Annotated in this window: 51 protein-coding genes and 1 tRNA gene (2 of these 52 cut by a window edge); 31 read left to right on the top strand and 21 right to left on the bottom strand. The window is 72.1% G+C overall.

Features of this window, described 5'->3' with window-relative positions; all coding sequences use genetic code 11:
* Positions 1-341, bottom strand: the 5' portion of a protein-coding gene (locus AC3CCI_RS02085; RefSeq protein WP_354593405.1) for an ABC transporter substrate-binding protein. It extends 1,297 nt beyond the left edge of the window; only the first 341 of its 1,638 coding nucleotides appear in the window; the start codon lies at positions 339-341; the stop codon falls past the left edge of the window.
* A 135-nt stretch (positions 342-476) separates the two neighbouring features.
* Between AC3CCI_RS02085 and AC3CCI_RS02080 the strand changes: the two genes are divergently transcribed.
* Complete coding sequence (locus AC3CCI_RS02080) at positions 477-1,106, top strand: TetR/AcrR family transcriptional regulator (RefSeq protein WP_354593404.1); 630 nt, start codon at positions 477-479, stop codon at positions 1,104-1,106.
* Here AC3CCI_RS02080 and AC3CCI_RS02075 read toward each other — a convergent pair.
* Positions 1,103-1,612, bottom strand: a complete 510-nt coding sequence (locus AC3CCI_RS02075; protein WP_354593403.1) for a GtrA family protein — start codon at positions 1,610-1,612, stop codon at positions 1,103-1,105. The two genes, AC3CCI_RS02080 and AC3CCI_RS02075, sit on opposite strands and share 4 nt — an antisense overlap.
* Before the next feature lie 284 nt (positions 1,613-1,896).
* Here AC3CCI_RS02075 and AC3CCI_RS02070 point away from each other — a divergent pair, with 284 nt between their 5' ends.
* Complete coding sequence (locus tag AC3CCI_RS02070; RefSeq protein ID WP_488627959.1) at positions 1,897-3,582, top strand: hypothetical protein; 1,686 nt, start codon at positions 1,897-1,899, stop codon at positions 3,580-3,582.
* A gap of 338 nt (positions 3,583-3,920) precedes the next feature.
* The gene (locus AC3CCI_RS02065; RefSeq protein ID WP_488627958.1) at positions 3,921-5,543 is read left to right on the top strand and encodes a hypothetical protein; all 1,623 of its coding nucleotides are present in this window, start codon (positions 3,921-3,923) and stop codon (positions 5,541-5,543) included.
* Between the two features lie 15 nt (positions 5,544-5,558).
* On the opposite strand, the gene AC3CCI_RS02060 is transcribed toward AC3CCI_RS02065, so the two are convergent.
* The gene (locus tag AC3CCI_RS02060) at positions 5,559-6,539 is read right to left on the bottom strand and encodes a cation diffusion facilitator family transporter (protein WP_488627957.1); all 981 of its coding nucleotides are present in this window, start codon (positions 6,537-6,539) and stop codon (positions 5,559-5,561) included.
* Positions 6,540-6,864: 325 nt separating this feature from the next.
* Between AC3CCI_RS02060 and ileS the strand changes: the two genes are divergently transcribed.
* The 4 genes from ileS (at position 6,865) to ndk (ending at position 12,456) form a co-directional block, all read left to right on the top strand.
* Positions 6,865-10,158 carry an isoleucine--tRNA ligase gene (ileS, locus tag AC3CCI_RS02055; RefSeq protein ID WP_488627956.1) on the top strand — a complete coding sequence of 1,098 codons (3,294 nt, stop codon included), beginning with the start codon at positions 6,865-6,867 and terminating at the stop codon, positions 10,156-10,158.
* Complete coding sequence (locus AC3CCI_RS02050) at positions 10,155-11,549, top strand: bifunctional folylpolyglutamate synthase/dihydrofolate synthase (RefSeq protein WP_354593398.1); 1,395 nt, start codon at positions 10,155-10,157, stop codon at positions 11,547-11,549. Before ileS ends, AC3CCI_RS02050 begins: the two co-directional genes overlap by 4 nt.
* Complete coding sequence (locus AC3CCI_RS02045) at positions 11,546-11,968, top strand: DUF4233 domain-containing protein (RefSeq protein WP_488627955.1); 423 nt, start codon at positions 11,546-11,548, stop codon at positions 11,966-11,968. The genes AC3CCI_RS02050 and AC3CCI_RS02045 overlap by 4 nt, the downstream gene beginning before the upstream one ends.
* Positions 11,969-12,039: 71 nt before the next feature.
* Positions 12,040-12,456 carry a nucleoside-diphosphate kinase gene (ndk, locus tag AC3CCI_RS02040; RefSeq protein ID WP_488627954.1) on the top strand — a complete coding sequence of 139 codons (417 nt, stop codon included), beginning with the start codon at positions 12,040-12,042 and terminating at the stop codon, positions 12,454-12,456.
* Positions 12,457-12,535: 79 nt separating this feature from the next.
* Here the strand turns inward: ndk and AC3CCI_RS02035 are convergent, their stop codons facing one another.
* From AC3CCI_RS02035 to AC3CCI_RS02025, 3 genes are all read right to left on the bottom strand, one after another.
* Positions 12,536-13,459 (bottom strand): DsbA family protein, encoded by a 924-nt coding sequence (locus AC3CCI_RS02035; protein ID WP_488627953.1) that lies wholly within the window; start codon positions 13,457-13,459, stop codon positions 12,536-12,538.
* 157 nt (positions 13,460-13,616) lie between these two features.
* Positions 13,617-14,246 (bottom strand): vitamin K epoxide reductase family protein, encoded by a 630-nt coding sequence (locus AC3CCI_RS02030; protein ID WP_488627952.1) that lies wholly within the window; start codon positions 14,244-14,246, stop codon positions 13,617-13,619.
* A gap of 105 nt (positions 14,247-14,351) precedes the next feature.
* The gene (locus AC3CCI_RS02025; protein ID WP_354593393.1) at positions 14,352-14,534 is read right to left on the bottom strand and encodes a hypothetical protein; all 183 of its coding nucleotides are present in this window, start codon (positions 14,532-14,534) and stop codon (positions 14,352-14,354) included.
* A 322-nt stretch (positions 14,535-14,856) separates the two neighbouring features.
* Between AC3CCI_RS02025 and AC3CCI_RS02020 the strand changes: the two genes are divergently transcribed.
* The 5 genes from AC3CCI_RS02020 (at position 14,857) to AC3CCI_RS02000 (ending at position 21,772) form a co-directional block, all read left to right on the top strand.
* On the top strand, positions 14,857-17,574 hold the full coding sequence (locus tag AC3CCI_RS02020) for an Rne/Rng family ribonuclease (RefSeq protein ID WP_488627951.1): 2,718 nt from the start codon (positions 14,857-14,859) through the stop codon (positions 17,572-17,574).
* A 69-nt stretch (positions 17,575-17,643) separates the two neighbouring features.
* Positions 17,644-18,399 carry a hypothetical protein gene (locus AC3CCI_RS02015; RefSeq protein ID WP_488627950.1) on the top strand — a complete coding sequence of 252 codons (756 nt, stop codon included), beginning with the start codon at positions 17,644-17,646 and terminating at the stop codon, positions 18,397-18,399.
* Positions 18,396-19,448, top strand: coding sequence for a permease (locus AC3CCI_RS02010; RefSeq protein ID WP_488627949.1), 1,053 nt, complete (start codon positions 18,396-18,398; stop codon positions 19,446-19,448). Before AC3CCI_RS02015 ends, AC3CCI_RS02010 begins: the two co-directional genes overlap by 4 nt.
* Positions 19,438-20,331 (top strand): TIGR03943 family putative permease subunit, encoded by an 894-nt coding sequence (locus AC3CCI_RS02005; protein ID WP_488627948.1) that lies wholly within the window; start codon positions 19,438-19,440, stop codon positions 20,329-20,331. The genes AC3CCI_RS02010 and AC3CCI_RS02005 overlap by 11 nt, the downstream gene beginning before the upstream one ends.
* A gap of 31 nt (positions 20,332-20,362) precedes the next feature.
* Positions 20,363-21,772, top strand: coding sequence for a hypothetical protein (locus AC3CCI_RS02000; protein WP_488627947.1), 1,410 nt, complete (start codon positions 20,363-20,365; stop codon positions 21,770-21,772).
* 57 nt (positions 21,773-21,829) lie between these two features.
* Here the strand turns inward: AC3CCI_RS02000 and AC3CCI_RS01995 are convergent, their stop codons facing one another.
* Positions 21,830-22,102, bottom strand: a complete 273-nt coding sequence (locus AC3CCI_RS01995; RefSeq protein ID WP_354593808.1) for a DUF4031 domain-containing protein — start codon at positions 22,100-22,102, stop codon at positions 21,830-21,832.
* A gap of 177 nt (positions 22,103-22,279) precedes the next feature.
* Between AC3CCI_RS01995 and rplU the strand changes: the two genes are divergently transcribed.
* The 11 genes from rplU (at position 22,280) to AC3CCI_RS01940 (ending at position 30,450) form a co-directional block, all read left to right on the top strand.
* The gene (rplU, locus tag AC3CCI_RS01990; protein WP_354593387.1) at positions 22,280-22,588 is read left to right on the top strand and encodes a 50S ribosomal protein L21; all 309 of its coding nucleotides are present in this window, start codon (positions 22,280-22,282) and stop codon (positions 22,586-22,588) included.
* An 18-nt stretch (positions 22,589-22,606) separates the two neighbouring features.
* Positions 22,607-22,873 carry a 50S ribosomal protein L27 gene (rpmA, locus tag AC3CCI_RS01985; protein ID WP_194595457.1) on the top strand — a complete coding sequence of 89 codons (267 nt, stop codon included), beginning with the start codon at positions 22,607-22,609 and terminating at the stop codon, positions 22,871-22,873.
* Positions 22,874-23,017: 144 nt separating this feature from the next.
* The gene (gene obgE, locus AC3CCI_RS01980) at positions 23,018-24,568 is read left to right on the top strand and encodes a GTPase ObgE (RefSeq protein WP_354593386.1); all 1,551 of its coding nucleotides are present in this window, start codon (positions 23,018-23,020) and stop codon (positions 24,566-24,568) included.
* On the top strand, positions 24,565-25,380 hold the full coding sequence (proB, locus tag AC3CCI_RS01975; RefSeq protein ID WP_354593385.1) for a glutamate 5-kinase: 816 nt from the start codon (positions 24,565-24,567) through the stop codon (positions 25,378-25,380). Before obgE ends, proB begins: the two co-directional genes overlap by 4 nt.
* Positions 25,381-25,473: 93 nt before the next feature.
* Positions 25,474-26,742 carry a glutamate-5-semialdehyde dehydrogenase gene (locus AC3CCI_RS01970; protein ID WP_488627946.1) on the top strand — a complete coding sequence of 423 codons (1,269 nt, stop codon included), beginning with the start codon at positions 25,474-25,476 and terminating at the stop codon, positions 26,740-26,742.
* Between the two features lie 38 nt (positions 26,743-26,780).
* Complete coding sequence (locus AC3CCI_RS01965) at positions 26,781-27,002, top strand: hypothetical protein (protein WP_354593383.1); 222 nt, start codon at positions 26,781-26,783, stop codon at positions 27,000-27,002.
* A 17-nt stretch (positions 27,003-27,019) separates the two neighbouring features.
* Positions 27,020-27,646, top strand: a complete 627-nt coding sequence (gene nadD / locus AC3CCI_RS01960; protein WP_354593382.1) for a nicotinate-nucleotide adenylyltransferase — start codon at positions 27,020-27,022, stop codon at positions 27,644-27,646.
* Complete coding sequence (locus tag AC3CCI_RS01955) at positions 27,643-28,944, top strand: hypothetical protein (protein ID WP_488627945.1); 1,302 nt, start codon at positions 27,643-27,645, stop codon at positions 28,942-28,944. Before nadD ends, AC3CCI_RS01955 begins: the two co-directional genes overlap by 4 nt.
* 65 nt (positions 28,945-29,009) lie before the next feature.
* The gene (gene rsfS / locus AC3CCI_RS01950) at positions 29,010-29,423 is read left to right on the top strand and encodes a ribosome silencing factor (RefSeq protein WP_055973644.1); all 414 of its coding nucleotides are present in this window, start codon (positions 29,010-29,012) and stop codon (positions 29,421-29,423) included.
* 154 nt (positions 29,424-29,577) lie between these two features.
* Positions 29,578-30,285, top strand: a complete 708-nt coding sequence (locus AC3CCI_RS01945; protein ID WP_488627944.1) for an AAA family ATPase — start codon at positions 29,578-29,580, stop codon at positions 30,283-30,285.
* 89 nt (positions 30,286-30,374) lie between these two features.
* A tRNA-Ala gene (locus AC3CCI_RS01940) sits at positions 30,375-30,450 on the top strand.
* A gap of 235 nt (positions 30,451-30,685) precedes the next feature.
* Here the strand turns inward: AC3CCI_RS01940 and AC3CCI_RS01935 are convergent.
* From AC3CCI_RS01935 to AC3CCI_RS01905, 7 genes are read right to left on the bottom strand one after another with little or no spacing between them, the layout of a single operon-like run.
* Positions 30,686-32,152, bottom strand: a complete 1,467-nt coding sequence (locus tag AC3CCI_RS01935) for an 8-oxoguanine deaminase (RefSeq protein ID WP_488627943.1) — start codon at positions 32,150-32,152, stop codon at positions 30,686-30,688.
* A complete protein-coding gene (gene add / locus AC3CCI_RS01930) occupies positions 32,149-33,198 on the bottom strand; it encodes an adenosine deaminase (protein WP_488627942.1) in 1,050 nt (349 codons plus the stop codon). Before add ends, AC3CCI_RS01935 begins: the two co-directional genes overlap by 4 nt.
* Positions 33,195-34,184 carry a nucleoside hydrolase gene (locus AC3CCI_RS01925; RefSeq protein ID WP_488627941.1) on the bottom strand — a complete coding sequence of 330 codons (990 nt, stop codon included), beginning with the start codon at positions 34,182-34,184 and terminating at the stop codon, positions 33,195-33,197. Before AC3CCI_RS01925 ends, add begins: the two co-directional genes overlap by 4 nt.
* A 10-nt stretch (positions 34,185-34,194) precedes the next feature.
* Complete coding sequence (locus tag AC3CCI_RS01920) at positions 34,195-35,091, bottom strand: ABC transporter permease (protein WP_488627940.1); 897 nt, start codon at positions 35,089-35,091, stop codon at positions 34,195-34,197.
* Positions 35,091-36,005 (bottom strand): ABC transporter permease, encoded by a 915-nt coding sequence (locus AC3CCI_RS01915; RefSeq protein WP_354593375.1) that lies wholly within the window; start codon positions 36,003-36,005, stop codon positions 35,091-35,093. The genes AC3CCI_RS01920 and AC3CCI_RS01915 overlap by 1 nt, the downstream gene beginning before the upstream one ends.
* Positions 35,998-36,846 (bottom strand): ABC transporter ATP-binding protein, encoded by an 849-nt coding sequence (locus AC3CCI_RS01910; RefSeq protein ID WP_354593374.1) that lies wholly within the window; start codon positions 36,844-36,846, stop codon positions 35,998-36,000. The genes AC3CCI_RS01915 and AC3CCI_RS01910 overlap by 8 nt, the downstream gene beginning before the upstream one ends.
* The gene (locus AC3CCI_RS01905) at positions 36,843-37,973 is read right to left on the bottom strand and encodes an ABC transporter substrate-binding protein (RefSeq protein WP_354593373.1); all 1,131 of its coding nucleotides are present in this window, start codon (positions 37,971-37,973) and stop codon (positions 36,843-36,845) included. Before AC3CCI_RS01905 ends, AC3CCI_RS01910 begins: the two co-directional genes overlap by 4 nt.
* Before the next feature lie 207 nt (positions 37,974-38,180).
* On the opposite strand from AC3CCI_RS01905, the gene AC3CCI_RS01900 reads away from it, so the two are divergent.
* Positions 38,181-38,783, top strand: a complete 603-nt coding sequence (locus AC3CCI_RS01900; RefSeq protein WP_354593372.1) for a TetR/AcrR family transcriptional regulator — start codon at positions 38,181-38,183, stop codon at positions 38,781-38,783.
* A gap of 67 nt (positions 38,784-38,850) precedes the next feature.
* Positions 38,851-40,251, top strand: coding sequence for an NtaA/DmoA family FMN-dependent monooxygenase (locus AC3CCI_RS01895; protein ID WP_354593371.1), 1,401 nt, complete (start codon positions 38,851-38,853; stop codon positions 40,249-40,251).
* 32 nt (positions 40,252-40,283) lie between these two features.
* Here the strand turns inward: AC3CCI_RS01895 and AC3CCI_RS01890 are convergent, their stop codons facing one another.
* Positions 40,284-41,021: an HAD family hydrolase gene (locus AC3CCI_RS01890; RefSeq protein ID WP_488627939.1), complete on the bottom strand. Its 738-nt coding sequence runs from the start codon at positions 41,019-41,021 to the stop codon at positions 40,284-40,286.
* A gap of 123 nt (positions 41,022-41,144) precedes the next feature.
* Here AC3CCI_RS01890 and AC3CCI_RS01885 point away from each other — a divergent pair, with 123 nt between their 5' ends.
* The 3 genes from AC3CCI_RS01885 (at position 41,145) to AC3CCI_RS01875 (ending at position 42,741) form a co-directional block, all read left to right on the top strand.
* Entirely contained in the window at positions 41,145-41,858 is a 714-nt protein-coding gene (locus tag AC3CCI_RS01885; RefSeq protein ID WP_488627938.1) for a YflT domain-containing protein, read from the top strand.
* 155 nt (positions 41,859-42,013) lie between these two features.
* Entirely contained in the window at positions 42,014-42,253 is a 240-nt protein-coding gene (locus AC3CCI_RS01880) for a hypothetical protein (RefSeq protein ID WP_354593368.1), read from the top strand.
* The gene (locus AC3CCI_RS01875) at positions 42,250-42,741 is read left to right on the top strand and encodes a MarR family winged helix-turn-helix transcriptional regulator (protein ID WP_488627937.1); all 492 of its coding nucleotides are present in this window, start codon (positions 42,250-42,252) and stop codon (positions 42,739-42,741) included. The genes AC3CCI_RS01880 and AC3CCI_RS01875 overlap by 4 nt, the downstream gene beginning before the upstream one ends.
* A gap of 22 nt (positions 42,742-42,763) precedes the next feature.
* Here the strand turns inward: AC3CCI_RS01875 and AC3CCI_RS01870 are convergent, their stop codons facing one another.
* Positions 42,764-43,075, bottom strand: a complete 312-nt coding sequence (locus AC3CCI_RS01870) for a hypothetical protein (RefSeq protein WP_056262651.1) — start codon at positions 43,073-43,075, stop codon at positions 42,764-42,766.
* Positions 43,076-43,186: 111 nt separating this feature from the next.
* A complete protein-coding gene (locus AC3CCI_RS01865) occupies positions 43,187-43,921 on the bottom strand; it encodes a FadR/GntR family transcriptional regulator (RefSeq protein ID WP_488627936.1) in 735 nt (244 codons plus the stop codon).
* A gap of 211 nt (positions 43,922-44,132) precedes the next feature.
* Here AC3CCI_RS01865 and AC3CCI_RS01860 point away from each other — a divergent pair, with 211 nt between their 5' ends.
* The 3 genes from AC3CCI_RS01860 to AC3CCI_RS01850 all read left to right on the top strand — a co-directional run bounded on the left by AC3CCI_RS01860 (position 44,133) and on the right by AC3CCI_RS01850 (position 47,578).
* On the top strand, positions 44,133-45,524 hold the full coding sequence (locus tag AC3CCI_RS01860) for a GntP family permease (protein ID WP_488627935.1): 1,392 nt from the start codon (positions 44,133-44,135) through the stop codon (positions 45,522-45,524).
* Between the two features lie 110 nt (positions 45,525-45,634).
* Entirely contained in the window at positions 45,635-46,120 is a 486-nt protein-coding gene (locus AC3CCI_RS01855) for a gluconokinase (RefSeq protein WP_488628646.1), read from the top strand.
* Positions 46,121-46,330: 210 nt separating this feature from the next.
* Positions 46,331-47,578: an alcohol dehydrogenase catalytic domain-containing protein gene (locus tag AC3CCI_RS01850; RefSeq protein WP_488627934.1), complete on the top strand. Its 1,248-nt coding sequence runs from the start codon at positions 46,331-46,333 to the stop codon at positions 47,576-47,578.
* Positions 47,579-47,643: 65 nt separating this feature from the next.
* On the opposite strand, the gene AC3CCI_RS01845 is transcribed toward AC3CCI_RS01850, so the two are convergent.
* The 4 genes from AC3CCI_RS01845 to AC3CCI_RS01830 all read right to left on the bottom strand — a co-directional run.
* A complete protein-coding gene (locus AC3CCI_RS01845; RefSeq protein WP_488627933.1) occupies positions 47,644-48,183 on the bottom strand; it encodes a GNAT family N-acetyltransferase in 540 nt (179 codons plus the stop codon).
* A gap of 169 nt (positions 48,184-48,352) precedes the next feature.
* Positions 48,353-53,464 carry a glycoside hydrolase family 3 N-terminal domain-containing protein gene (locus tag AC3CCI_RS01840; RefSeq protein ID WP_488627932.1) on the bottom strand — a complete coding sequence of 1,704 codons (5,112 nt, stop codon included), beginning with the start codon at positions 53,462-53,464 and terminating at the stop codon, positions 48,353-48,355.
* A 247-nt stretch (positions 53,465-53,711) separates the two neighbouring features.
* Positions 53,712-55,091, bottom strand: a complete 1,380-nt coding sequence (locus tag AC3CCI_RS01835) for an MFS transporter (RefSeq protein ID WP_488627931.1) — start codon at positions 55,089-55,091, stop codon at positions 53,712-53,714.
* A gap of 53 nt (positions 55,092-55,144) precedes the next feature.
* Positions 55,145-57,090, bottom strand: partial view of a DEAD/DEAH box helicase gene (locus tag AC3CCI_RS01830; protein ID WP_488627930.1) — the 3' portion only. 616 nt of this gene lie beyond the right edge of the window; the window shows 1,946 of its 2,562 coding nt (coding positions 617-2,562); its start codon lies off the right edge, out of view — the gene reads right to left on this strand; it ends in the stop codon at positions 55,145-55,147.

The raw sequence follows: 57,090 nt of genomic DNA, 5'->3' as shown, positions 1-57,090 counted from the left end.
GGGGTGCCGTCGGTGAAGGTGACGCCGTCCTTGAGCGTGAAGGTCCAGCTCAGGCCGTCGTCGGCCTCTTCCCACGAGTCGGCCAGCCACGGCACGACGTCGCCGTTCGCGTCCTTCGAGACGAGGGACTCGAGGTACTGGGTCGACACGAGCGCCTGCGGGTAGTTGCCCCCGACGTGCGGATCGAGGCAGGTGGGCTCGGCGTCCCCCGACGCGTAGGTGAGCGTCCCGCCCGCGACCGGTGTGGACGAGGCGTCGGGATCGCCCCCGCTGGTGCACCCGGCGAGCACGAGGCCCGCCGCGGCGGTGGCGGCGATCAGGGCGGGCAGGCGACTGCGCATGGGACTCCGGGCGTGGGGATCGGGTGCGTACGGGACGGGGAGGTCGGGGGCGGTCCGAGGCGCCCCGGTGCGGGGCGGCATTCGTGGACCGGGTGCAACAAGTGCGCCGTCGAGTCTAGCGGCATGATGGTCTCCATGTCCGATGGCCCAGGTACCCGCCCGCGGCGGCCGGTCGGTCGACCGCGACGGTCGTCGGCCGAGATGCTGGCCGACGCCGCCGCCGAGCTGTTCCTCGAGAACGGCTACGCCCGTACGACCGTCGACGACATCGCTCGGCGCGCCGGCGTCAGCCGGGGCACGTTCTTCAACTACTTCGAAGCGAAGTCCGACCTCTTCTGGCTCGACCTCGACCAGAGCCTGGCCGACCTCGGCGACCTGTTGCGCGCCTCCTCGTCGCTCTCGCCGGTGCGCGCCGTCGAGGCCGCGCTCGTCGCCCTCGCCGAGGCGCACGACCCCGAGCGCGTGCCCTGGGCCCTGACCCAGTCCGAGGCCATGGCCCTCGGCGACGACCTCGTCGCCTCGGCGGCCGTCCGCTTCGTCCGGCAGCAGGCCGTCGTCGCGTCGTACGTGGCCGAGCGCACCGGCCGCGACCGGCCGGACCTGTCGGCCCAGGTGGTGGGGTCGGCCCTGATCGCCGCCGCGTCGGCGGCCGTGGCCACCTGGGCCAGGGCCGGGGTGTCGCGGGGTGACCTGGGGTCGGTCGTCGCCGCTGCCGTCGGACCGGTGGCCGACGGACTGGCGGCCCGGGAGGCGCGCTCGGCCTAGACCGTCGGCGTCGGTGACGTCGACGGCGACGTGGGCGAGAGCACGTCGGCGATCTCGGCCCGCTTCGGGAAGACCCACTTGTTCATGGCCCAGTAGCGGAAGACCATGGCGAACAGCGTGCCGATGACCGGGCCGCTGACGAAGTCCGCGATCTCCTGGGTCGCGCGGGAGACGTTCGGCACCTCGAGGCCGAGCCCGTAACGGGACAGGTAGGCGGGCGCCGAGTTGATGGCGACGCCGACGAGGCTGACCACGACGAACAGCAGCATCTCGTGGGCGGTGTGCCTCTCACCGCGGTCGTCGAACGACCACTTCTTGTTCATCCAGTACGAGACGATCGTCGCGACGACGATGCCCAGTGCGAGAGCCGTGACCGGGTGCTGCGGGATGACGAACAGCTTGAGCCCGTAGTTGATCGCCATCGTGATCACGAAGCCGATGCCCCCGACGACGAGGAACCTCGCCGCGGACGGGTGCTCTCTCACGAGCTTGATGACTGCATGCACCGCCTCACGGTATCCGAGGGGGCCAAGAAACGGCTGCGAACGACGCAGGAACGGTCGTGATTCACCCCCCGAACGAGTGGATGACCCGACGGGGTCGTCCGGGGGTGGAGGCGCGCTCATCACAGCGGATGATCTCGCGCAACGAACGGGTCACGGAGTGAGGGAAGCTCGGTACGAGCCGATAGCGTCGAACTCGTCGGTTCGGATCACCAGGCCGACGATCGGGCGTCCGGGGTGGGTCGGGGCGGGCCGGTCCTCTCTGACTCACGAAGAGGAAGTCACGCATGAAGAAGACCGTGTCGAGCGCCGCCGCGTTGTCGACGGCCATCGCCATCGCCCTGGGGGGCGTCGCCCTGAGCGGACAGGCCGCGATCGCGGCCCCTGCGCCGCTCGGACACGAGACGGCGTCGCCGTCGACCGACGCCGTGGACCCGGCAGCGGGTGGGACACCGGGCGCCGACGCGGCGACCGGCGACACGGCGACCGGCGACGCGGCGGCCGACGACGCGTCGGTCACCGACGAGGTCCCCGTGGCCGAGACGGCTCCATCAGCCGAGCCGGACGCCGGCACCGCGGACGACACGGGGGACGCGACGGATGCCGTCGGTGCGGCCGGGGTCGGCGAGGAGGTGCCGATGCCCGAGGCGGCCGTGCCGGCGACCCCTGGGCCGACGACCGAGCCCGCGCCGGTCGCGGCGCTCGCCGCGACGCCGGCCGCTCCGGTGATCACGTCTCCGGCCGACGGGCAGTCGCTCGAGGTGACGGCGGCGGACGGGGCGACCGAGGGTGACGTGCCCGTCGCCCTCGCGGGCACCGGGCAGCCGGGTGCCGAAGTCGCCCTGTCGTTCGTCCGCGACGACGCCGCGGCAGACGTCTCCACCGAGGCGGACGTGAGCACCGTGGTCGGATCGGACGGCACCTGGACGGTCACGGTCGGCTTCGAGGGCGGTCGGTGGGCCGCGACGGCCACGCAGCGCTCACTCGACGCCGACGGCCTCGCCGACAGCGACCCCTCGGCCGAGTCGTCCGTGACGCGCTTCGAGGCGATCGCGCAGGTCCTGCCGCAGTGGGCCGTCGTCGACCAGGCCGGCGACGAGGTCTACGTCGCCGACGCGGAGGTCGACGGAGAGCAGCGCGCGACCGTCTTCACGACCGGTACGACCGGCACGCTGTACCGGGCCGAACTGACCTTGGTCAGCGAGGACGGCACGCGGGTCCTCGCGCCCGTCGTCGCGGACGAGTTCCGTGACGGCGGATTCGCGACCGAGCTGTCGGTGCCCGTGGGCGTCTGGCGCATCGCGGCGAAGCAGGTCGACCTCGAGGCTTATCCCACGCACCCCGGCATCAAGTCGGCGTCCTCCGCCGCCAACCTCTCGCCCCTCATCACCGTCCTGCCGAGTGAGGCGGGCGTCGTGGACGCACCGGTGGTCACCTCGCCGGGCGCCGGTGCGACGATCACGGGACGACCCGACCCGCGGCCTGGTGCCGAGGGCTACCTGGAGTTCGACATCACGGGCACCGGTACGCCGGGGGCGTCCATCGCGCTCTACGGCTTCTTCGACGACGGGACGAGCGGCATCGAACGGTACGCCGCAGCCCTGCGCGGAGAGATCCCGGTCACCGAGGTGGAGCGCCCCTCGGCCGGACTGGACCCGGTCGTCGTCGGATCGGACGGTCGCTGGAGCACGACCGCCTCGTTGCGGCCCGGCACCTGGTCGTTCGCCGCTTTCCAGCTCGACGACCGCCTGGGCGTCGAGCTGATCTCGGACGCGAGCGTGCCGGTGACCTTCACGCTGGCCGCCCCGGTGGTGCCCGCCGTGTCGACGACCGTGCGGGGCACCTCCCCGACGTCGTTGGCCTACACGGGGTCGTCGGACTCGGCACCGCTCGCGGGGCTGGCCGGCATGCTGCTGGTGGGTCTCGGGGCGGCGGCCGTCGTCGTCTCGCGGCGCCGCGCCTCCCGGGGCTGACCCCGGTCGCGCGAGCGTCCCTCACGGGCCGGGCCCGACACCTCTCGAGGTGTCGGGCCCGGCTTCGTCGTACGCGGTCGACGCGCCCGAGACCGCACCCGGAGGTGCGTCACGACGTGCCCCGAGGAGGAGACCGCGACCGACCGCGCCGTCCGGCGGACGAGGGGGCCTCACCCCTGCGGATGACCTTCGGTCACGGACCGGTCACGGCGTGAGGATTCGTCGTCATGGGTCGCTAGCGTCACTGGTGTCGGACCGGAACGCCGGGCCGACGGCCGGTGGCCCGGGGTGGGTCAGGGCGACCGGCCCACCCTGACTCACTGACAAGGACAACACTCATGAAGAAGACCGTGTCGACCGCCACCGCGCTGTCGACGGCCATCGTCATCGCCCTGGGGGGCATCGCACTGAGCGGGCAGGCGGCACTCGCCCAGCCGGCCGTCGAGTCGGGGGGCGACCTCGCCCGCCCGCAGGGAGACCTCGTCTCGACCGACGGGGGCGAGGAGGCTCAGGCTCCGGTCGCCGTCACGCCGACCCCGGAGGCGTCCGAGGCCGCCGAGGAGGCGCCCGCGACGGCCCCGGAGGCGTCCGCGCCGGCCGAGGAGGCGCCTGCGACGGCCCCGGAGGCACCCGTGGCGACCGAGGAGCCCGCCGTGCCCGCCGACGAGGTGCCGGCGTCCGAGGGGCAGGCCGACGTCGAGGCCGACGAGCAGGCGGCCCTCGTCGCACCCGAGGCCCCCGTCGTGGAGTCTCCGGCACCCGACGCCTTCGTCTCGGTCTCGACGGCCGAGGGAGCCCAGGGGTCCACGCTCCCCGTGACGGTCGCGGGGACCGCCGCCCCGAGCGCCGTCGTCACGATCACCTTCGAGCGCCTCGAGGCGGACGGCGCCTCGGCCGGTCCGGTCACGGTCGGCACCGACGACGCCGGCCGGTGGACCGCGACCACGAGGCTGGCGAGCGGGGACTGGTCGGTGACGACCACGCAGCACCTCGTCGACCCCGCCGGTGAGCGCGCCAGCGAGGACTCGCCCGCGTCGACTCCGGTCGAGTTCCGGGCCGTCGCCGTGACGCTCCCGGCACCCACGCTCGACGGACCGGCGGCCGGCGACCGGTTCGCGGCCCTCGGGGGAGGAGAGGCCGCCGTCGCCGTGACCGGGGGTGGTGAGCCGGGTGCCCGCGTGCGGCTGGCGGCCGTCGCCGCGGACGGGACCGACGTCGACTACGACGGATCCGTCCCGGTCGACGAGGCCGGCCGGTGGGCCGCCACCGTCCGGGTGCCCGTCGGGACCTGGACCCTCGGTGCGATCCAGGACGTCGTGGTCGACGCGGTCACCACGCGGACGTCGCCGAACGCCCTGGGGGGGACCTTCGTCGTCGAGGCCCGCGACCGCCTCGCGGCGCCCGTCGTCCTGTCGCCCCGGGCAGGCGACCGGTTCGAGCAGGCGTCCGACCTGGCTCCCGGCTACGTCGACACCGTCTTCGAGGGCACCGGGGAGCCCGGCGCGTTCCTGCTGCCCTTCTCGGGCACCCGTGCCGAGGTCGACGACTTCCTCGCCGTCGTCGCGACCGAGCCGATCCCGGGCTACGACTTCCCGATCGTGGTCGGCGCGGACGGGACCTGGAAGATCTACGGAGCCGAGCTGCCGGGTGACTACGTCTTCACGGCGGTGCAGTACGACCCGGCCTTCACGGCCCCGGTGGTCTCGGCCGGCGCGGACACGGTCGCCTACTCGGTCGGTGCGCCGGCCGAGGTGCCGGCCGGGACGGGTGGCCCGGGCGTGACGCCGGTCGTGGTGGCGACCGGCTCCGGGCTGCCGGTCCGTGCCGTGACGAGCGCCACGGGCCTGGCCTACACGGGCGCGTCCGAGTCGGCGCCGTGGGCGGGCCTGGCCGGGCTGGTGCTGGTGGGCCTCGGGGCCGCGACCGTCCTCGTCACCCGGCGTCGCGCCTCCCGGGGCTGAGCCGCCGCGCGACCGTCAACGACGAGCCGGGTCGGACGCCCCCGCGGGCGTCAGGCTCGGCTCGTCCGGCGTGGAGAGGGTCAGCACGGCCTCCTCGACGGCGTCGTGGTCCTCGAGCTCCCGCTCGACCCGCCGCAGTGCCACGGCGACGTGCTCCTCGCGATCGTCGCCGGTCATGTCGACCGCGGCGACCAGGTAGAGCCGGCCGGGGCCGACGAACTCGGTGTGCAGGTAGGTCACGCGGGCGATCTCGGGGCGGGCCAGGAGGCGCTCGAGGACGGTCGACTCGAGTTCGTCCGACGGACTCTCGCCGACGAGGAACCTGCGGTTGCGGTCGACCAGCACGAGGGCGACGACGCCCAGCAGCACGCCGACGGCGATCGACCCCACGGCGTCGAACACCGCCGATCCGGTGATCTGGTGCAGGAAGATGCCGAGGAACGCGATGAGCAGTCCGACCAGGGCGGCCGCGTCCTCGGCGAAGACGGCCCGCAGGGTCGAGTTCGAGCTGCGCAGGACGAAGCGGAGGGTCGGGGTGCGCCGCTCGCGGGCCGAACCCCTGGCCTGTCGGAAGGCCTGCAGGAAGGACGTGCCCTCGAGCGCGAACGCGATCGCGAGCACGACGTAGTTGATCAGGTAGTCCTCGGCCTCTTCGTCGGCGGTGAGCTGCGAGATGCCGTGCTGGATCGAGACGACGGCGCCCACGGTGAACAGGCCGAAGGCCGCGAACATCGACCAGACGTACGTCTCCTTGCCGTAGCCGAGCGGGTGGGCGTCGTCGCGGCGCTTGACGCCGCGCTTGTCGGCGATGAACAGGAAGATCTCGTTGCCGGTGTCCGCCCACGAGTGCGCGGATTCGGCGACCATCGAGGCCGACCCCGTCAGGAACGCGGCGACCGTCTTGGCGACGGCGATCAGCAGGTTGGCGAGGAACGCCACGATCACGGTGACCGTGCTCTCGGGCTTGGCCGGCGGGGCGGACGGGGTGGAGGACATGGCCTCGATCCTGCTCCTCGCGTCGGCCTCGCGCCTCCTCGGCTCTGACGGTAGGATCGGACACGCGTCGATCCGGCCATCACCGGGGAGCACCCGGAAGAAAGCGACCGGCGGGCCACGGCCCGGTGGTCGTCGGTAGAACCGGGCGGGGCAGGCCCGTCACAGCCGGAGCAGAGCGGTCACGGTCACCGTCCGAGAGGGCGGGGTCGGTGACAAGCGGGGTGGTACCGCGCCCCCGGGTCACGCACCCGGACGGCGTCCTCGTGGTCAGAAGGTCCCTCGGCCGGAACAGCGGGGGCGACCCACCGCACGACCTGGAGAACCGATGACCTACCCCAAGGGTTCCGACGCCACCGGCGTCCCCGCCTCGCCGCGATTCCCCGAGATCGAGACCGGAGTCCTCGCGGCCTGGAAGCGCGACGACACCTTCGCCGAGTCGGTCCGCGCCCGCGAGGGGTGCACCGAGTGGGTCTTCTACGACGGCCCGCCGTTCGCCAACGGCCTGCCGCACTACGGCCACCTGCTGACCGGCTACGCCAAGGACGTCTTCCCGCGGTACCAGACGATGCGCGGCAAGCAGGTGCACCGACGCTTCGGCTGGGACACCCACGGGCTGCCCGCCGAGCTCGAGGCCATGCGCCAGCTCGGGCTGACCGAGAAGCACGAGATCGTCGACATGGGCATCGACGTGTTCAACGCCGCCGCCCGCCGCTCGGTGCTGCAGTACACCGACGAGTGGCAGCGGTACGTCACCCGGCAGGCCCGCTGGGTCGACTTCGAGAACGACTACAAGACCCTCGACGTCGACTACATGGAGAGCGTCGTCTGGGCCTTCAAGCAGCTGCACGACAAGGGCCTGGCCTACGAGGGGTTCCGGGTGCTGCCCTACTGCTGGCACGACCAGACCCCCCTGTCGACCCACGAGTTGCGCATGGACGACGACGTCTACAAGACGCGCCAGGACCAGACCGTCACCGTCGCGTTCCCGTTGGTCGGGGCCAAGGCCGAGGCGCTCGGCCTGACCGGCGTCGAGGCGCTCGCCTGGACCACCACCCCGTGGACCCTGCCGACCAACCTGGCGCTCGCCGTGGGGCCCGGCATCGAGTACGTCGCCGTCCCGCACGCCCTGCTGCCCGGTGAACGCACCGGAGACCAAGAGCTGTTGACGGGCAGCGTGTTCCTGCTCGCGGCCGACACGCTCGCCGCCTACGCACGAGACCTCGGTTACGACACTCCCGAGGCCGCCGCAGCCGCCGTGACCGCGACCTTCACGGGAGCCGAGCTCGAGGGCGTCGAGTACGACCGCATCTGGGACGTCTACGCCGACACGGACGCCTGGGGCACCGAGAACGCCTGGCGCGTGCTGGTCGCCGACTACGTGGCGACGGGCGAAGGCACCGGCATCGTGCACCAGGCCCCCGCCTACGGCGAGGACGACCAGCTGGTCTGCGCGGCCGCCGGCATCCCCGTGATCGTCTCGGTCGACGACGGCGGGCGATTCCTGCCGATGTTCGACGAGCTGGGCGTGGCCGGGGTGCAGGTGTTCGACGCCAACAAGACCCTCGTGCAGCGCCTGCGGGCCGACGGCCGCCTGGTGCGCCTCGCCAGCTACGAGCACAGCTACCCGCACTGCTGGCGCTGCCGCAACCCGCTCATCTACAAGGCGGTGTCGAGCTGGTTCGTGCGCGTCACCGAGTTCCGCGACCGCATGGTCGACCTCAACCAGCAGGTCACCTGGGTGCCCGACAACGTGAAGGACGGCCAGTTCGGCAAGTGGCTGGCCGGTGCCCGCGACTGGTCCATCTCGCGCAACCGCTTCTGGGGTTCGCCGATCCCGGTGTGGAAGAGCGACGACCCCGCCTACCCGCGCGTCGACGTCTACGGGTCACTCGCCGAGATGGAGGCCGACTTCGGCCGCCTGCCGACGAACGCCGACGGCGAACCGGACCTGCACCGCCCCTACATCGACGAGCTCACGCGGCCGAACCCCGACGACCCGACGGGGCAGAGCACCATGCGCCGCATCGAGGACGTGCTCGACGTGTGGTTCGACAGCGGATCGATGCCGTTCGCGCAGGTCCACTACCCGTTCGAGAACGAGCGGTGGTTCGACGAGCACAGCCCCGCAGACTTCATCGTCGAGTACATCGGCCAGACCCGCGGCTGGTTCTACACGCTGCACACCCTGTCGACGGCGTTGTTCGACCGTCCGGCCTTCTCGAACGTGGTCAGCCACGGCATCGTGCTCGGCTCCGACGGCCAGAAGATGTCGAAGAGCCTGCGCAACTACCCCGACGTCAGCGAGGTCTTCGACCGCGACGGGGCCGACGCCATGCGGTGGTTCCTCATGTCGAGCTCGGTCATCCGCGGGGGCAACCTCGTCGTCACCGAAGAGGGCATCCGCGAGGGCGTCCGGCAGTTCCTGCTGCCGCTCTGGAGCACCTGGTACTTCTTCTCGCTCTACGCCAACGCCGCGTCAGGAGGCGCGGGTCGCCACGCCGCCGCGGGGTACGACGCGCAGTGGCGCACCGACTCGAGCGACGTCCTCGACCGGTACCTGCTGGCGAAGACGCGCCTCCTGGTCACCGACGTGCAGGCGGCGCTGGACGCCCTCGACACGCCCCTCGCCACGGCGACGCTGCGCGACTTCGCCGACGTGCTCACCAACTGGTACGTCCGTCGGTCGCGTGAACGCTTCTGGTCGGGCGACGACCCGGACGCCTTCGACACCCTGTACACGGTGCTCGAGACGCTCACCCGGGTCGCGGCGCCCCTCGCCCCGCTCGTCGCGGACGAGGTCTACACGGGCCTCACCGGCGGGCGCTCGGTCCACCTGACCGACTGGCCCGACGCCTCGGCGTTCCCCGCCGACGACGCCCTCGTCGACGCGATGGACGCCGTGCGTGCCGTCGCCTCGAGCGGACTGGCGCTGCGCAAGGCCCAGGGGCTGCGGGTGCGCTTGCCGTTGGCGAGGCTGACGGTGGTCACGCCCGACCCGGCCGCCCTCGAGGCGTTCGCCGACATCGTGCGCGACGAGCTGAACGTCAAGGAGGTCGTGGTGACCCAGCTGACGGAAGAGAGCCTCGGCGAGTACGGGGTCACCCGCAAGCTCACGGTCAACGCGCGGGCCGCCGGTCCGCGCATCGGCCGGCAGGTCCAACAGGTCATCCCCGCCGCGAAGAAGGGCGACTGGCAGCCCGCGGGCGAGAACGTCGTCGTCGGCGGGGTCGAACTGCTGCCGGGCGAGTTCAGCCTCGAACTGGCCGTCGCCGACTCGTCGAGCGCGCTCTCGTTCGTCGGTGACGGCGGCTTCGTGCTGCTCGACACCGCGACGACGCCCGAGCTCGAGGCCGAGGGGCTGGCGCGAGACGTCGTCCGGGCCGTCCAGCAGGCCCGCAAGGTCGCCGACCTCGACGTGTCCGACCGCATCGCGACCAGGCTGACGACCGACGCCGCGGCGGCCGAGGCCGTCGAGGCCCACCGCGGGCTGATCTCTCGCGAGACCCTGACCACCGAGCTGACCGTCGACGTCCACGAGGGCGTGGGCGACCGGCCCGAGAAGACCGTCGTCGGATCGGGCCCCGGCTCGGCCGTCGTCGTGGAGGTGCGACGCGCATGACCCCGAAGAACGACGACCGGGCCGCCGACGCGGGCGACGAGTTCGCCGAGGGCGCCCGTCGCGTGTACGACGAGCTGCTCGCGCGGATCGGCGAGCAGGCGCCCCAGCCGCGACTCGAGCCGACCCGACGCGCCGTCGAGCTGCTGGGCGACCCGCAGCGGGCGTACCCCGTCATCCACCTCACGGGGACGAACGGCAAGACGTCGACCAGCCGCATGATCGAGAGCATCCTGCGGGCGCACGGCCTGCGCACCGGGCTCATGACGAGCCCGCACCTGGTGCGCCTGAACGAGCGAATCGTCGTCGACGGCGAGCCGATCAGCGACGAGCGTCTGGTCGCCAACTGGGACGACATCCAGCCCTACCTGACGATGGTCGACACCGACCTCGAGTCCTCCGGGGAGCCGGCCCTGACCTTCTTCGAGGCCCTGACGGTGCTGGCGTTCGCGTGCTTCGCCGACGCCCCCGCCGACGTCGTCGTGCTCGAGGTCGGCATGGGTGGCGAGTGGGACAGCACCAACGTCGCCGACGGGCAGGTCGCGGTCTTCACCCCGATCGCCCTCGACCACCAGGCCCGGCTCGGGTCGACCGTGGCCGAGATCGCCCGGACCAAGGCCGGCATCGTCAAGCCGACCGCGGCCGTCGTGTCGGCCTCGCAGACACCGGAGGCGCTGGCCGAGATCGAACGCGCCGTCGAGTTGAGCGAGGGGTCGCTGAGCGTCGAGGGCACGGCCTTCGGCGTCGAGTCGACGACCGTCGCCGTCGGCGGCCAGGTCGTGACGATCCGCGGGCTCGCGGGTCGGTACGACGACCTGCTGCTGCCGCAGTTCGGCGACCACCAGGCCCAGAACGCGGCCGTGGCCGTCGCCGCGGTCGAGTCCTTCCTCGGCGGAGGGTCGCAGCCGCTCGACCACGACGTCCTCGCCGAGGGCCTCGCGAGCGCGACCTCACCCGGCCGGCTGCAGATCGTGGCCAACGAACCCACCATCCTCGTCGACGCCGCGCACAACCCGCACGGCGCCCGCGCCCTCGCGAAGGCGCTCGACGACTACTTCCAGTTCGGGGGCGTCGTCGCCGTGCTCGGCGTGCTCGCCGACAAGGACGCGGCGGGCATCGTGCGCGCCCTGGCGCCCACGGTCACCCAGTTCGTCGTGACCAGTTCGCAGTCCGACCGGTCGATCGACGCCGACGAGCTCGCCGCCATCGCGGTGGGCGTCGTGGGGGCCGACCGCGTCGTGGTCGAGACCGACCTCGTGGCCGCGCTTCGCACCGCCCGCGACCTGGCCGACGAGGTCGAGGGCGACGAGCCCGGCGGCGTCGTCGTCACGGGGTCGATCACCCTGGTCGGTGACGTCATCGCCCTGTCGCAGCAGCCCGAGGGCCTGTCGTGACGACGGCGCCGCCCCCCGCGGGCGCCGGTGCGACCGGTCGGCCCCCGCGTCCTCGCCGGCGTCGGGGAGCCGTCGAGAGCCTGCTCTCGATCGTCCTGGTGCTCGAGGCCATGACCCTGTTCTTCGTCACGCTCGTCGTGTTCGGACGACAGCTGCTGCCCGCCGGCGTGGCCTGGGGCTGCGGCTTCGGTGCCATCGTGCTGACGCTGCTGATCTCGCAGACCCTGCGCTGGCGCTGGGGCGTCGCCCTGGGGTGGCTCGTTCAGCTCGGCCTCGTCGCGTGCGGGTTCCTCGACCCGGTCATGTTCGTCGTCGCCGCCCTCTTCGTCGCGATCTGGACCTACTGCCTCGTCAAGGGCACGCAGCTCGACCGCATGAACGCGGCCCGACTGCGTGAGACGCCCGGCGACGCGGCCTGACCGCGCCTCGCACCACCCGCCCGCCGGGTCACCCTCCCGGCAGCCATCCGCCACCCACCGAAAGAGGAGCAATGTCCGATCTCGAAGAAACCCTCGTCCTCGTCAAGCCCGACGGCGTCGCCCGCGGCCTGACCGGCGAGATCCTCCGCCGCATCGAGGCCAAGGGGTACTCGCTCGTCGACGTCCGCCTCGTGCAGGCCGACCGCGACCTGCTCGCGAAGCACTACGAAGAACACGTCGGCAAGCCCTTCTACGAGCCGCTCGTCGAGTTCATGCAGAGCGGCCCGACCGTCGCGCTGCGCATCGCCGGCGACTCCGTCATCGCGGGCTTCCGCTCGTTGGCCGGCACGACCGACCCGACGACCGCGGCCCCCGGCACCATCCGCGGTGACCTCGGGCGCGACTGGGGCCTCAAGGTGCAGCAGAACCTCGTGCACGGCAGCGACGGCGTCGAGAGCGCCGCGCGCGAGCTGGCCCTCTGGTTCTGAGCCGGGAGTGACCGACCGAGCCCGCGCCTCCTGAGTCGATCAGGAGGCGCGGGCTCGGTCGTCCGCGCCGGTCGCGCGCTCAGGGGGTCGGCGTCGCCGTCGACCCCTCGGTCTCGCCGGTGCTGGTGTCGTCGGTCGGCTGGCCGCCCTGGACCTCGGCGACGAACTGGGCGAACGCGCTCGCGTCGGTGAGCGATCCCTGGTACTGCTGGCCGTTCACGAGGACGAGCGGCGTGCTCGACAGCTTCGCGAGCGACGAGTTCGGGATGGGGTCGTTGAGGGCGCGCTGGGTGGCCGAGGCGACCCAGTCCTCGAAGTCGCCACCCGTGATGCACGAGGCGATCTGGTCGTCGGTCGCCCCGGCGCCCTGCACCAGCGTGACGAGTTCGTCGTTCGTCAGGCCCCGCGTGTTCTCTTCGGGTTGCTGCGCGAACAGGGCGGTGTTGACGTCGAGGGCCTTGTCGGGCTCGTAGTTCGCCACGCACGCGAAGGCGTTGGCCGCCCGCGTCGAGTACCGGCTGCCCTGCGAGGCGTTGTCGAGGAACCCGATGGGGTGGATCGCCAGCGTGGCGGCACCGCTCGAGACGGCCTCTTCGAGCTGGGCGGCGTTCGTCGTGTCGAACTGGCCGCAGTAGGGGCACATGTAGTCGAGGTAGACCACGATCGACGGGACGTCGCCCGAGGCGCTCGGGGCGGGCGTCGGGGTCGCGTCGGCGGCGAGGGCGCTGCTCGACACGGCCTTGACCGCCCCGTTCGACCCTTCGAGGAGCAGGCCGTCGCTCGCCATGTTGGCCGGACCGGGGCCGGCCGGCTTGATCGACTGCGAGATGACGAGCCCCACGATCGCGAGCACCGCCACGACGCCGAGGACGAGGCCGCCCTGCACCAGCCACTTGTTGCGCCGGCGCCGACGGGCCTCGGCCTCGCGCGTGATGCGGGCCTTCTCTCGGGCCGCCTCTCGGCGCTCCTTCTTGGTGGCGGGGGAGTCGTTGGGTGGAGTCATCAGTCCTCGTCGTGGTCCGGGGGTCGTCAGGACAGGGTGCCGAGGTCGTCCTTGATTCCGCTGAGAACGACCTGGGTGCGCCGGGCGACGGCGGGTGGAGGCATCACGGGGGACGAGGGGAGGCGCGAGGCGGCCAGGCGGCGTCAGCCGGCCGTCGTCAGCCGAACAGCGTCGGCAGCAGCAGGGGGAACACCACGACGATCGTCGTGGCGACGACGACGTAGTTCAGCACCGGCAGCACCCACGAGTACGGCAGGAACCTCGCGGCGACCCGCTGGAGCCCGCCCTCGCGGACGGTCACGCCCCGGGCGGCCGCCCAGACCGTGAAGACCCAGAAGAGCGGGATGGTGACGAGCCAGACGAGCATGCACCACGGGCAGAGGGCGCCGATGACGAACACCGTCTGGGTGAACAGCCACGTGACGAAGACCCAGGCGAGCAGCAGGCCGACGTTGAAGGCCCACCAGAACCACCGGGCGAAGCGGGCGCCGGCGAGCAGCCCGAGGCCCACGGCGACGGGAGCGGCGAAGCCGACGAGGCCGAGGATCGGGTTCGGGAAGCCGAAGAGGGACGCCTGCCAGCTCGCGATGACCGGTGAGCAGCCCACGAACGGGTTGACGTCGCAGCCGAGCGCCGCGCCCGGGTTCTCGAGCAGCCGGAACTTGTCGAGCGTGAGGGCGAACGCCCCGAGCAGGCCGCCGAGACCGGCGACGACGAGCAGGACGGCCGTGACGAACGGGGTGCGGCCGGTGGGCAGGGTCACGGCCCGGGGCGTCTCGACGGTCACGGTCAGCAGTATCGCACGGCCCGACTCGACCTCGGCTCGACCCAGAGGGCCCCCGGGCGTGCGATAATCGAGCCAGTCGTGGGGCCCAGGCCCCGAGATCCAGGCTTACCGGGCAGTGCCGGCCGCCGTCGTCACGCGAGAGATCGCGGTGTCGACCAGGTCGAGCGGAAACCGGGCCAGAGCGCAGGCGCTCACCGTCGGATGGCCAGTTCCGAACCAGCAAGGCGACACGAAGAACAGCACGTCGACGAACGACATCGAGGGCGACGACCGCAGGTCGGTCGACACCCCGGGTGACCGAACGTGACGTGTCCGACAAGGCGCGCCGTGAGAGGGCGCGGTGGTCAGGGGCAGGTGCGACGTCACCGCCAGGCCACGACACGAGAATTCCTGCCGACGGCATGGCCTCGGCGGGGCGAGGAGCGCACCGCAAGTGGTGAACGACAACACAGACAACGACGGACGTCCGAAGAAGAGAAGGGGATTGTTCGCAGGCCTCAGGGCACGCCAGGCGGCGCTGGACGCCGCCCCGGCGGCCGCCCCCGACGCTCAGCGACGAGAACCCACCCCACCCGTCCGGACGACAGACGACGCCCAGGAGGCATCACCCGTGACCCACGAGACCGTGACCACCGACGAGCAGGTCGCGGCCCAGGCCCCGACCGCCGAGCAGACCGCGACCGACGCCGTCGCCCAGGCGTTCGTCGCCGGGGCGGCCCGGCCGTCCGCGGACGACGAGGCGACGGGTGACGAGGCGTCCGCGTCGCCGATCCCGGCGAACCTGACGACCACGTCGCTCATCTTCCACGCGCCCGAGATCACCGTCCTCCCGGCTCGTCCCGGTCGACGCCAGCGCGACGACCGCGACGACCGCTACGACCGTGACGACTCGTGGGACGACGACCGTGAGGGCGACGACCGCGACGACCGTGACGACCGCGACGACCGCGACCAGCAGCCCGCCTCGCGACGCCGCCAGCGCGGCCGCTCGCAAGACCGGGAGGAGCGCGACGCCGAGCCCCGGGGTCGCGACCGCGACCGGGCCCCTCGTCAGGCCGAGCTCATCACCGAGCCGCAGCGCATCAAGGGCTCGACCCGGCTCGAGGCCAAGAAGCAGCGTCGTCGTGACGGGCGCGACGCCGGTCGTCGACGCACGGTCATCACCGAGGCCGAGTTCCTCGCGCGCCGCGAGAGCGTCGACCGCAAGATGATCGTCCGCTCGTCGGGCGACCGCATCGAGATCGGCGTGATGGAGGACGGCACCCTGGCCGAGCACTACGTCGCCAAGGCCCAGAACGTCTCGCTCATCGGCAACGTGTACCTCGGTCGCGTGCAGAACGTGCTGCCCAGCATGGAGGCGGCCTTCGTCGACATCGGACGCGGCCGCAACGCCGTCCTGTACTCGGGCGAGGTCGACTGGGACTCCCTGTCGACGGGCAACCAGCCCCGCCGCATCGAGCTGGCCCTCAAGCCCGGCGACCGCGTGCTCGTCCAGGTCACGAAGGACCCCGTCGGCCACAAGGGCGCCCGGCTGACCAGCCAGATCTCGCTGCCGGGCCGCTACCTCGTGTACGTGCCCAACGGGTCGATGAACGGCATCAGCCGCAAGCTGCCCGACACCGAGCGTGCGCGCCTGAAGAAGATCCTCAAGGAGGCCCTGCCCGAGAACACCGGCGTCATCGTGCGCACGGCGGCCGAGGGCGCGACCGAAGAGCAGTTGACCCTCGACGTCAAGCGCCTGACCAACCAGTGGGCCGACATCGAGAAGAAGGTCGCGGCGGGCAACGCCCCGAACCAGCTGCACTCCGAGCCCGACCTCCTCATCAAGATCGTCCGCGACGTCTTCAACGAGGACTTCCACGAGATGGTCATCGACGGCGACGAGGCGTTCGAGACGCTGCAGTCCTATCTCTCTGCCGTGGCCCCCGACCTCATGGACCGCGTCAAGCGCTACGAGGGCGACAAGGACGCGTTCGACGAGTACCGACTCAACGAGCAGATCGAGAAGGCGCTCGACCGCAAGGTCTGGCTGCCGTCCGGCGGCTCGCTCGTCATCGACCGCACCGAGGCCATGACCGTCGTCGACGTCAACACCGGCAAGTTCGTCGGCTCGGGCGGCAACCTCGAAGAGACCGTCACGAAGAACAACCTCGAGGCCGCGGAAGAGATCGTCCGCCAGCTGCGCCTCCGCGACATCGGCGGCATCATCGTCGTCGACTTCATCGACATGGTGCTCGAGTCCAACCGCGACCTCGTGCTCCGTCGCCTGGTCGAGTGCCTCAGCCGCGACCGCACCAAGCACCAGGTGGCCGAGGTCACCTCGCTCGGGCTGGTGCAGATGACGCGCAAGAAGCTGGGCCTCGGCCTGGCCGAGTCCTTCTCCGAGGCCGGCAGCGCGGCGCGCGTGCAAGAGCAGCAGCCCCGCAAGGGCGGCCAGCAGGGCGATCGTCGACGCGGCGGTCAGGCCGGCGGGCCGGGTAAGTCCGGCGGCAACGGCCACAACACGGGCGCCGGTGCCGGCACCGCGCCGCAGTCCGGTCGAGGCGGCCCCGCCTCGCCCGCCGGCGGCTCGCACCCCACGACCGGCACCCACGCCATCACCGACGACGTGAAGAACGCCCTCTCGCGCATCGCGGCGAGCACCATCGCCCACGCCGAGGACGGCGGCGCGAAGGACGACGACGCGGCCAGCCAGGCCGCCGCCGCCGTCGAGGCCGCCATCGACGCCGCCGCGGCGAGCGCCGCGAAGGCCGAGCCGGCCGCGGAGGCACCCGTCGACGCCGGTGACGAGGGTCGCCGTGGTCGCTCGGGACGCAAGGGCCGTCGTGGCTCGTCGCGCGCCCAGCGCGAGGCCGGTGAGGGCACCGACGGGTCGGCACCCGCCGAGGCGCCCGCGTCCGAGCAGGGCGTCGGGGTGATCGAGGTCCCGGCCGCGGCTCCGGCCGAGCGCACGGCTCCGGCCGAGCCCGCCGCCCCCGCCGCGAGTGCGCCCGTGGACGAACCCACGGAGGCGCGGGTCGAGAAGACCACGGAACGTCGCCGCTCGTCCGCCACGGTCTCGACCCCGGACGCGACGGTCGCGATCCTCGACATCCCGGTCGCCACGACCCGTCGCGAGCCCCGTCGCATCAGCAGCCAGGACGCCGAGCAGCTGCTCGACTCCGTCCTGGGCGCACTGCCCGAGCCGAAGCAGCCCGGCCAGGGTCGTTCGCGCTCGCGCCGCGCCTCCAGCCAGGGCACGACCGCGGCGGCCCCCGTCGAGCCGACGGCAGCCGGCGAGTCCGGTCCGTTCATCCTCGGCGTGGGGGTCAGCTCCGACGATCTGTGAGTCGTCTAGGGTGACTTCGTGCCCCTGACCCAGCCCGGAACCACGACCGTCAGGTCGAGGCTCCGGGCTGTGTCCGTCGCGGTCTCCGGGCCCGAGGGGCGCGAGCGCGTGCTCACCGCGGGCACGGCCCTCGTGGTGGTGCTGGTCGCCCGCTTCGCCCTGGGGCTCGTCGCGCTCGTCGGTTCGGCGGTCGGCTTCTCGGTGACGGCCTTCCCCAGCGGGTTCGTCGCGACGCCCGTCGGGCAGTTCCTCGGCAGCTTCGCGTTCTACCCGTTCCCGTTCTACGTCGCCTCGTTCGTGGTGCTCGTCGCCGTCCGACCGCTGACGCCGCGGTCCGACCTGCGCACCGTGGTGCGTCACGCCGCGTTCGCGGGCGGTGTCGGCACCGTCGCCCTGGCGGTCGTCGGCATCGTGCCGGGCATCGTCCTCTCGATCAGCGGCGGCACCTGGGTCAACCTCGCGCTCTACCTCACGACCATCCCGCTCTCGGCCGGCATCGTCGACACGGCACTCCTCGTCGCCGGTGCGGTCCTCGCCCGGCTGTGGACCGGTGGCGGCGACGGCGACGAGGTGTGGGCGGTCGAACCCGTGGCCCGGGTCGACGAGGGCGAGGCGGACGCCGCCGCGACGGTCCTCGACCACGACGTCGCGCCTCCCGTCGTGGACGACGACCGGTTCACCCGCGTCCCGACCGTCCGCGCCGCGGGTCCTTCGACCCCCGTCGTCCCGCCCGAGCATCCCGTCGTCCCCGCACACCCCGCCCCCGCGCCCGAGGACTGGTCGCGCTTCGCGCCCCCGGCCGCGCCGCGCGAGGACGACCGGTGAGCGCTCCCGTCCGCGAACGGACCGACCACGCCGGGCACGGCGCCGGTCGGCGCGCCCGTCGCGCACCGTCGCGCGCCCCGCTGCTCGTCGCCGGTGGGCTCGTGCTCGCCGTGCTCGTGGCCGTCCGGCTCGCGTCGTCGCTGCTCGGCCCGGGGCTGCTGCCGAACGCGCTGCAGGACTTCGTCACGCTGACCATCAGCGTCATCGTCGAGTCGATGCCGTTCGTGCTGCTCGGCATCGTGTTGTCGATCGTCGTGCAGGAGTGGCTGCCGCAGGCGTTCTTCTCGTCGTGGCTGCCGAAGAGCGGTCTGCCGCGTCGGGCCGTCATCTCGTTCCTCGGGATGTTCCTGCCGGTCTGCGAGTGCGGCAACGTGCCGCTGGCGCGCGGTCTCGTGCTCAAGGGCTTCACGGTCTCGGAGTCGATGACCTTCCTGCTCGCGGCGCCCATCCTGAACCCGATCACGATCATCACGACGCACCAGGCGTTCGGGTGGGACGGCGGCATCCTGGTCGCGCGGTTGATCGGTGGCTTCGTCATCGCGAACCTGATCGGATGGCTGTTCAGCAAGCACCCGAACCAAGAGAGCCTGCTCACGCCGTCGTTCGCGGCCGAGTGCCGGGTGGACGACGGGCACGGTCACGGCCGTGGTCGCACCGCCAAGAGCGTCGACCTGTTCCGTCGCGAGATGTCGACGATGATGCCCGCGCTCTTCGTCGGCGCCGCCGTCGCGGGCGCGATCCAGACGATCGTGCCGCGATCCGTGCTCGTGACCCTCGGCAGCAACCCGGTGTGGTCGGTGCTGGCGATGATGGTGCTGGCGTTCGTCATCTCGATCTGCTCCAACGTCGACGCCTTCTTCGTGCTGCCGTTCGCCTCGACCTTCATGCCCGGCGGCATCGCCGCCTTCCTCGTCTTCGGCCCGATCATCGACGTCAAGATGCTCGCCCTGCTGCGGACGACGTACACGCCCAAGGTGCTCGGTCAGGTCACCCTCGTGGTGGCGCTGACGAGCGCCGCGATCGGACTGGTGGTCAACTATGTCGCCTAGCCCCGCCCACGGCCCCCTGCGCCGTCTCCTCGACCGGTGGCAGGGGGTGCTGCTGACGCTCGTCGTCGGCGTCGCCACCCTCTGGCTCGCCGCGACCGGGCAGCTCGTGCTCTACATCCACCCGCGCTACGACGTCTTCACGGTCGTGATGATCGTCGTCGGCATGCTGCTGTCACTTGCCACGCTCGCCCTCTCGCCCGCCCGCGGCGACGACGGGCACGACCACGCCGACCACGCCGACCACGCCGACCACGACGGGCCTCGTCACGACGCCCGCCTCGAGGCCGCCACGGTCCCCGCCGCCGAAGACGGACCGCGCCCCCCGCGAGGTCGCCCGGTGGCCTCCGGGCTCCGACGCGTCGCCTTCTCGGCAGGCGTCGTCGTCACGACGGCGATCGCGATCGCCGTCGTCGCCCTGCCCCCGGCGACCCTCACGAGCGCCACGGCCGGCCAGCGCGACGTGAACTCGTCGACCGCGGCGCTGGACCGGACGACCGTCGCGGACGCGGAGGGCGCCTCCTCGGACGCCTACCGGTCGTTCAGCGTCCTCGACTGGGCGGGCCTGCTGCGGCAGACGACCGACCTCGCGTTCTACCAGGGCAAGACCGCCGACGTCGTCGGGTTCGTCACGCCGTCGGACGCCGATCCGGACGACGTGTTCTACGTGTCGCGCTTCGTCGTCACGTGCTGTGCCGTCGACGCCCAGCCCGTCGGCGTGCCGGTGTACCTGCCGGGCTGGCAGGACCAGGTCGCCGCCGACGACTGGGTCGAGGTCACGGGCGGCTTCGACACGAACCGCAGCCGTGCGAGCCAGGACCCGATCGCCCTCGTGCCCGACGAGGTCACCACCGTGGGACAGCCCAGTGACCCGTACCTCTACTGAGGACGGGCGGGGCCGGGCTGCGACGGGCGGTGTGACGCCCGACCCGTTCGCGTCCGACCCGGTCTTCCTCACCGGGCAGGACGCGCGCGAGGCCCAGGCCCGCTGGCGCACCCGCTGGATCGCCGTCGTCACCGTGCTCGCTCTCGTCTGCGCCGCCTTCGTAGGGCTCACGTACTTCCAGGGGCCGAGGGTGAGCGACACCCAGGTCGACGCGGCGGCGACCGTCGAGCGCCCGGGGCAACAGCTGAGGGTGTTCGCGAACCAGGCCGTCTCTCACGTCGACCCGTCACAGGTCGTCGTCTCGCCGGCGACCGCGTTCACGGTCCAGACCTCGGGTGACGTCATCGCCGTGACCTTCACCGACCGGCTCGACCACGACACCGACTACCGGGTCGTCATCGACGGCGTCTCGAGCGTCTACCAGCGGCAGACGTCGACCCTGGAGGCGCGGTTCAGCACGCCCCCGGCGACGCTCTGGCGGCTCGTGCGAGGCACGGGCGGGGCCGACGACCGCATCGAACGGGCCGGGCTGCGCGGCTCGGACCGCACGACGGTGTGGTCGGCACCGCGCATCCAGGCCTACGAGGTCTTCGACTCGGCCGTCGCGGTGGTCACCGACGACGGGGCCCAGAGCGTCCTCAGCCTCGTGTCGCTCGACGGCGCGGCGGTGGAGACGCTCCCGGTGCCCGACCAACCGGGGTTGATCACGCGCTTCGCGGCCGACGCCGCGACCACGACGTTGGCCTTCTCGTTCCGGCCGACGGGTTCCGACGTCGAGACGCTCTACACGCTGCCCCTGCAGGGGCAGCGGGCGGTGGCCCCGGTGCTGTCCCTCGCCGGTCAGCCCGTCGAGCCGGCCGACTGGGCGTTCGTCCCGGGCGAGGACGACGTCGTCGTGCAGGCCCTCGACGACTCCGTCAGCCTCATCGACCTCTCGGGCGTCGATCCCGTCCGGCCGTTGGGCACCTACTCGCTGCTGCAAGGCGTCTCGCTCGACGGGACGACCGTGATCGCCGCGTCGAGCATCGCGTCCATGGTCGTCGACCTCGCCACGGGTGACGAGCGCCCTCGTGCCCCCGCCCCCGTCGACGGCGTGCTGCCCTTCGCCGGGCCGCTCGTCGCCCTCGATGCCGACCACGTCGTCCAGCAGGTCTCGGTGCCGTCGGACGACGGCCTGACCTACCGCACGCTCGTCGTGGCCGACGACGGCGCGACGTCCCGGACGCTCTGGCAGCCGCCGAGCGCGTCGGGCGTCGTCGAGGGGTTCGGCGTCTCGCCCAACGGCCAGTACCTGGCGGTCCAGTCGGTCGGCGAGGCGACGGCGCCGACCGACTACTCGTACACGATCGACCCGGTGGCCGACGGGGTGACGACGACCATCGTCGACATCGCCTCGGGGGCGGTGCTGGCCAGCTACGACGGGTTCGACACCGCCTGGTGAGGGGACCGGGCGGCCGATCGCCCGGGCGGCCGGGCGGCCGGGCGGTCGGTCGGCTGGTCAGGCCGTCAGGCCCCGCTTGACGCGCTGCGAGACCCTCAGGCCGCTGCGTTCGAGGCGCCGGGCGAGCTCGAGGCCCGTGACGGCGACCGCGCCCCCGTCGATCAGGTCGGCCCGCCGGGACTCGGGGACGTCGTAGTGGTCGTGGTCGAAGCCGCGCCGCGGGATGCCGTGCCGTGCGGCGAACTCGTGCAGCTCGTCGTACGAGGCGTCGCTCACCAGGTGCGCCCACAGGGTGTCGTGGGCCGGCCACACGGCCTCGTCGATCAGGATCACGCCCTGGATGCTAGTCGCCGACCGGGTCCGGGTGCCGGGCTGGTCCGCGATCGGGGCGACCGCCTGGGCGCCGGGCGCGTTGACGGCCCGAGAGGCCCCCTGTACGATGGGCGGTTGGTGCGTGCCGGTCCAGGGCCGCGATGTGCCGCACACCCCAACTCTTAAGGAACAGACATGGTCTACGCAGTCGTGCGCGCCGGTGGTCGGCAGGAGAAGGTCGAGGTCGGCACGATCGTCACCCTCGACCGCCTCAAGGCCGCCGAGGGCGACTCCATCACCCTCCCCGCCGTGCTGCACGTCGACGGCGACACCGTGACCTCGGCGGCGGACGCCCTCGCGGGCGTCACCGTGACGGCCGAGGTGCTGAACGACCTGCGCGGCCCGAAGATCGTCATCCAGAACTACAAGAACAAGACCGGCTACAAGCGTCGCATGGGCTTCCGTGCCGACCTGACCCGCGTCAAGATCACCTCGATCGACTGAGCAAGGGGCTGAGAACACATGGCACACAAAAAAGGCGCATCGTCCACCCGCAACGGCCGTGACTCGAACGCACAGCGCCTCGGCGTGAAGCGCTTCGGCGGCCAGGTCGTGCTCGCCGGCGAGATCATCGTCCGCCAGCGCGGCACCCACTTCCACCCCGGCGTCAACGTCGGCCGCGGCGGCGACGACACGCTCTTCGCCCTCGCCCCCGGCTCGGTCCAGTTCGGAGCCAAGGGCGGCCGCAAGGTCGTCAACATCGTCGCGGCCGAGACGGCGACGGTCTAGCACGACCACGCGGCGTCGACACCCGGCCCGCATCGGCGACCCCTCGAGGGTCGCTCCGTCTGGGGCGAGCATCCTGCTCGCCCCAGACGTGTTTGACCCGGGCAGCTCGCACCGGCACGCACAGACAAAGAGATCAAGCACCCCATGGCCACATTCGTCGACCAAGTGACCCTCCACCTCCGCGCCGGCAACGGCGGCAACGGCTGCGTGTCGGTCAAGCGCGAGAAGTTCAAGCCGCTCGCCGGCCCCGACGGCGGCAACGGCGGTCACGGCGGTGACGTCGTCATCGTCAGCGACACCGGCGTCACGACGCTGCTCGGGTTCCACCGGGCGCCCCACCGCTCCAGTGACAACGGCGGCTTCGGCATGGGCGACCACCGGGCCGGCACGAACGGCGAGACCCTCGAGCTCGTCGTGCCCGTCGGCACGGTCGTCAAGTCCGCCGACGGCGTCGAGCTCATCGACATGGTCGAGCCGGGCATGCGCTACGTCGCCGCCGAGGGCGGCATCGGCGGCCTCGGCAACGCGGCCCTCTCGTCCACGAAGCGCAAGGCCCCCGGCTTCGCCCTGCTGGGCACCCCCGGCTGGGCCGGCGACGTCCTGCTCGAGCTCAAGGTCGTCGCCGACGTGGCCCTGGTCGGCTACCCCTCGGCCGGAAAGTCGAGCCTCGTCGCCGCCCTCTCGGCCGCGAAGCCGAAGATCGCGGACTACCCGTTCACGACCCTGCACCCCAACCTCGGCGTGGTGGAGTCGGGCGACACCCGCTACACCGTCGCCGACGTCCCGGGTCTCATCGAGGGCGCCAGCGAGGGCAAGGGGCTCGGGCTCGAGTTCCTCCGCCACGTCGAGCGCTGCTCGGCCCTGCTGCACGTGCTCGACTGCGCGACCCTCGACCCCGGCCGCGACCCGTTGACCGACCTCGACGTGATCCTCCGCGAGCTCGAGGCCTACCCGGTCCCCGACGGGCAGAAGCCCCTGCTCGAGCGCCCGCAGCTGATCGCCCTCAACAAGGTCGACGTGCCCGACGGGCGCGAGCTGGCCGACTTCGTCACGCCCGAGCTCGAGGCCCGCGGGTACCGCGTGTTCGAGATCTCGGCCGTCAGCCACGAGGGGCTGCGCAACCTGTCGTTCGCCCTGGCCGAGGTCGTCGAGGCCAGCCGGGCCGAGATCGCCGCCCGACCCGCGCCTCCTCGCATCGTCATGCGCCCGCGCGCCGTCAACGAGAAGCCCTTCGTCATCCGCGTCGAGGGCGGCACGTACGGCAACGTGTACCGCATCCTCGGCCAGAAGCCCGAGCGCTGGGTCGTGCAGACCGACTTCAACAACGAGGAGGCCGTGGGCTACCTCGCCGACCGGCTCAACGCCATCGGCGTCGAGGACGCGTTGTTCAAGGCCGGGGCGCAGGCCGGTTCGACGGTCGTCATCGGCCCCGAGGGCGGCATCGTCTTCGACTGGGAGCCCACCCTGACGTCGACGGCCGAACTGATGACCAGTGCCCGCGGCACCGACCCCCGACTCGTCCAGAACGACCGTCCGACCCGCAACCAGCGTCGCGAGGAGTACTTCGAGCGCATGGACGCCAAGGCCGAGGCCCGCGCCGAGCTGCAGCGTGAGCGGGCCGCCGGCCTCTGGACCGACGACGAGGGGTTCCTCGTGAAAGAGGGCGACGAGGTCGAAGGCGACGAGCGGGCGTGACCGGGGGCGTCCTCGACCGCGCCGGCATCGCCGGGGCCCGCCGCATCGTCGTCAAGGTCGGCTCGTCGTCGATCAGCGGCGAGAACGCGGGGCAGATCGAACCACTGGTCGACGCCCTGGCCTCGGCCTACGGACGCGGCGCCCAGGTCGTCCTCGTGTCGTCCGGCGCCATCGCCACCGGTCTGCCGCACCTGCGGCTCGACGCGCGTCCGACCGATCTCGCGACCCAGCAGGCGGCCGCCGCGGTCGGGCAGAACGTCCTCATCTACCGGTACCAGCAGAGCCTGCGGCGGTACGACATCGTCGCCGGCCAGGTGCTCCTCACGGCCGGCGACATGCAGAACGCGACCCACCGCAGCAACGCGCAGCGTGCCATGGAGCGCCTGCTAGACCTGCGCATCCTGCCGATCGTCAACGAGAACGACACGGTCGCCACCCACGAGATCCGGTTCGGTGACAACGACCGGCTCGCGGCGTTGGTGTCGCAGTTGATCGGTGCCGACGCCCTCGTGCTGCTCAGCGACGTCGACGCGCTCTACACCCGGCCGCCGCACGAGCCGGGCGCGGTCAAGATCGTCGACGTGCCCTTCGGCGACGACCTCGACGGCGTCACCTTCGGCGCCGCGGGTGCGGCCGGGGTCGGCACGGGAGGCGCGGGCACGAAGGTCGCGGCGGCCCGGTTCGCGGCCGAGGCGGGCACCCCCGTCCTCGTGACCAGCACGGGCAACGTCGCCAGGGCCCTCGCCGGCGAGCACGTCGGCACGTTCTTCGAGGCGGCGGACGCCGGGTCGACGGTCGAACGCTCGGCCTGACCCGCGCCTCCCGGGCCGGCCGCCGGTCCGATCGACCGGCGACGAGAGGGGAGGGCCTCGCGGGACGGGGGAGCGGCGGCATAGGCTTCGACCATGTCGCTCATCGCCGCACCGGCCCCGTCGCTCACCGACAAGTTGACCGCGGCCAAGGCCGCCTCCCGCGTGCTCGCGACGGCGACCGCCGACCGCAAGGACGAGGGGCTGCGGGCGATCGCCGCCGCCCTCGTCGCGAACGCCGACCGCATCGTCGAGGCCAACGAGCTCGACCTCGCGAACGCCCGCGAGAACGGCGTCGGCGCCTCGCTGCAGGACCGCCTGCGGCTCGACGCCGTCCGTCTGGCCGGGCTCGCCGAGGCCACCGAGCTGGTGGCCTCGCTCGTCGACCCGGTGGGTGAGTCGGTGCGGGGCAAGGTGCTGCCGAACGGGCTGCGACTCGACCAGATCCGGGTGCCGTTCGGCGTGGTGGGCGCGATCTACGAGGCCCGGCCCAACGTGACGGTCGACATCGCGGCGCTGGCGCTCAAGAGCGGCAACGCGGCCGTCCTGCGGGGCGGTAGCGCGGCCCAGCAGTCGAACCGCGTGCTGGTCGAGGTCATGCGCGAGGCGCTGACCGGGGTCGGCCTGCCCGCCGACGCCGTCGTCACCGTCGACGAGTTCGGCCGAGACGGGGCGGGTGAGCTGATGCGCGCGAGGGGACTGGTCGACGTGCTGATCCCGCGCGGCAGCGCCGAGCTGATCGACACGGTCGTCCGCGAGTCGAAGGTGCCGGTCATCGAGACGGGGGCGGGGGTGGTCCACGTCTTCCTCGACGCCAGCGCCGACGAGACCTGGGCCGTCGACATCGTCCGGAACGCCAAGGTGCAGCGGCCGAGCGTGTGCAACGCGCTCGAGACGCTGCTCGTGCACCGTGACGCGGCCGAGCGCCTGCTGCCGCCGGTGCTGGGTGCCCTGCGCGCCTCCGGGGTGACGATCCACGGTGACGAGCGCACCCTCGAGGTGTTCCCCGACGGCGTTCCCGCGACCGACGACGACTGGGCGACCGAGTACATGGGGCTCGACCTCGCCGTGCGCGTCGTGGCGGACGTCGACGAGGCCATGGAGCACATCGCCCGGTGGTCGACCCATCACACCGAGTCCATCGTGACCGCCGACCTCGCGACCGCCGAGAGGTTCCTGGCCGAGGTCGACAGCGCCGTCGTCATGGTGAACGCGTCGACCCGCTTCACCGACGGTGGCGAGTTCGGCTTCGGGGCCGAGGTGGGCATCTCGACCCAGAAGCTGCACGCCCGCGGCCCCATGGGGCTCGCCGAGCTCACGAGCAGCAAATGGGTCGTGCGGGGCCAGGGGCAGGTCCGCGGGTAGACTGGGCGTCGATCGTCATCGCCTGAACGGGAGAACCCATGCTCGACGCCTCGCTGCTGCTCGCCGGAGCCCACGAAGAACTCGCACCGCTGATCGCCCCGGCCCCGGTCATCGCCGGCGTGTTCGCCGTCGCGTTCCTCGCGCTGGGCTACGTGGTCTTCAGCTACCGCGACGTCGCGAACCGGTCGCTGCGCAAGGCGAACAAGCTCGACCACCACGACGGCCCGATCGACGAGTTCGGTCACCCCGAGCAGCACTGACCGCCGGGGCCACCGAGATGGTCGTTGCGGGCACGACCGTGCCCGACGGCGAGGGGGTCAGGCGACCCCGCGTCGGCATCATGGGCGGCACGTTCGACCCCATCCACCACGGGCACCTGGTCGCCGCGAGCGAGGTCGCGCAGTCGTTCCACCTCGACGAGGTCGTGTTCGTGCCGACCGGTCAGCCGTGGATGAAACCCGAGGTCAGCGAGGCGGAGCACCGCTACCTCATGACGGTCATCGCGACGGCGTCCAACCCGACCTTCACGGTCAGCCGGGTCGACGTCGACCGCGAGGGGCCCACCTACACGATCGACACCCTGCGCGACATCCGCCGGCTGCGCCCGACGGCCGAGCTGTTCTTCATCACCGGGGCCGACGCCGTCGCGCAGATCCTCGACTGGAAGGACGTCCAAGAGCTCTGGGACCTCGCCCACTTCGTGGCCGTCTCGCGGCCGGGGCACGACCTCAGCGTTAGCGGTTTGCCCGAGAGCGACGTAAGCTTGCTCGAAGTCCCCGCACTGGCCATCTCGTCGACCGATTGCCGCGCCCGGGTGGGTCGAGACTTTCCGGTGTGGTACTTGGTCCCCGACGGCGTCGTCCAGTACATCTCCAAGCACCATCTGTATCGGAGCGTTTCATGAGCACGTCCGACGGTCAGCCGCCCCTCACCAGGCGACAGATCCGCGACCTCGAGCGAGCCCGCGAGGCCGGCCAGGCCGTCACCGGTGCCGTGCCGGTGGCATCCGCCTCGACGTCCGCGCCCGAACCGACGTCCACGCCCGGTGCCGTGTCGACGCCCGCACCCGCCTCGGCCCCCGAGCCCACGCCGGCCCCGCGGTCGGCCGTCGCCTCGACGGGCGACGCGCCCCTGCCCGCGCCCGTCCCGTCGGCGCAGTCTCGCACCGACGTCCCTCCCCCCGCTCCGGGGTCGGTGGTCGACCCCGGCACCGGCCTCACCCGTCGTCAGATGCGTGCCCTGCGTGACGCCGACCAGAGCCGCGGCGCCTCGCCGGTGCCCCTGCAGGCCCCGGCCCCCGAGCCCCGCCGTCCCCTCGCGGACGCCCTGAACACGGTGGACGAGATCGCTCCGGCAGCGGCCCGGCCCTCGTCGGCGCCGTCGGGCTCGCCGTCGGCCGGCGCTCGTCCCGCGTCGGCGCCCGCACCTCGACCGTCGTCGGCCGACGACGCGTCGGACGTCGACGCCTCGGAGGTCGTGCCCGGTCCCCGTCGAACGGGGCAGGCCCCGGTCGCACCGCCGGTCACCTCGGCACCCGCCCCGACGTCGACACCCACCGTGTTCCCCTTCGCGCTCACCGACGAGCAGGGCCGCGGGCCGCAGTCGTCGCCGAGCGCGCCTCCCGCGCCGTCGCGTCCGACGACGTCGGCGCCTCGCCCGTCGGCCGGGGCGTCCGGCGCGGCCTCGGGCTCCGCCTCGGACGACCGTCGCGACGGCTCGTCCGACGCCGTGCCCGTCGTGCCGCCCGGCCACTGGTCGGCCCAGTCCGACGAGCCCGACGCACAGTCCGTCCCGGGTCGTCAGCTCGGCACGAGCACGGGGCAGCAGAACGCCCTCATCCTCACCGACGCCCAGGTCGCGGACGTCACCGGTGCCCTCAACGCCACCGGCGAGATCATCATCACGGGGTCCATCGACCTGCCCCGCAGCCTGGCGTCGACCGGCTCGCAGGCCCGCATCGACAACTCCGACATGGACCGCATCCTCGAGCAGGGCGATGCCGAGCAGGCCTCGAGCGACGCCGAACCGGTCCGCGCCAGCCGGGCGATCAGCACGCACACGTCCACCCGGGCGGTCGTGCTGGCCGCCTCGCAGCCCAAGGGCAACCACCTGCCGCTGATCCTGGGCATCTCGGGCGGCGTGCTCGGCCTGGGTATCATCGGTCTGATCATCGGCGGCTTCGCCACCGGGGTGCTGGGCTGACGCCCGACCCACCCGAACCGACCCCGGTCGGCCCTCACCCGCACCACCGACCCCCTAAGGAACACGTGACAGCCACCCCTCGTGCCATCGAGCTGCTGCAGATCGCCGCACGCGCGGCCGACGACAAGCAGGCCGACGACCTCGTCGCCCTCGACGTCTCGGGCCCCCTGCCCCTGACCGACGTGTTCCTCCTGGCCACGGGCCGCAGCGAACGCAACGTGGTCGCCATCGCCGGCGAGATCGAGGACAAGATGCTCGAGGCCGGCGTCAAGACCCTCCGTCGCGAGGGCCGGGCCGAGGGCCGCTGGGTGCTGCTCGACTTCGGCGACGTCGTCGCGCACGTCTTCCACGACGAGGACCGTCAGTACTACGCGCTCGAGCGACTCTGGAGCGACTGCCCGACGATCCCTCTCGACGTGCTGACCGAGTCGGCCACCGCGCCGGCCGAGGTCGCCGCCGACGCGCCGGCCGAGGCTTAGTCGGCCCGCGCCTCCTCTGTTTCGCCGCATCGGCGAGACGTCACGACATGCCGCTCACCTCTCGAGGTGAGCGGCATGTCGCGTCTCCAGGGTCGGATGCCGAGAGTCGCGCGCCGAGCGAGCCGGTGTCGGTGGTGGCTGACAGGCTGAGGCCGTGATAGTCGAGCGCCTGCGGGTCCCCGAGGCACTCGTCCCCGACCGCGACGAGTGGCCCTTCACGGTGCCCGTCGTGCGGTCGCTGATCGGCGAGGGGCTCGCTCTCGACCGCCCGGTTACGTTCGTCGTCGGCGAGAACGGCAGCGGCAAGTCGACCGTCGTCGAGGCGCTGGCCGAGGCCTGGGGCGTCGACGTGCGGGGAGGCCGCGGCGATTCGCGTTGGTCGTCGCCGCTCGAGAAGTCCGCGCTCGGCCGCGTGCTGAGGGTCGACCGGACGCCGGTGGGGGCCCGGCTGACGGGCACGGCGGCCCGGGGATTCTTCCTGCGATCCGAGACTGCTCTCGACATGTTCGGGCGGTTCGAGCCCGGTGATCCGGCGTTCCGTGACGTCAGCCACGGTGAGAGCTTCCTCCAGGCATTCGACAGCCACTTCGACGGTCGGGGGCTGTACCTTCTCGACGAGCCCGAGGCTGCGTTGTCCTTCAGCTCGTGCCTTCGCCTGATGGGCACGCTGGCCGACGTCGTCGAGACCGGCGGGCAGGTCGTCTGCGCCACGCACTCACCCGTCCTGACGGCCTGGCCCGGGGCACGCATCCTCGAGGTGGGCGACCACGGGGTACGGGCGGTCGAGTGGGCCGACCTCGACCTCGTGCGCCACTGGCGGTCGTTCCTCGAGGGGCCCGAGGGGTACCTGCGTCACCTCTGACGTCGGGGTGAACTTGCGGTCCGAAAAAATGTAGTAATGTAGACGAGTTGCTTCCGACGGGGTGAAAGCCTCACACGAGCAGCAGTTCTGGGTCTGTGGCGCAGCTGGTAGCGCACCTGCATGGCATGCAGGGGGTCAGGGGTTCGAGTCCCCTCAGATCCACCAGAACGGGTTCGCCAGAACCACACGAAGGCCCCTCCTCGGGAGGGGCCTTCGTCATTCGTGGGCCATCTGTCGGGGCGTCGGCCCCTACGCCGCCACGAACTAAACACCCCGCCACGAGAACTCGTGGCGGGGTGTTTAGTTCGTGGCGTGAGAGCGGGCCGGGTGGAGCGGACGGCCACGGGACCCACGCCGACGGGCGCAGGAGGCGCGGGTCGCGCAGGAGGCGCGGGTCGGCTCAGACGCGCGAGCGCAGATCCGCCGACGCCCGGGCCGCACCCTCGGCGAGCAGCCCCTGGTCGGCGTGCACGAGCTCGCCGTCCGCGACGACGGAGTCGCCACCGACCCACAGGCGAGCCAACGGAGGCATCGAGGCCAGTCCGGGCGCGGCCACCGGGTCGGCGATGCCGGCGAACTCGACGCCGTCCACCCGCCAGAGGGCGAGGTCGGCGAGCTTGCCGACCTCGATCGAGCCGAGGTCGGCGTCCCGCCCGAGCACCCGGGCACCGCCGATCGTCGCGAGGCGCAGGCCCTGCCGCACCGAGAACGCGTCGGCCCCCGAACGCAACCGCCCGAAGAGCACCGCCTGGCGGATCTCGGTGCCCAGTTGCCCCGACTCGTTCGAGGCGGCACCGTCGACGCCCAGGCCCACGGGCGCCCCGGCCGCCAGCAGTGACGCGATCGGCGCGATGCCCGCGGCCAGGCGTCCGTTCGACGACGGGCAGTGCGCCACTCCCGTCCCGGTCGCCGCGAAGCGTCCGATCGCGTGGTCGTCGAGGTGGACGCAGTGGGCCATCCAGACGTCGTCGCCGAGCCAGCCGAGGTCCTCGAGGTACTGGGTCGGCGTGCGGCCGAAGCGCTCGAGGCAGAACGCGTCCTCCTCGACGGTCTCCGAGCCGTGGGTGTGCAGCCGGACCCCGAGCTGCCGGCCGAGCACCGCGGCCTCGCGCAGCAGGTCGGGCGTGACCGAGAACGGCGAGCACGGCGCGATCGCGATCTGGACCCGCGCGTCACCGGACGGGTCGTGGAACCGGGCCACCGCCTCCTGGCTGGCGTGCAGCGCGGCGTCCGTCGTCTCGACCGCGAAGTCGGGGGGCAGGCCGCCCTGGGACCGGCCGAGGTCCATCGAGCCCCGGGTGGCGTGCAGGCGCACGCCGACCGTGTCGGCGGCCCGGACGATGCCGCCCAGCAGGTCGCCGGCACCGGCCGGGAAGACGTAGTGGTGGTCGCCGACGGTCGTGCAGCCCGATCGAGCGAGGACGGCGATCGCGGCGGCGGCTCCGGCCTCGACGAGCGGCTCGTCGATGCGGGCCCAGGTCGGGTAGAGCGCGACGAGCCAGTCGAAGAGGATGGCGTCCTGCGCGATGCCGCGGGTCAGCCACTGGTACAGGTGGTGGTGCGTGTTGACGAGCCCCGGGGTGAGCAGGTGGCCGCGGCCGTCGACGTGCTCGACCGGGATCGGCGCGGCACCCGGTGCGGTCGACCGGGGCTCCGCCCCCGGCACCGCCCGCCCGTCGCGGGCCCAGGCGGGGGCGGGCCCCGGCCCGACGGCGACGATGCGCGACCCGTCGACGACGACGTGCCCGCCGACGTGTTCGGTGTCGAGGGCGTCGACAGTCGCGACGTGGGCGCCCTCGACGACGAGTCGCCGGACGGGTACGGCCGGAGTCGCGGACGCCGCCGCGGCCACGCCGGGAGCCGTCACGCCGCCAGCCACGCCGCGATCTCGCCGGCGGCCCGCGCCTTCAGCTCGTCGCTCGCCCCCGAGCACTCGATCGAGCTCAGCGCGCACGCGGCGAGCTGATCGTCCGACAAGCCGAGGGTCGTGCGGGCCAGCTCGTACTCGGCGAGCACGCCGGGCCCGAACAGGATCGGGTCGTCGGCGTTGATCGAGCACCGCACGCCGGCCTCGACCAGGCGCTTCAGCGGGTGGTCCTCGATCGTCGGGATCACCGACAGCAGCACGTTCGAGGTGAGGCACACGTCGAGGCAGACGCCCTCGGCGGCGAGGCGGGCCGTGAGCGGCTCGCTCTGCACGGCCGTCACGCCGTGCAGCACGCGGTCGGCACAGAGGACGTCCAGCGCCTCCTCGATCTGGTCCGGCCCGGCGAGCTCGCCCGCGTGCGGCGTCGAGAGCAGCCCCGCGTGCTTGGCGATGCGGAACGCCTCCTCGTAGCGTGCCGCCGGGTTGCCGCGTTCGTCGTTGGCGAGGCCGAGCGAGACCACGCCGCGGTCGGCGTAGGCCGCGGCCAGGTGGGCCAGCTCGTTCGCGGCCTCGACGCTCTCGGTGCGGTCGACCGTGATCATCAGGCCGACCTCGACGCCCCACCGCTCGCCGCTCTCGGCGCAGGCCGCGAGCATCGCGCGCAGCGAGGCGTCGAGCGACCCGAAGGTGGCGACGTAGAACTGCGGGCTCGCCCCGAACTCGACGTAGGCGACGCCCTCGTCGGCGCAGTCCTCGACCGCCTCGTCGATCAGGCGGAAGAGGTTCTCGCTCTCGGCGAGGACGACGAGCATGCCCTGGTAGGTCGCGCTGAACTCGCTGAAGTCGCCGAAGCTGGTGGGCATCGGCACGACGACCCCCGACGCCGCCGCCATGTCGGCCAGCGAGTCCGGTCGGATCGCCGCCTCCATGTGCAGGTGCAGGTGCCCCTTGGGCAGGGCGCGCAGGTCTCGTGCGGCGTCGTCGGCCGGCGAGGGCGACGGGGTCGAGGAGGCGCGGGTGCCGTCGGCGGGGGAGGTGGTGGTCACGAGCGGGCTCCGTGGATCAGGGCGTCGACGAACGACGGCAGGAAGAGGTCGGTGCGGACGGCGGTGACCGCCGTCGTGCGGGTCGTGGGGTCGTCGTCCGGCGCCGACCCCTCGGGGTGCCAGTCCGTCGCGCGGCCGTCGGCCGTGAGCAGCACCCGGCCCCGGGTGGCGAAGCCGTCGTGGGTGATGCCGACCGGGCCGGTGACGCTGTCGGCGATCCACTCGGGGTGCACCATCAGGGCGGCGGCGAGGCCGTCGTGCACGGGGCTGACCCGGCGGCCCCAGGCGTTCCGGTAGAAGTCGAGGTAGGTCGCGAGGACGTCGGCGGCGAACGTGCCGGTCGGCGTGCCCGAGTCGCGGAGCGCGGCGACGTGCGACTCGTCGGTGATCACCTGCGACGTCGCGTTCACGCCGACCATGAGGCGCGAGGTCGCGGGGGCGGCGAAGACCTCGCGGGCGGCCTGGCCGTCGTTCTGGACGTTGGCGTCGACCATGTCGGTCCGGCCGAGCTCGGGGAACGGCCCGCTGCCGCCCATGATCGTCACCGAGCGGAACAGCGTCAGGAGGCGCGGCTCGGCCCTCAGCGCCAGGGCCACGTTCGTGAGCGGCCCCAGGGTGAGCAGGTCGATCTCGCCCGGGGACGCCCGGGCGACCTCGACGAGCCGGTCGGCCGCCGGGGTCTCGAGCAGCACGCGGGGGAGCGGCCGGTCGGCGACGACGTCGCCGAGGCCGTCGTGACCGTGAACGTAGTGGGCGATGTGCGCCTCCGCCTCGAGGGGCCCCTCGGCGCCGCGGGCGACCGGGACGTCGTCGAGACCGACGAGCCCCAGCACGTGCCCGACGTTGCGCAGGGCGTCGTCGACGACGCAGTTGCCGTAGACGGCCGTGATGCCGACGATCTCGACGTCGGGCTGCGCGGCGAGCCAGAGCAGGGCCAGGGCGTCGTCGATCCCGGTGTCGGTGTCGATCAGCACGCGGCGGGTCATGCGGTGCCCGTCACGACGCGGTCGCCTTGCCGGCGTTCGGGCCCCACTTCGCGAGCACCGCCGTCTCGACGAACGTGGTGATCGTGTAGAGCACGATCGAGACGAGGGTGATGAGCACGACGATCGCCCAGATCTCGCCGTACTGCGACTGCGACTTCGCCGCCGTGATCGCGGCGCCGAGGCCCTCGTAGGTGAAGAGCCACTCGTAGAGCATCGCGCCGGTGATGGCTCCGGGCACGGCGATGCGCATCGACGCGAAGAAGTACGGCAGGGCCGTCGGGATCGCCACCTTGCGCATGATCGTCCAGCGGCTGCCGCCGTAGACGCGGACGAGGTCGACCGACTGCGCGCTGACCGACCGGAACCCCAGCGTCAGGTTGACGAGCAGCGGGAAGAACACGACGACGCCGCCGATGAAGCCGGCGGTGACGATGCCGTTGCCCAGCACGAGGTAGATGACGGGGGCCATGGCGAGCAGCGGCACGGTGCGCAGCAGCATGGCGATCGGCATGAACATGAACTCGACCGGCCGGATGAGCGTGAAGACGACGGCCACGACGAGCGACCCGCCGACGCCGAAGACGAACCCGATGGCCGCGTGCCACAGGGTCACGCCCAGCAGGCCGGCGATGTGCCCGCGGTTCTCGGCCGCCGTGGTCCGGCTGAGCTCGGAGTCGACGAAGAACCAGCGGAACACGTCGGCCGGGGTCTTCGCGATGAACGCGTTGGCCTGCAGCACGACGATGGCGAGGTTCCAGAGGATGCCGAGGATGATCGCCGAGATCGCGATGGTCAGCACCGTGCGGCCGATCCGCCGCAGGACGAACCGGGCCGTCGAGGAGGCGCTGGTCGACATCTCAGGAGCGGTGACGCGGGTGCCGGTGCCCGTGGGCAGGGTGGTGGCCATCAGAAGCCCTCTCCGGCACGGCTGTCGCCGGCCGACCAGGGCGTGACCAGTCGGCTGATCCGCCCGATGACGAAGTAGGCGATCCCCGCGATGCCGCCCGAGATCAGGGCCAGGGCCCAGAGCTTGACCGACGCCGCCGTGGCCTGTGCCGCGAGCAATAGGATGCCGAGGCCCTGGTCGACGCCGATGAGGAAGTACTCGCCGAGGACCGCCCCGAGGAACGCGGCGGGTGCCGCGAGCTTCAGGGCGGCGAGGATGCTGGGCAGCGCGGCGATGAGACGGACCTTGACCAGCTGCGTCCAGCGGGAGCCGCCGTAGGCCGTGATCACGTCGAGCTGGGTCTCGCTCGCGGCGCGGAGGCCGAGCAGCGTGCCGACGACGGTCGTGAAGATCACGCTGAGCGCCGCGAGGAAGATCGAGGTCGTCCGGCCGCCGGCGGGCGACATGAGGGTGACGATCGGTGCGATGGCGGTCAGCGGGATGCACGAGCAGACCACGGCGAGCTGGGTCGACAGGCCCTCGAACCACGGCACGAGCAGCACGGCGAAGGCCAGCGCGAAGGCGATGAGGTTGCCCCAGAGGAAGCCCCAGGCCGCGCTGCCGGCGGTCGCGGCGATGGCGCGCCAGTAGACCAGGTCGCTGAGGTCGGTGACGAGCTGGACGAGCACCTGGCCGGGAGGGGGCACCGAGCCCGTGACCGAGAACAGCGTGACGGCCACGACCTGCCAGACCGCGACGATGAGCACGATGCCGACGAGGGCGCCGACCCACGGCGGTGCCGCCGCCATCGAGCCGAGCACCGACCGGCGCTCGCCCCCTCGGGCGGTCTCGGCCTGGAGCGCCACGCTCTGGCCCAGTTCGGCCTCGATCTCGCGCTCGGCCGTCTCGCGCGGCGACGTGTGGAGGTCAGTCATCGGCTGCCGCCCCGTGCGAACCGAACAGGATCTCGGAGATGCGGTCGACGTACGCGTGGAACTCGGGCGTCCGGGTCAGCTCGGGCAGGCGCGGGCGGGGCAGGTCGATCTCGACGACCTCGGCGATGCGGCCCGGCCGGGCGCTCATCACGGCGACGACGTCGGACAGGAACACGGCCTCGCTGATGCCGTGCGTCACCATCAACGTGGTGGCCGGCTTCTCGCCCCAGATGCGCAGCAGCTCGACGTTCATGCGTTGCCGGGTCATGTCGTCGAGCGCGCCGAACGGTTCGTCGAGCAGCATGATGGTCGGCTGGACGACGAGGCAGCGGGCGATCGAGACGCGCTGCCGCATGCCGCCCGACAGCTGCGCCGGCTTGGCCTTTTCGAACCCCCTGAGCCCGACGAGGTCGATCAGGTCGTCGATCAGGCCGGCCGGGGGAGTCAGCCCCGCGACCTCGAGCGGCAGCCGGATGTTGTTCTCGACGCTGCGCCAGGGCAGCAGGGCCGAGTCCTGGAACGCGATGCCCGTCTCGTGGCCGCGCTGCACCTCGGCCGCGGTCTTGCCGTTGATCACGACGGTGCCCGACGTGGGCGTCTCGAGCCCGGCCAGGATGCGCAGGATGGTCGACTTGCCGCAGCCCGAGGGCCCGAGCAGGCTGAGGAACGAGTCCTTCTTGGTGCCCAGGTCGATCTGCGTGAGGGCCTGCACGCTCTTCCGGCCGAGCTGGAACGACTTGGTCAGCCCCTGGATGTTGATGCCCGTGGCGAGCTCGGGTCGACCGGCGGGGTCGCCCGTGGCGGTGGTGAGCGCGGTCGTGGTGCCGTCCGTCATGGTCATGCCGTGGGGATCGTGAAGGTCGTGACGAGGTCGGGGTTCTCCTCGTAGACCTCTTTGATGAGGCTGAGGTCGAACAGGTCGTCGGCCGACACGTCGGTGCCCATCGCCTTCAGCGAGGCGATGTTCTCGGCGACCAGCTCGTCCGTCATCGTGAACAGGCCGTTGGCGTTGACGTCCTCGGTGAGGATCAGCGTGTTCTGCGCCTCGGCCTCGGCCGTCTGCTCCTCGACGTCGAGGTCCTGGTCCTTGCCGTACTTCTCGGCGGCGTACTTCGCGCTCTGCCCGGGGTCCTTGACCGCGTCGGTCCACCCCTTGATCTCGGCCACGAGGAAGGCCTTGAGCATGTCGCGCTCGTTGTCGATGGTCTCCTGCGTGACGGTGAAGGTCTCGGCGACGAACGGCAGCCCGTTGTCGGCGAAGCCCAGCACGACGGGGGTGAAGCCGTCCATCTCGGCGAGGATCGGCTCGTTCGTGATGTACGACATGTGCGCGTCGTACGCGTTCGTCTCGAGCGGGGCGATGTCGTACTGCGTGGCGACGAGCTCGACGTCGTCGAGCGTCATGTCGTTCGCCTTGAGGAACCCCTCGAAGATGGTCTGGTTGCCGCCGGACTGGACCCCGATCTTCTTGCCCTTGAGGTCGGCGAGGGTGCGGATCGGGTTGCCCTCCTCGAGCGACAGGAGGCAGAACGGGTTCTTCTGGAAGGTCGTGCCGATGATCTTCAGCGCCGCGCCCTGGGCGACCGACGGGCCGGTGAGCGACGCCGACGACAAACCGACCTTGGCCTGTCCGGCGAGCAGCGCTTCCTCGGCTCCGGTCTGTCCACCACCGGCGAGCAGCGTCACCTCGCTGAAGCCCGCGTCGGTGTAGTAGCCCTTCTCGGTGGCGAAGTACTCACCCGCGAACTCGATGTTCTTGATCCACGAGAGCTGCACGGCGATGGTGCCGAACGCTCCGCCCGACGCCGCTCCGCCGGTGGCCGCACCCGTGCCGGCCGACGAGTCGGTGCAGGCGGCGAGCAGGGCGGTCGTGCCGACGACGAGGGCGGCCGAACCGCCCAGGCGCAGGAACCCGCGGCGGTCGAGGGAGGTGTTGCGGAACGCGGCAGGTACGGAGAGGGGGCTCATGTGGGTCTCCTGGGGTAGGCGAGGCGCTGACGCTCGCGGTTCGGGGTGCGGCCCGCGGTGCCCGGAGTCGTGCGCCGCCGTGGAAGAGGCGGGTCGATCGGTACACGCGACGTGGTCGGTGTCGAAAAGCTAGACCCGGACTGTTTCATCGTCGTTTCGGACGTGTTGCCGTCGTCGGCGACCTCGGGACGCGTTAGTTTCGGGGTCATGACCACGCGTGAGTCCTCGGACAAGAGGGCCGAGCTGCTCGAACGCGTCGTCGACCACGTCCTCGCGAACGGCGTCGGCCAGCTCACGCTGCGCGGCCTCGCGACCGCCGTGGGCTCGAACAACCGCATGCTGCTCTACTACTTCGGCAGCCGCGAGGAGCTGGTCGTCGCGGCCCTGCACGGCGCCGAGCGGCGGTTCCCGGGCATCGTGGGGGTCGTGGACCACCTGGCCGGGCCCGACCTGCCGCTCGACCAGCGCCTCCTCGCCGTCTGGCGGACCGTGTCCGATCCGGTCAACCAGCCCTTCAACCGACTGTTCTTCGAGGTCTTCGGTCTCGCGAGCTTCGACCGCGAGCGCTACGCCACGCTGCTCGGCGACATCGGCACCGAATGGGTGGGCCAGGTCGCGGCGGCGTACCGTGCCGAGGGCGTCGAGGAGGCGCGGGCCGAGTCCCTCGCGCACGAGACGGTCGCGCTCTGGCGCGGCTTCCAGGCGACGCTGCTCAGCGCCGGGTCGAGCCGGGCCGTCGACCGCGCCGCGGTGGAGGCCACGGAGGCGCTGGTCGCCCGGGTCCGCGCAGCCGCCGACGGGACCCGCTGACCGCTCGACGTGTTAAGAGTTCGTTTCGTCGCTGGACTCGCGGTGAACCATCCGGTTCACTGACGGCATGAAGCAGATCCGTCTCGGTGTGTTCGAAGTCGCCGGCCCCCAGGTCGGCGGCACCCTCAGCTGGTCCCACCCCCGCAGCGACTCGCTCGGCTACCACGGGCTCGACCTGTGGATCGGCATGGCGAAGCTGCTCGACCGGGCCGGCTTCGACTTCCTGTTCTTCGCCGACGGCTTCGGCTACCCGTCCATCGACGGCGACCTGCCCGAGACGGCGGCCCGCGGCGGCATCAACTTCCCCGGGATGGACCCGGCGCTGCTGATCCCGACCCTCGCGCGCGAGACCGAACGTCTCGGCTTCGTCGTCACCTCGTCGACCGGCCTGGACCACCCCGTGCAGTCCGCCCGCCGCTTCGCCACCCTCGACCACCTGACCGGCGGACGCATCGGCTGGAACATCGTCACGGGCGCCTCGCAGAACACCGTCGCCGAGCTGTTCGGCCACGACGAGATGCGCGGGCACGACGCCCGCTACGACCAGGCCGACGAGTACGTCGACCTGGCGATGACCCTGTGGGAGGGCTGCTGGGAGGACGGCGCGTTCCGCGGGGACGCCGAGGCCGGCGTCCTCGCCGACCGCGACCGCATCCACCGCGTCGAGTTCGCCGGCGAGCACTTCCGGTCGTCGGGCTACTTCACGGTCGCCCCCTCTCCGCAGCGCACGCCCGTGCTGTTCCAGGCCGGGACGTCCGACCGGGGCCGTGCCTACGCCGCGCGCAACGCCGAGTGCGTCTTCGTGCAGGGCACCACGGTGCCCAAGACGGCCGCGAACGTCGCCGACATCCGGGCCAAGGCGGCCGCCCTCGGTCGCGACCCCGGGTCGGTCAAGATCATGGTGGGGCTGACCGTGACGGTCGCCCCGACCCACGACGAGGCCGTCGCCCTGCGGAAGGAGTTCGACGACCTGCAGACGGACGAGGTCGTCGCCGTCCTCTACGCGGGCAACACGGGCATCGACCTGCTCTCGCTCGACCCCTCGCGCGACCTGACGCAGCTGCAGGACGACGGCGGACCCGTCGGTCAGATGGGTCAGAGCAACATCGACCGGTTCCTGCCGAAGGACGGCTCACCGGCACCGACGGTGCGCGAGATCCTCGACGACCTGCGCGGCAAGGGCACGCGCGGCCTGCAGCTGGTCGGCGACCCGGTCGAGGTCGCGGACGAGCTCGAGCGGCTGGTCGACGAGACCGACCTCGACGGCTTCTTGCTCGAGCCGATCTTCGGCACGGCCGACCTGGCCGACTTCGCCGAGCTCGTCGTGCCCGAACTGCGCCGCCGCGGCCGCATGCCGGCCGAGCCCGCCACGGGGACGCTCCGCGAGCAGATGCTCGGTCGCCCCGGCCCGCACCTCTCGGCCGACCACCCCGGCGCACGCTTCGCGGTGGTGCCGGCGACGGTCTGAGGTCGTCCTCGCCCCGGGAGGCACGGTGCGGCTCAGGAGGCGCCGGTCGCCCAGGCGCGGATCGCCGGGTACAGCTCGGGCAGCGTCGTCGCCCGGTGCGTCGGTCGGGCGTCCGGGGCGGCGAAGCGTTCGACCAGGGCCGTCGGCGACCCCTGTGCCGCGGCCGGCTCGAGGTCGTTCGGCCAGATGTCGCCCACGCTGAGCAGGCGGTCGGGCCGGTCGCCGAGGCCCGCCTCGGCCCGGAGCCGGTCGAGCACGGCCGGCAGGCCCGACGGTTTGCGGGCGTCGGTGACGATCTCGTCGACGCGGTCGGCGAGCCCCAGCCGTTCGAGCGGCTGCACCACGCCGTGCTCGGGGGAGTTCGTCACGAGCACGACCCGCACGCCCTCGGGCAGCGCGTCGAGGAACCCGGCGAGCCCGTCGGGTGCGGAGATGTCGAGGCGTCCCTCGGCGAGGGCGGCGCGGGCCCCCGCGTAGGCGGCCGAGCGGGCCGCGTCGTCGACGCCGAGTGCCCGCGAGACCCGCTCGGCGACGACGTACCCGTCGGGAGAACCCTGGGCGTGCGCGAGGGCCTCGTCGACCCCCTCGGGCTCGTCGTCGAGCGGACTGCCGACGAAGCGTGCCAGGACGGCCTCGACCACCCGACGCGGGTGCCCGTCGTCGGTCGCCGCGAGGGCGTCGTCGAGGAGGCACCCGTACGTCAGGACGGCGCCGTCGCCCAGGCAGACGGTCCCGTCGAAGTCGAGCACGAGGACGTGGGTGGTGGTCATCCGTCGATCCTGCCGCACCGTGCCGGTGTCGGCACGGAGTCCACGTCTGGGAGCCGGCCAAGGCTTGCTGTGGGGCATCTGTGCATTCCCTCCGCATGGACGCGGGCAGGATAGAACGGGAGCATGAGCAACGAGCAGGACACCACGCCCACCCCCGACGACCGCCCGCGTCCCGCGTACGGCGAGTACGCACCACAGGGCGCGGGGCCGCAGGCCACGCCCGAGCAGGCGCCGAACGCGGGCCCCGTCCCCGGGCAGCAGGCTCCCGGCCAGCAGGTGCCGCCGCAGGGGGCGCCGTACGGTCAGCCCGGCTACGCCCAGCCCGGCCCGCAGGCGACCCCGACCTCCGGCACGCCCGGCCCCGGCGGCATCGGCGCGTTCGCCGGAGCCGGCTACCCCCAGGTGCTCGCCTCGTTCACCGAGTACGAGGACGCCCAGTCCGCCGTCGACCTGCTCTCGGACGAGGGGTTCCCCGTCGAGAGCGTGTCGATCGTGGGGCACGACATCCGCACCGTCGAGAACGTCTCGGGTCGCCTGACCTCGGGCAAGGCCGCCGGCCGTGGCGCCGGTGGTGGGGCCTGGTTCGGTCTGCTGCTCGGCCTGCTCTTCGGCATCTTCGCCCCGACCGGCGCCTGGATCGGCGTCCTGCTCGTGGCCGTCGGCCTCGGTGCGCTGTGGGGGGCCCTGTGGGGCTTCGTCGGCCACAAGATGCTGCGCGGCCGCCGCGACTTCTCGTCCGTGCGCACCATGGAGGCCGGACGCTACGAGGTGCTGGTCCGCGGCGAACTCGCCGCCCGGGCACACCAGACGCTCGCGCAGGGACGCACGGCGGCCTGACCGGCGTCACCCGCGCCTCCTCGGCTCGACCGATCCGCGCCCGTCCCGTTCGTCGGGTCGGGCGCGGTCGTCCGTCCGGGGGCACCGGGCTGTAGCCGACGAGGGGAGTGGTTCCGCCATTGCTTGGTGTACCAATGGTTGGTACACTCAGGATCATGACGAGACCCGAGCGGCACCACGAACACGGCAGCAGGTTCGGCGACCTGGTCGAGCGCATGAACGCCCGACTGCGGCCCTACATCGGCGGCGCCCAGCTGGGGGTGAAGAACGAGGCTCCCGCGGTCGCGCCGCAGCACGGTGGGGCCTGTCCGCTCTGCGGCGCGCCGATGGACGAGCACGTCGTCGACCGGACGGGCGTCCGCACCATGGTGCACTGCCCGGTGCCGCGGGCATGAGCGCCGCCGGCGTGAGCGGCGTCGGCATCGTGGGTTCTGGCGCGCCCCGGGCCGCGGACCCGCTCGACCTCGAGAGCCAGATCTGCTTCGCGCTGTCGGTGGCGTCACGAGGCGTCGTCGCGGCCTACCGTCCCGTGCTCGAGCCGCTCGGGCTGACGCACCCGCAGTACCTCGTGATGCTGGCCCTGTGGCAACACGCCCCGCTGTCGGGTCGCCAACTCAGTCGTCTGCTGCGGCTCGACCCGGGCACACTCAGCCCGCTGCTCAAGCGGCTCGAGGCCCAGGGGCTGCTGACCCGAGGGCGGCGGGCCGACGACGAGCGAGCGTTGTCGATCGAGCTGACCCCCGAGGGCGCCGCGTTGAGGCGCGAGGCCGAGAGCATCCCCGCGCGCATGATGGCGCGGCTCGGGGTGACGCACGACGAACTCGTCGTGCTGCACCGCACGATGACGAAGCTGATCGACGCCGCCGACGCCGAGGGCGACTGACCCCGTCGGTCTCCGCTGCGCCTCAGCGCAGCGGCGCCGGCACGGTCGCGGAGCGGGACCACACGACGTCGACGGTACGGCCCAGCACGCGCGTCGCGATCTCGCCGGCGAGGGCTTCGCGGAAGTGCGAGGCGGCCCGCTCGTCCGAGACGACGACGTCGACGCGCAGGCCCGCGAGCTCGTCGGTCACGAGGGCGGGGCCGTCGGCGAACCGGACGAGGTACTGGTGGTCCCGGACGGGCACGTTCTCGTAGTGGTCGCGGAGGCTCTTCTCGAGCAGGCGGACCGAGTGGATTCCGTCCTTAGGCTTCACGAGGGCGCTGAGCGAGATCATGCGTCGATGCTCCACCCCGCGGGCGACCGGTGCGTGAACGGGACGTGACGGACGCCTGTGCGTTCGCCGCGCCTCCTCGGCGTGCCGGCCGACGAGGACGGGAGGCGCGGGTCAGGGGGTCGTGGAGCCGCCGGCCTCGGCGACGAACTCGTCGACGGTCGTGTCGATCAGTCGCCAGGCGCGCGAGAAGGCGTCGTCGGCGTCGCCGGACCGGATCGCGAGGGCCAGGTCGAGGTGGAGCTCGGCCGCCGCCGGCGTGTACCCGGTGATGGTGAAGCGGCGTTCCTCGGTGCGGGTGCGCAGCAGCGCCTCGACGGTCGTGGCGAAGTGGCCGATGACGTCGTTGCCCGAACCCCGCAGCACCGCGGTGTGGAACGCGACGTCGGCCTCGAGGTAGGCGCGCCCGTCGCCGGCCGCGGCGGCCGCGACCATCGTGCGTGCCGCCTCCTCGACGGCGGACGCCTGGTCCGGCGTGACGGCCAGCGCGCTCAGCCGGGCCGCGACCGGCTCGAGGCCGAGCCGCAGTTCGAGCAGCTCGCGCATCTGGACGAAGTACTCGGGGCTGCGACCCCGCCACAGGATGATCTGCGGGTTCATGAGGTCCCACGAGGTGCGGGGCAGCACCTGCGTGCCGATCCGCTGGCGGGGTTCGACCAGACCGAGGGACTGCAGCACCCGCAGGGCCTCGCGCAGCACCGAGCGCGAGACGGTGAAGCGGACGGCGAGCTCGTCGAGGTTCAGGGTGGAACCCACCGCGAGCCGACCGTCGACGATCTCGGTGCCGAGGACGTCGACCACGCGGGCGTGCAGGCCGCGTTCTCGTGATGCTGCGAGGCCGGGGATCATCGTCGACTCCTTGCGAGGGGGTGGGGTGGGCACGGGTGGCGCGGTCGTGCCGACTGTGGCACACTCCATAAGTCTGATTATTCACACTAATCAGATTCGTTCGTCAGACCAGACTGCCAGACATCCGTCGGGCCCCGGCGATCGACAACCCCCGGGCCTCGGCCCACGACGAAGAGGTCGCAGTGACGCGTCCTCGGAAGGACGCGACCGGATGCACCTCCTCGCCGCGGCGACCGCCGCCCCCACGCCCTCGGGCACCGACGCGCAGTTGATCATCGCGGCCCTCGCGGGCATCGTGGTGATCGTCGGCCTCATCACCTGGCTGAAGGTCCATCCCTTCCTCGCGCTGCTCCTCGGCGCGGTCGGGGTCGGCATCGGCGCGGGCCTCGCGCCGGGCGACGCCGTCACGAGCTTCGGCACCGGCTTCGGCTCGACCATGACGAGCGTCGGCATCCTCATCGGCCTCGGGGCCATGTTCGGCAAGCTGCTGAGCGACTCCGGCGGGGCCGACCGCATCGTCGACACGCTCATCTCCCGGTCGTCGCAGAAGGCGCTGCCGTGGGTGATGGCCCTGATCGGCGCCCTGATCGGGCTGCCGATGTTCTTCGAGGTCGGCCTCGTGCTGCTGATCCCGGTCATCGTGCTCGTCGCCCGCCGGTCGGGCCTGCCGCTCATGCGCATCGCCATCCCGGCGCTCGCCGGCCTCTCGGCCATGCACGCGCTCGTGCCGCCGCACCCCGGCCCGTTGCTCGCCGTCTCGACCGTCGGCGCCGACCTCGGCCTCACCCTCGGCCTCGGCGTGCTCGTGGCCGTCCCCACCGTCATCGTCGCCGGGCCGCTGTTCTCGACGCTCGCCGCGAGGTGGGCGCCCGTGCCCGTGCCCGACCTCTTCGTCTCGAAGGAGGAGGACGGCGGCGAGGGCTCGGTCCGCAAGCGCCCCAGCTTCGCGAACGCCCTGGTCGGCATCCTGCTGCCCGTCGTGCTGATGCTCGCCCGCTCGATCCGCGAGGCGGCGCTCCCGGCCGCGACGGGTGCCTGGGTCGACCTGCTCGAGTTCCTCGGCACGCCGATGGTCGCGCTGACGGTGGCCGTGCTCTACGCGATGGTCTTCTACGCTCGCGCCGGGGGCATGGACAAGGCGGCCGTGTCGAAGACGCTCGGTTCGTCGCTGCCCGACGTCGCGGGCATCCTGCTCATCGTCGGCGCCGGCGGCGGGTTCAAGCAGGTGCTGATCGACACCGGCATCGGCACCGTGATCGGCGACGCCGTCTCGGAGTCGGGCGTCAGCGTGCTGCTCGTCGCCTGGGTCGTCGCCGCGCTGGTGCGCGTCGCCACCGGCTCGGCCACCGTCGCCACGGTCACGGCCGCCGGCATCATGGCCCCGCTCGCCGCCGACCTGTCGACCCCCGAGGCGTCGCTGCTCGTGCTCGCCATCGGAGCGGGCTCGGTGTTCCTGTCCCACGTGAACGACGCCGGCTTCTGGCTCATCAAGGAGTACCTCGGCACCACCGTCGGCCAGAACTTCAGGACCTGGAGCCTGATGGAGTGCGTCCTCAGCCTCACGGCCCTGGCCGGCGTCATGCTCGCGAGCGTCTTCATCTGATGGGCGTCCTCGAGGGCGTCGACCGCGCCTCCTCGGCCGTGGCCGTCGGGAGCGCAGGAGGCGCGGTGCCGGCCCGAGGGCCGTACGCCACCGACCCCGTGCTCGTCGTCATGGGCGTGTCGGGTTCGGGCAAGTCGACGGTCGCGGCGCTGCTCGCCGAGCGGCTCGGCTGGGACTCGTACGAGGGCGACGACCTGCACCCCGACGAGAACGTCGCGAAGATGGCCGCGGGCCGGCCGCTCGACGACGACGACCGGGCCCCGTGGCTCGACACGGTCTCGTCGTGGATCGTCGAGCACGCGATGGCCGGGGTGCCGGGCGTGATCACCTGCTCGGCGCTCAAGCGGACGTACCGCGACGTGCTGCGCGAGCACAACGTCGTCTTCGTCTACCTGCGGGGCAGCCGCGACCTGCTCGGCGACCGGATGGCCGCCCGAGAGGGGCACTTCATGCCGACGTCGCTGCTCGACTCGCAGGTCGCGACGCTGGAACCGCCCGAGGCCGACGAGCGACACGTCGTCGTCGACGCCGGGCGGTCGCCCGAGGACGAGGTCGACGAGGTGATCCGCGCGCTGGGGCTCGTGCCGGTCGACTGACCCGACCCGCGCCTCCCGTGCTGCCGTGGGTGCTCGTGAGCGGTGCTCGAGTGGGCAGGAGACGCTGGTCACGAGGTGGGCGACGGCATCTCCTGCCCACTCGACGGATCGCAGCGTTCACCGGGTGGACGCCGGGGGTTCGCCCGCCCGCCACCCGCGCTGCCTAGGGTCGTGGCGTGCGCCGGAGGCCGGGCGCGAGGGGCGGGGACGATGTCGAGGGCGACGCAGGCGGGGCGGCTGCGGGCCGACCCGATGCGTCCGGTGCTCGACGGTCGCGACGTGTGCCTCGACTCGCCGGCGACGGCCCAGGTCTGGCTCGGCCCGGGCGCGGGGGGCGGGAGCGGCGTGGGGGTCGGGACCGGCGGGCGAGGCGGTGCGGGCTTCAGCGAGATCGCGGTGCCCGGCGTGCGGCTCGCGCGCGGGGACGCCCTGGTCGCCGTCGAGCTCGCGGTCGCCGGGGCGGACGAGGTCGACGTGGTGAGCGGGCGGGCGGGCGTGCCGGCACCGGTCGTGCTCGGCGGCTCGGCCGTGGGGCGCGTGGTCGAGGCCGACGAGCACGCGCGGGCCCACGACGGTCGGCGGCTGCGGCCGGGCATGCGCGTCGTCTGGTCACGCACCGTGACCTGCGGCCGGTGTGCCGCCTGCCATCGCGGCCTGGGCGCGGCGTGCACGTCGCTCGAGGGGTACGGGCGCGAGCGCACGCGACGCAGCTGGCAGCTCTCCGGGGCGTTCGCGAGCCACGTGCACCTGCGCCGGGGCACCGCCGTGCTGGTCGTCTCCGACGACGTGCCCGCGGCCGTGCTCGCGCCGGTGGCCGGGGCGACCGCGACGGCCGCCGAGATGCTGGACCGCGCCTCCTCGGTGCTCGGGCTCTCCGGCCTGCCGTCCGTCGCCGGCCAGGTCGTCGTCGTGTCGGGGGCCGGCACCCTCGGACTGGTCGCGACGGCGATGGCGACCGACTCGGGTGCCCGCGTCGTGGTCGTCGACCCGCAGGAGGCGCGGCGCGAGCGGTCGCGCGCGTTCGGCGCCGTCGCCGTGGTCGACCCCGCGGCGACGGCCGGGCCGCACGCCCTGTCGCGGGTGCTCGCGGCCGTCGACCGGTCGGGGCGCCACCGCACGGTCGGGCTCGCGGTCGACGGGGCCGGGGCGTCGACCTTGGTCGAACAGGTCGCGGTCGGGGGAGTCGTCGTGCTCGCGCGAGGGACGGTGCGCGGGGACGACGTCGTCGTCGCGGGCGCGCGACTCGTCGAGGGGCTCGTCACGGTCACGGGAGCGGGCGACACCGGGCCCGAGAGGCTCGCGTGGGCCGTCGCGTGGGCGTCCGAGGCCTGGCGACGGTGGCCGCTGGGGTCGCTCGTCGGCGAGACGGTGCATCTGACCGACGTGGGGGCGGCCCTGACCGCGGCGGGTCCGGGTGACGGCCTGATCGGAGTCGAGCCCGCCCCCGCGGTGCGGTGAACCCCGTCGCCCCGTGAGGCCCGTGTCGTCGCGGTCGGCCGCACGGGACGGCGTCGGCGGACCGGTCAGGAGGCGCGGCGCAGCCGGTGGAGGACGTGCGGCCGCAGCTCGTGGCCGGGTGGCAGCGCCGGGTGCTCGAAGTCGTCGGCCGGGTCGTGCGTCATGCCGATGCGGCGCATCACGCGGCGGGACGGTTCGTTGATCGCGGCGGTGAAGCTGATGAGGGCGGGCAGGTCGGCACCGGCCGGGTCGAACGCGAAGCGGACGACCTCGCGCGCGGCCTCGGTCGCGAAGCCGCGGCCCCACGCGTCCCGGGCGAGCCGCCAGCCGATCTCGACCTGCTGGTCGAGCACGGGGTCGAACGACGGACGCGACAGCCCGACGAAGCCGACGAAGGCCCCCGTGTCGCGACGTTCGACGGCCCAGAGCCCGAACCCGTCGGACTCGATCGCGGCGTCGAGCCGGTTGACCATCGCGTCGCTCTCGGCGCGCGTGCGCGTCGAGGGGAAGTAGCGCATCACCTCGGGGTCGGCGTTCAGGGCGGCGAACGGCTGCCGGTCGGAGTCACGCCAGCGGCGCAGCAGCAGGCGGTCGGTGGTGAGCACCCGGCGACGCTAGCAGCCCGGAGGCGCCGGGGCAGGGGAGGGGGCGGGGCGGACGAGCAGAGGTGCCGGAGAACCCCGTTCCGAACGACGCACCCGGAAGACAGGGGGTGCATCGTTCGAAGCGGGGTTCAGGGGCGTGTCGTGGCCTGGCGTGGCGATCCCGGTTGACTCAGCCGTGGTCGCGCGGGCGACGCAGTCGCAGGGCCACCCCGAGCGCCATGATCAGGAACGCCGCGACGGCGATGCCGATCCACTCGCCCGAGCCCGTCCAGGCGAGCCCGGCCGGCGAGGCGACGACGGTGCCGCCCGAGCCGGTCCCCGAGCCCGAGCCGCCACCCGGCGTCCCCGCACCCGGCGTCCCGGCACCGGGGGTGCCGGCACCGGGGGTGCCGTCACCCGGCGTGCCGCCCCCGGGGGTTCCGGGGTCGCCGGGACCGGCCGTCGCGAGCACCGTCAGCGTGGCCCGCGCGATCTGCCCGGACCCTTCGAGCTCGACGACGTGCGCCCCGGGCTCGAGGTCGGCCGGCACGACGAACCGCAGCACGCCGACTCCGGCCGCCGTGGCGTCGGTGCCACCGATCGACTGCGGCTCCGAGAACACCGTGCCCGCCAGGGCCTCGCCGCCGACGAAGCCCGTCGCCGTGATCGACACCGTGTCGCCCGGTCGTGCGGTCGCGGGGTCGAGCGTGCCGGGCACGACGACCTTCGTCGGCTCGACGACGCCCAGCTCGATGCCGAGGACCGTCGCGAACCGCGCGAGGGCCACGTCGGGCAGTCCGCGTTGCAGGGCGTTCTCGGCGTCGGCCGTCAGGGCGGCCGACCCGTCGACCGCCGAGCCGTCGACCATCGCCGCCTGGGCCAGGTCGCGGGCGATGGACACGAGGTCGTCGGCCGTGGCCATCGTGCCGAGGTCGGTGCCGCCGAACGGCGTCACGGCCGCGAGCAGGAGGCGCAGGGCCGTGGCCGCGTCGGTCACCGTCCCGTCGGCGTCCCACACGTCGGCGTCGAGCACGTCCTGCACCGCCTCACGGGCCGCGCCCTCGGGCAGGGAGGCGACCAGCGCCTCCAGACGCTCGCGCGCCCCGTCGGTGCGCAAGCCCCAGCCGTACGGGTAGAGCGGTTCGTAGTCGGCGTCGCCGACGTTGATCGGCACCTGGTCGGCGCTTGCCGCCCAGGTCACGGGCAGGCGTCCGGTGAACGGCCGGTCGCCGAACAGCACGTCGGCGACGCCGGCGCCCTCCGAGCCCGGTAGCGAGGACGCGACGACCGCGTCGGCCGCGCTCACGACGTCGCCGAGCAGCTGCGGACGGCCCGAGACGACGAGCACGACGCACGAGGCGGTCGCCGCGCACACCTCGTCGACGATCGCCTGGTCGGACGCCGTCAGCGACAGGCTCGAGCCGTTGTTGGGCACGTCGCCCTGACCCTCGGCGTACGGACGCTCGCCGACGACGACGACACCGGTCTGACCGGCGCCGATCGGGGCCGACGCGTCGGGGCTCAGCGTGACCGAGGCTCCCGGGGCGACCTCGCGGATGCCCTCGGCGATGCTCGTGCCGGTCGTCGTGTCGCCCGAACCGCCCTGCCAGCTGATGGTCCAGCCGCCCATCTGGCGGCCGAGGTCGTCGGCGGTGGAGCCGGCGACGTAGAGGTCGGCGTCCGCGGCCAACGGCAGCGCGCCTCCCGCGTTCTTCAGCAGCACCTGCGACTCGCCGGCGGCCTGACGGGCCACGGCACGGTTCTCGGCCGAGCCGACCCCGTCGACGTTGGTGCGGTCGGCGAACGGCTGCTCGAAGAGGTTCAGGTCGAACTTCTGGGTGAGGATGCGCCGCACGGCGTCGTCGACCCTCGACTCGGCGACGTCGCCCGAGCGCACCGCCGCCACGATCGCGTCGATGAACGCACCGTAGTTGTAGGGCGCCATCGCCATGTCGAGCCCGGCGTTCACCGAACGGACGGCCTTGTCGGCGTAGCTGCCGCCCGGCAGCTTGTCGATGCCCTCCCAGTCGCTGATGAGGAACCCCCGGAAGCCCAGGTCGCCCTTCAGCAGGCCGGTGTTGAGCGCCGCGTTCTCGTGCATGCGCACCGGGCCGTCGCCGAGGTCGACCGCCGAGTACGACGGCATGATCGTGCCCACGCCCGCCTGGAGGGCCGGCAGGTACGGGTCGACGTGCAGCCGGGTGAAGTCCTCGAGCGAGTCGGCGTTCGTGACGCCCTGGTCGATCGGGTACGCGCCCGTGCCCGCGACCGACTCGTCGTAGCTCGTGCCGCCGTCACCGGCCCAGTGCTTGGCGGTGGCGAGCACCTCGTCGGCTCCACCGATGTCGGTGGGGTCGTCGCCCTGCAGGCCGACCACCGACGGGGCGGCGAAGGTGCGGACCAGGTCGGGGTCCTCGCCGAACGACTCGTAGCTGCGACCCCAGCGCTCGTCACGCGAGACGCAGAGGCACGGGGCGAACGTCCACGGCACGCCGGTCGCGCGCACCTCGGTCGCCGTCACGCGGGCGATCTCCTCGACGAGGGCCGGGTCGCGGGCCGCGCCGAGGCCGGTGTTGTGCGGGAAGATCGTCGCGCCCACGACGTTGCTGTGGCCGTGGACGGCGTCGACGCCGTAGACCATCGGGATCTGCAGGCGGGTCGACAGGGCCTCGCGCTGGTACGCGTCGACCATGTCGGCCCACGCGACCGCGGTGTTGCCCTCGGGCACCGAACCGCCACCGCTCAGCAGCGAGCCGAGCGCGCGACCGCTGATGTCCTGCGGCGACGACAGGCCGAGCCGCTCGGCCTGCGCCATCTGGCCCACCTTCTCGTCGAGCGTCATGCGTCCGATCAGGTCGGCCACGCGGTCGGCCGTCGGCAGCGAGGCGTCGAGGTACGGCAGGTCGTGCGCACCGATCACGACGCGCGGGCCGTCGCCGACCTTGGCCGTGGTCGACGCCAGCGACACCGAGAACTCCTTCGACTCGGCGGCCCCCGAGGAGGCGCGGGTCGACACGGTCACGGGCTGGGCCGTCCCCGAGGCGGTTCCCGCCGCGAAGGTCACCGTGCCGGACGCGGCGTCGTAGTCGGTGCCCTCGGCGGCGGTGCCGTCGGCGGTCGTCCAGTCGACCGACACGTCCGACGCGAGCGGTTCGTCGCCCGCCGTCGTCACCGTCAACGGGATCTCGACCGAGCCGCCGGCGTCGACCAGGTAGACGTCCTGCGACGGGTCGACCGTGACGGACGCGGCGCTCGCCGGGGTGCCGTACAGCTGCGTGTCGTCGATCGCGTAGCCGACCGGGGCAGGGGTGCCCGGGGTGAAGGTGAACGAGTAGCCGAAGGCACTCGTCAGGTCGAGCGTGCCGTTCGTCGTCGCCGCGTCGCCCGGCTGGTAGCCCGACGGGGTGAACGACGAGAAGGGCAGTTCGACGAGCTTCCAGCGGCTGGTGCTGCTGCCCCAGTTGTCCTTGAAGGTGGTCGCCCAGAGTTCGCTCGTCTCGGCCGTGCTGCCACCGGTCGGGTTGCCGTCCTTGACCTCGACCTTGATGTCGGCGCCCGCGGTCGGCGAGGCCGGGTTGTTGGACTGCGACGCGTACCACCAGAACCTCAGGCCCTGGTAGCTCGACCAGTCCTGGCTGTCGGCCAGGTTGTGGCTGAGGCCGCCGTAGCCGCCCGCCGGGATCGCGAAGTCGCCGCTCATCACGTGGTTGTCGGCACGGCCGTCGCGCTCCTGCACGGTGACGTCACGGCTGATCGTGGGCTCGAGCGGTGCGGGGGAGCCCCAGGTGAAGAAGCCGACCGGGTCGGTCGTCGTGCCGAGCGGCACGTCGCCCTCGAAGTCCTCGATCGTCGTCGCGCGCTCGAAGAGGGCGACGTCGTCGAACTGCCACGAGCCCGCGCCGAGTCCGGTCAGGGTGACGGCGAAGCCGGTCGAGGCCGAGGGGTCGAAGCGCAGGTCGCTCGACGGCTGGCCCTTCTGCCGCAGGTCGGCGAACAGCACGCTGACCTGCTTCCAGTCGGCGCTGTCGTCGACGACGGTCTGCTCGAACAGGGCCGCGTTGCCGTTCTTGAGCTCGTAGTGCAGGGGCAGGCCCGAGGCGGTGCCCTGGAACCAGAACGAGAAGCCGTCCGCGTCGCTCCAGTCGGTGGCGGGGGTGTCGTGCGAGAAGCCGAACCAGCTCTCGGCGGTGGTGGGGCCGGCGACGGTGGCACGCAGGGCCTGGCCGCCCGTCGCTCCCTCGCGCTGCGCCTCCACGGTGTCGAGGACGGGGGTGACCTCGGGGCTCTGGCCCCAGCCGAAGTAGCCGGCGGGCACGCCGCCCTCGAAGTCGTCGAGCACGGTCGTCGCACCCGCGTTGGGCAGGGTGCCCGTCGGGGTGAGGGCCACGGTCAGGGTCGCCCGCGTGCCGAGCACGGTCGGGTCGCTGGGCTCGGACGCGGTCAGCTCGATGGTCTTGCGCGGGCTGAGCGCGCCGGTCGACGTCGTCACGAGGTCGACGGAGGCGCTGGTCGCGCCGGGCGCGAAGGTCACGGTCTCGTCGAGGGCCGCGTAGTCGGTGACCGCGGTCGCCGTGCCGCCGGTGGAGCGCACGCGCACGGTGACCGGCTCGTCGCTCGGGCCGGTGAGGCTGAGGCCGGCGGTGAGGGTCTGACCGGCCGCGACGGTGGCGGTCGATCGGTCGAAGGTGACCGAGCGCGTCTGCGCCTCGCCGAAGACCTGGAGGCCGTAGGCCGAGTAGCCGTAGAAGTGCTCGCGGGTCGCGTCCCAGGTGGCGGCGGCGCGCTTCAGCATGCTCACGCGCACGTAGCGGGCGTCGGTCGGGGTCGAGAGGGTGACGTCGTCACGCCCGCCGTCGCTCGTGACCGTCTGCGCCGTGGTCCAGCTCTCGGCCAGCGTCGGGTCGCCCGACGTGACGTCGACGGTGTAGTCGGTGGCGTACGAGGTCTCCCAGTCGAGGCCGATCGCGTCGACGCGGGCGGTGCCGCCGAGGTCGACGATCACCGACGCGGTGAACTCGACGTCCTCGTCGGGGCCGTTGCCGCTGGCCCAGCGCGTGGCGGGGTCGCCGTCGATCAGGGCCTCGGCGGGGAACGTGCCGTCGCCGTCGGCCTGGCTCGCCGAGGCGGTGACCGTGCCGAAACGGGCGAGGTCGACGGGGGCGGCCTGGGCGGCGATCGCCGGCAGGCCGCTCAGCAGCAGGGCCGCGGCGGCGGTCCCGGCGGCGAGCGCGAGACCGCGGCGTCGACGACGTGCGGGACGCGACCGAGGGGTCGAGGAGGAGCGGGCAGGGGCAGCGGACACGATTACTCCCTTGTAATCACGGCTGTCTCACGACAGAGCTGGAGCCACCCCCGAACGAGGGCGGCTCACGTCTGGCTCATCGTAGGGTCACAGGCGCTTCGAGGGCAATGGGGGCGGGTCCGCGTTCCGCGGTGGTCCCTCCCCGGGTGACAGCGCACCGCGTCTCGTGCACCGCGCCTCGTCTCGACCGGGTGTGGTGCACGAAACGCGGTGCAGCGCTGCTCGACGCTGCCGGGCGCGACCCGGTTCAGGAGGCGCGGGTGCGGGCGCGCAGGCCGACGAACGACACCAGCGCGCTCGTCACGAGCAGCACGGCGACGACGACGACGACGCGGTGGAACCCGCCCACCGTGAGCGCGCCTCCGGCGATGACGCCGAGGAAGGCGACGGCGACCAGCCCGGCCACCCTCGAGATGGCGTTGTTGACCGCCGAGGCGATGCCCGACTGCCCTGACGGGATCTGCGACAGCACCGTGGAGGTCAGCGGGGCGACGGTCACCGACAGGCCGAAGCCGAACAGGACCACGCCGGGCACGATCTGCCACCAGACGTCGATCGGGTCGCGGACGAGGAGCATCCAGAGGAACCCGCTCGCGGTGATCAGCGGCCCGACCGTCATGAAGGGGCGGGGCCCGTGCGTGGCGGCGAGCGTGCCGAAGAGCGTCGAGAACAGCAACGAGACGATCGTCGTGGGCAGGGTGACGAGACCGGCCAGCGTCGCCGGCAGCCCGGCCAGCTCTTGCACGACGAGGGGGATCGTCAGGGTGCCGAGGCTGAGCGCCGAGTAGATGCCGACGGTGGCCAGGTTGCCGACCGTGAAGGTGCGGGTGCGGAACAGGCCGAGCGGCATCATCGGGGCGGTCGTGCGGCGCTCCCACCAGACGAAGGCGGCGAGCGCGGCGAGCCCGACCACGAGCGGCGTGACGACGAACCAGGCGCCGAACCCGACGCGCTGCCCCTCGATGAGCGCGAAGACGGGTCCGGCCAGGCCGACGGCGGCCAGCACCGCGCCGACGACGTCGACCCGTGGGGGAGACCCCTCGCCACCCCGGTGGGCGTCGCCGGGCAGGCGGCTCATCAGCCCGAGCGTGAGGACGACGGGCACGACGACGACGGCGAACACCCAGCGCCAGCCGAGCGTGTCGACGAGCGCGCCGCCGGTCAGCGGGCCGATCAGGAAGGCGACTCCGGTCCAGGCGGTCCAGCTGCCGATGGCCTTGCCCTGGGCCGGACCGCTGAAGGTCGAGGTGATCAGCGCGAGGCTGCTCGGCACGAGCAGGGCTGCGGTGACGCCCTGCAGCGCGCGGGCGGCGATCAAGAGGCCCGGGTCGGGGGCGAGGGCGGCGAGCAGGCTCGTCACGGCGAAGCCGACGAGCCCCGCGCGCAGCACGCGCACCCGGCCGAACGTGTCGCTGAGCGAGCCGGCCACGAGCATGAGCGATCCCAGCGTCAGGAGGTAGGCGTCGACGACCCACTGCTGCAGGGCGAGGCCGGCTCCGTCGTCGGCGGTCGCGGCGCCGCCGGCCGTGCCGCTGCCGAGCTCACGGGCGATCGCGGGCAGGGCGACCGTGACGATGGACCCGTCGAGGAACGCCACGAACGAGGCCAGCACGGCGACGACGAGCACGACCCGCCGCCCTCGGAGACCGACAGCAGTATTTACTCCACCACCCCCTGACATCATGCTTCATGTTGGCTTGACGGCGGGGCCTTTTTAATGATGTCTATCTCAGCCCTCACGAGCCCAGGAAGATCGACTGCCTCCAGGTCGAGTCCTAGAACCAATTCTGTAACTTGATCGCGTGAAAGGTTGTCAACGAGCACTTGCTCAGATAGGGCAACGGCAGCGAACCTGCTGAGACCAATTGACATAAGCGACACCTGAGTCCCGGAATTGACGCCTAGTTCGAGCATCATTGCTATGTCGGGAGCGTCTAGTGCGGTCTCACCATCTTTCTCCAGCCGGACACGAATGAGATCTGAGTAGCAAGCCAAGTATTTGGGGGCCTTGAATCGCGCTACCTGCTCGATGTCACCCATTACTTCGCGAATGACCGTGCTTAGCGAGGGGGGCTTCGTACGATTTCTTGCTCGCTGCATACGGTCGTCGATCAGACGCCTCAGCGGGTGGCCTAACATCCAGCCCTGTAGGAGGAAGGTCAACTGCCAGCTGCGACTGTCCCCGCCAAAGTCGCCACCCAGATAACGGCTGCACTGGTCTAGCGCCTCCTTATACCTAGCTGCGGAGCCGGATTCCCACGGGTAGGGAATCTGCATGCTCCTCACTGCGTCAGCGGAAAGACCATCGAGAATATTGCTCATCTGCTGCAGCCGCAAGCCCGGTATCCCGGTGTGACGAGCTAAAACACTTGCCGGTAGCGTGATAGAAGCCGAAGCGGCGGCGAGAGCATTACGCACACTGGCGGAAACGTTGTCAGGGTGCAGCCCGGTCAAGTCTTCCAATGAACGGCCCTGTCTCGCTCGAGCCAAAAGATAGCTTGCGGCGGCAGTGGACTGTAAGTCGATCGGGTCGGGCGACGCAGCCGCTTCACGCAAAGACGAAACGATCAGATCCTCGGCTTGCAAGGCTTTGTCAAGTGCGCGGACGATTGGGCGCCTTTCTCGAACGCGTGGCAAATTTGGCCATGCACTCGGTGCCTCGGTGCGGAGGCATATCACGTTGCCTTGAAATTCTTTTCCCCAGCGACCAGCACGGCCGGCCAAGTTCCAAAAATCGGCTACGCTCATGGGGTTTTTTTGTCCCTTGCGCGGATTCATGACAAACAAGTTCTGGCAAGGAAGATTGACGCCCTCTAGCAGCGTGGAAGTGCATACAAGATAGCGTATGGTTCCCTTCCGAAAAAGTTCTTCCACGGCAAGTTTGACTTGCATGGGCATGTTTCCGTAATGGAAGGCGATGCCATGCTCAAGAGCGGCAATGAGACTGTATTTCGGATGGATCGAGGTTGCTATGAACTCCTGCAGCCGCGCTAGGTCTTCCAGCTGTTCGCTGCTGTGCGGATAATTTGTACCTTGAGCAATTAGCAGTGCAATGGCCTCAGCCTCGGCCGCCCCATTCGCATAGATAACATTCCCGCTACTTGACTCACCAAGCTTGAGGCCCACGAGAGCAAGAGCTTTAGGCACTGTATTCGGATTTGTTTCGAGTTCGAATGAGCCAACGGGTAATGCAACACCGTCAACGAGAGTCTCCAGGAGCCAACTACGCGGCTTGCCTCGAGCGGGGTTGGCCCAAATCAAGTTCTGGTTTACCGTGACCGAGCTGCTATCTATCACCTGACTTCTTTTTGGTCCTCCTCGCAGAAGCTCCTCGGGGTTGCTGGAAAGAGGACTTGCAAAAATGACCTTTGCTTGGGCATCTCTGCTTGCGTTCTCGTCAATGACCTGCTGCAGGAGAATCCCGCGAGGCCCGTCTGAAACCTTTTGTGCTTCATCTATGAACAGAAGGTGCGGAACGATTTCCGGTTCCATCTGCTGAAGTAGGTGGAAGCGTTCTTGCGTGAGGACAAACACCATTGAGCGAGTGCGGGCCCAAGTCTGCTCCCACGGCATTGTCGAGACGTCACTAAGCCCCGCTAGATCTCGCCGCAAATCCGCGCTTACTT

The sequence above is a fragment of the Frigoribacterium sp. CF331 genome, from assembly GCF_057787905.1.
This window is presented reverse-complemented; position numbering and strand designations above follow the sequence as displayed.

Bases quoted from the DNA above. Each gene is read 5' to 3' on its own strand.
- AC3CCI_RS02035 (WP_488627953.1), bottom strand. From the start codon at position 13,459: ATGACTCCACCCAACGACTCCCCCGCCACCAAGAAGGAGCGCCGAGAG.
- AC3CCI_RS01875 (WP_488627937.1), top strand. From the start codon at position 42,250: ATGAGCGCCGCCGGCGTGAGCGGCGTCGGCATCGTGGGTTCTGGCGCG.
- AC3CCI_RS01915 (WP_354593375.1), bottom strand. From the start codon at position 36,005: ATGACTGACCTCCACACGTCGCCGCGCGAGACGGCCGAGCGCGAGATC.
- AC3CCI_RS01855 (WP_488628646.1), top strand. From the start codon at position 45,635: ATGGGCGTGTCGGGTTCGGGCAAGTCGACGGTCGCGGCGCTGCTCGCC.
- AC3CCI_RS01920 (WP_488627940.1), bottom strand. From the start codon at position 35,091: ATGGCCACCACCCTGCCCACGGGCACCGGCACCCGCGTCACCGCTCCT.
- AC3CCI_RS01865 (WP_488627936.1), bottom strand. From the start codon at position 43,921: ATGATCCCCGGCCTCGCAGCATCACGAGAACGCGGCCTGCACGCCCGC.
- rpmA (WP_194595457.1), top strand. From the start codon at position 22,607: ATGGCACACAAAAAAGGCGCATCGTCCACCCGCAACGGCCGTGACTCG.
- AC3CCI_RS01900 (WP_354593372.1), top strand. From the start codon at position 38,181: ATGACCACGCGTGAGTCCTCGGACAAGAGGGCCGAGCTGCTCGAACGC.
- AC3CCI_RS02080 (WP_354593404.1), top strand. From the start codon at position 477: ATGTCCGATGGCCCAGGTACCCGCCCGCGGCGGCCGGTCGGTCGACCG.
- AC3CCI_RS01970 (WP_488627946.1), top strand. From the start codon at position 25,474: ATGTCGCTCATCGCCGCACCGGCCCCGTCGCTCACCGACAAGTTGACC.
- AC3CCI_RS01910 (WP_354593374.1), bottom strand. From the start codon at position 36,846: ATGACCATGACGGACGGCACCACGACCGCGCTCACCACCGCCACGGGC.
- AC3CCI_RS02050 (WP_354593398.1), top strand. From the start codon at position 10,155: ATGACCCCGAAGAACGACGACCGGGCCGCCGACGCGGGCGACGAGTTC.
- AC3CCI_RS01885 (WP_488627938.1), top strand. From the start codon at position 41,145: ATGAGCAACGAGCAGGACACCACGCCCACCCCCGACGACCGCCCGCGT.
- ndk (WP_488627954.1), top strand. From the start codon at position 12,040: ATGTCCGATCTCGAAGAAACCCTCGTCCTCGTCAAGCCCGACGGCGTC.
- AC3CCI_RS01890 (WP_488627939.1), bottom strand. From the start codon at position 41,021: ATGACCACCACCCACGTCCTCGTGCTCGACTTCGACGGGACCGTCTGC.
- AC3CCI_RS02065 (WP_488627958.1), top strand. From the start codon at position 3,921: ATGAAGAAGACCGTGTCGACCGCCACCGCGCTGTCGACGGCCATCGTC.
- ileS (WP_488627956.1), top strand. From the start codon at position 6,865: ATGACCTACCCCAAGGGTTCCGACGCCACCGGCGTCCCCGCCTCGCCG.
- nadD (WP_354593382.1), top strand. From the start codon at position 27,020: ATGGTCGTTGCGGGCACGACCGTGCCCGACGGCGAGGGGGTCAGGCGA.
- AC3CCI_RS01870 (WP_056262651.1), bottom strand. From the start codon at position 43,075: ATGATCTCGCTCAGCGCCCTCGTGAAGCCTAAGGACGGAATCCACTCG.
- AC3CCI_RS02005 (WP_488627948.1), top strand. From the start codon at position 19,438: ATGTCGCCTAGCCCCGCCCACGGCCCCCTGCGCCGTCTCCTCGACCGG.
- AC3CCI_RS02070 (WP_488627959.1), top strand. From the start codon at position 1,897: ATGAAGAAGACCGTGTCGAGCGCCGCCGCGTTGTCGACGGCCATCGCC.
- AC3CCI_RS01955 (WP_488627945.1), top strand. From the start codon at position 27,643: ATGAGCACGTCCGACGGTCAGCCGCCCCTCACCAGGCGACAGATCCGC.
- AC3CCI_RS01905 (WP_354593373.1), bottom strand. From the start codon at position 37,973: ATGAGCCCCCTCTCCGTACCTGCCGCGTTCCGCAACACCTCCCTCGAC.
- AC3CCI_RS01850 (WP_488627934.1), top strand. From the start codon at position 46,331: ATGTCGAGGGCGACGCAGGCGGGGCGGCTGCGGGCCGACCCGATGCGT.
- AC3CCI_RS01965 (WP_354593383.1), top strand. From the start codon at position 26,781: ATGCTCGACGCCTCGCTGCTGCTCGCCGGAGCCCACGAAGAACTCGCA.
- AC3CCI_RS01880 (WP_354593368.1), top strand. From the start codon at position 42,014: ATGACGAGACCCGAGCGGCACCACGAACACGGCAGCAGGTTCGGCGAC.
- AC3CCI_RS02060 (WP_488627957.1), bottom strand. From the start codon at position 6,539: ATGTCCTCCACCCCGTCCGCCCCGCCGGCCAAGCCCGAGAGCACGGTC.
- AC3CCI_RS01925 (WP_488627941.1), bottom strand. From the start codon at position 34,184: ATGACCCGCCGCGTGCTGATCGACACCGACACCGGGATCGACGACGCC.
- AC3CCI_RS01860 (WP_488627935.1), top strand. From the start codon at position 44,133: ATGCACCTCCTCGCCGCGGCGACCGCCGCCCCCACGCCCTCGGGCACC.
- AC3CCI_RS01895 (WP_354593371.1), top strand. From the start codon at position 38,851: ATGAAGCAGATCCGTCTCGGTGTGTTCGAAGTCGCCGGCCCCCAGGTC.
- obgE (WP_354593386.1), top strand. From the start codon at position 23,018: ATGGCCACATTCGTCGACCAAGTGACCCTCCACCTCCGCGCCGGCAAC.
- rplU (WP_354593387.1), top strand. From the start codon at position 22,280: ATGGTCTACGCAGTCGTGCGCGCCGGTGGTCGGCAGGAGAAGGTCGAG.